This window comes from Edwardsiella tarda ATCC 15947 = NBRC 105688 (genome assembly GCF_003113495.2).
Taxonomy (GTDB): Bacteria; Pseudomonadota; Gammaproteobacteria; order Enterobacterales; family Enterobacteriaceae; genus Edwardsiella; species Edwardsiella tarda.
This window is the reverse complement of sequence record NZ_CP084506.1, coordinates 1,897,037-1,954,707: the sequence shown is the minus strand read 5'-3', so window position 1 is coordinate 1,954,707 and position 57,671 is coordinate 1,897,037. Positions and strand designations below refer to the sequence as shown.

The window sequence follows — 57,671 nt, the reverse complement described above, 5'->3', positions numbered from 1 at the left end:
AGCATGGACAATTTGATTATCTTCTCCCAACCATTTGACATATCGTCAAATAAAACAAATGGATATCATCGTCTATTCCGTCGCTTCCCTGCGGCAGTGATGGCGCCGCGTGCGACGCCATCAGTCACCCAAATCACTGGCCTTGCGATTGAGTAGTTTACCGACGCGGTAGTAGATCAGCAGCATCACGCCCATCACCAGCGTCAGACAGATGCTGGTGGCCGCGCCAAACGGCCAGTCGCGGATATTGAGGAACTGGCTCTTAATGACGTTACCGATCAATAGGTTCTTGGCACCGCCCAAGAGGTCGGCGATATAGAACAGCCCCAGCGATGGCAACATCACCAGCAGACAACCGGCGACAATCCCCGGCATGGTCAACGGTACGATGATACGCAGGAAGGTGTGCAGCTTGTTGGCGCCGAGATCGCGGGCCGCCTCTAACACCGAGCGATCCAGCTTTTCGATGCTCGAATAGAGCGGCATCACCATGAAGGGGAGCAGGATGTACACCAGGCCGAGCACCACGGCCGTCGAGGTATACATCAGGCGTAACGGTTGATCGATGAGGCCGATCCATAACAGAAACTCGTTGAGGTAACCGCGTGTACTGAGGAACAGCTTCAGCCCGTAGATGCGGATCAGCGAGTTGGTCCAGAAGGGGACGATCAGCAGAAACAGCAGCAATGGACGTACTCGATGCGGTAGACGCGCCAAGATAAAGGCGAACGGGTAGCCGATCACCAGGCAACTCAGGGTCGCCATCAGCGCCATGTTAAGCGAATGCAGTAACACCTCGGCATACAGCGGATCGAATAATCGCTGGTAGTTATCCCAGGTGAATACCATGCGCACCAGATTGGCATCGTCACGGGTCAGGAAGCTGGTGGCGATGATCATCAGGTTAGGCAGGAAGACGAACAGCGACAGCCAGCCCACTACCATGGTGATCACCACATTCTGGAAAAGCTTACGCGATCTCTTCATCGGGCAGCACCACCTCCCAGCTCTCGACCCAGGTCACCGCCATCTTCTGATTGAGCGAGTGGTCCACATCCGGATCGTCTTCGTTGAAAAACTCGCTGACCATCACCATCTTGCCATTTTCTAGTTCGACGCTGGACTCCAGGGTCATCCCCTTGTAGTTACGTTCGCGCACGTAGCCGACGATGCCATCGACCTGCTCGCTGTCGCTGATCTCCTCGACGCGCAGATCTTCCGGGCGCAGCAGCACCTTCAGGCGATCCCCCGCGACGACATGCATCTCGGGATTGACATAGATGTCGCACTCGCGCCCTTCGACGTTGGCGCGGACGCGCTGCTCGTCGATACGATGCAATACGCTGGCATCAAAGATGTTGATTTCACCGATAAAGCTGGCGACAAACAGATTTTTCGGCTCCTCATAAATCTCACGCGGGGTGCCGTCTTGCTCGATACGACCATCGCGCATCACCACGATGCGGTCCGACATCGTGAGCGCCTCTTCCTGATCGTGGGTGACGAAGATAAAGGTGATGCCCAGTTTGCGTTGTAGCGCCTTCAGCTCATTCTGCATCTGTTTACGCAGTTTGTAGTCCAGCGCCGACAGCGACTCATCCAGCAACAGGACGCGTGGCTTGTTGACGACCGCACGGGCGATGGCGACGCGCTGTTGCTGACCACCGGAGAGTTGGTGGGGACGGCGCTGCGCCATCTCATCCAACTGCACCATGCGCAGGGCATCCATGACACGCGGCGTGATCTCATCGCGCGGTGTCTTCTGCATGCGCAGACCGAACGCCACGTTTTCGAATACCGTCATGTGCGGGAAGAGCGCATAACTCTGGAAGACGGTATTGACGTGGCGCTGCTCGGCGGGCAGATGGGTGATCTCTTCACCATCCAGCACCACCTGGCCGCTGTCGACCTCCTCGAGACCCGCGATCAGACGCAGTACCGTGGTCTTGCCACAGCCTGAGGGGCCAAGGATAGTCAGAAATTCACCATGATTGATGGTGAGATCGAGATCGTTGATGATCGCTTTGCCATCAAACGATTTACGGATTTGGGTCAGGCATACGACCGGAAGCGTTTGCGAGTCTACAGAGGAAGTCTCAGTCATTTATTTAGTTACTCTATCCCGAGAGATGTTGCAGATAGAACCGCCGCTGAAAAAGACTGCGTGAGCCGCGGAGTTATCCCGCGCTCGAAACCAGCGGCGTCAATCAAATTTTTAGAGCGCGCATGATAGACCCTGCGGAGAATAATTGAAAGCTAGCGCGGGCAGAATTCGCCAATTTCCTCTCGAAATCCCAGCAGTTGGCTGAGGCTCACCGACAAATTCGGCGCCAAGAGGCAAGGTGCGCATGCGGCGCACATCGGCTGGCGGAGAGAGAATGGCGCGCGGGATCTCCAGCAACGGGCACTCAACGGAGAGGGAGAGCCATCCTACGTTCACCGATCTGACCGAGGCGTTGGCGGGAAGGGCCGTGGCGACGAAGATCCGGCGGAGAGTGGGGCTCCTTGGCTGACGGACTCATCGTGGGATGAGGGCGTTTAGCGCGCTCGCCGGTTGTGGTGTGTCTCCCGAGCGGCCTGAGCGAATGGCCGCGCATCCCGTCAAAACGGCTAAAGAGTGAGTGATGCGGCAGCAGGTAGGCGAGGTCGCGAGGAGTCATTTCGTGTCAATCCCCTGTCCGATCAGGTTTTTTCGCTGGTAGACAAAAGCAAATATCATTCAAAATGACCTGACGCAATATTCGGCCGAGAGCGGCTCCGCATAATGGGGCGACAAGAATGGGGAAAATAGCAAATGAATAACTTACTTGATCGTTTTCTTAACTATGTCTCTTTTGACACACAGTCCAAGCCGGGTGTACGCCAGGTGCCGAGCACCGAGGGCCAACTGAAACTGGCTCGCGTCCTACAGAGCGAGTTGACGGCGTTGGGGTTGGAGCAGGTGACACTGAGCGAACATGGTTGCGTGATGGCGACGCTGCCGGCTAACGTCGATTGGCCGGTACCGACCATCGGTTTCATCTCCCATATGGATACCGCGCCCGATGCCAGCGGGAAGAATGTGAATCCGCAGATCGTGGAGAATTATCGCGGTGGCGACATCGCCCTCGGTGTCGGTGATGAGATCCTGTCGCCGGTGATGTTCCCGGTGTTGCACCAACTGCTGGGGCAGACGCTGATCACCACCGATGGGAAGACGCTGCTGGGCGCCGATGATAAGTCGGGGATCGCCGAGATCATGACCGCGTTGGCTCGCCTCAAGCAAAGCGATGTGCCGCATGGGGAGATCCGTGTCGCCTTCACGCCAGACGAAGAGGTGGGCAAGGGGGCGCAACACTTCGATGTCGCCGCCTTCGACGCCGAGTGGGCCTATACCGTCGATGGCGGCGGCGTCGGGGAGTTGGAGTGTGAAAACTTCAACGCCGCTTCGGTGTCGATCAAGATCAATGGCAACAATGTGCATCCCGGCAGCGCCAAGGGGGTGATGGTCAACGCCTTGGGGCTGGCCAACCGGATTCATGCGTTGCTGCCGGCGGCGGAAGTCCCCGAGTTGACCGAGGGCTACGAAGGGTTCTACCACCTGGTTTCGATGAAGGGCAGCGTCGAGAAGGCCGAGATGCACTACATCGTGCGTGACTTCAGCCGCGAAGGGTTCGAGGCGCGTAAGAAGCGCATCATGGACATCGCCAAGCAGGTTGGCCAGGGGCTACATCCGGAGTGCTATATCGAGGTGACGCTGGACGATACCTACTACAACATGCGCGATGAGGTCGCGAAGCACCCGCATATCGTCGCGCTGGCGCGCCAGGCGATGCGCGATCTGGATATCGAGCCGATCGAGCGCCCGATCCGTGGCGGCACCGATGGGGCCCAGCTCTCCTTCCGCGGGCTGCCTTGTCCGAACCTGTTTACCGGCGGCTACAACTTCCACGGTAAGCATGAGTTCATTACCCTAGAGGGAATGGAGAAGGCGGTGGCGGTGATCATGCGTATCGCCGAGCTGACCGCCGAGCGTGCACGTAACGCGTAAAGCTAAATGGCCGCGCGGCGTGGCGAGGGAGTGATACGCCGCGCGGGATAGTCAAGCTAAGGTCCGTATCGTTAACGTGCGGGGCGGAAGAGCTCGGCCAGGTGCGCATGATAGCGCGCCAGGTTATGCTCGACGTCCGGGCGTTTGATCACATCGGTGCACAGGAAGGTCGGCAGTGGGCGCATGCCAAGGAACTGGTTGGCCTTATGGAAATGGAGATAGACACCATCGATGCCTTGTCCTTGGAAGAACTGTGCCGGATCGTCGAAGGCCTCTTGGGGCGCATTCCAGGTCAGTGACAGCATATACTGTTTGTCCTGTAGTAGGCCGCCGGAGCCATACTTCTTGCTGGCATCGGAGCGCGTGCGGCCATCGTTGGTGTACAGGCGGCCATGACCGGCGGTAAATACGTCATCCAGGTATTTCTTAACGATCCACGGCTCACCCATCCACCATCCCGGCATTTGATAAATAATGTAGTCTGCCCACAGGATATTCTCGACCTCTTGTTCGATTTGGTAGCCCTGATCGATGGTGGTGGCGCGCAACTCATGCCCCCATTCGCTCAACAGATCGTGGGCGCAATCGTGCAGGGTGGTGTTCAGCAGGCCGTTGGAGTGGCCAAATTTTTTCATGCCGTTAAGCAGTAGAATGCGACTCATAAGAGACTCCGATATTCCCGATACGCGGTTAAATTTACCTGCCGATGAAATTATCACTATGATTATTACATTGGAACCATTGCGCGGGAGGTAAGGCACTAAAAGGGTCGTGGCGGTGACGTGTCCCCGGTTTTTCCATGCGCTAACGAGCGCGTAGATGCGTTAGATTTCACTAGGAAGGCGCCGTAAAAAAGCATAGCACCGTGTCGTGTTTCCATTCTGTGGCGCAGATCCGCCGTCAGTGCAAAATCGTGCTCTGTAATCGCCTTGATCGACATAGGTAGCCCGTGATCGGGAACAAGTTATATCGCCAGCGAACTCGTGAGATCTTTTTGTTAAAATGGTAATTATATCAATGTATTGGTTAATGTAATGACCAAGGTAACACCATGCGCTACCAGAGATTATGGTCATAAACGGGCGAAGCATGGCGCAATATCGTGCCGAGAGAAAATTTTCTCTGCCAAGGCATTCAGGGGGAGGAGGAAAGAGGCACCCTTTTCTCATCTGTCGTGCTAGGTTGGTGCGGATAGAAAAATAAAACGAGGGGTCGCGATGGGCCTCCATCGCCGTGCCGTTACAGCAGAATGAAAAGCTAGTATATGGCCAATTAGCCGACAGGGAGTCAGTCAATGAAGGAGAATACCATGGCGAGTGCTCGGGCGCTCGCCGCCGGGATGGATAACGCGCAATGGCGCGCCGCCACCCGTTTCGATAGTACGGATATTGCTTGGATCACCATGAGCATCGGGATGGCCATCGGCGCGGGCATTGTGTTTCTGCCCGTGCAGGTTGGCTTGATGGGGTTGTGGGTCTTTCTGCTTTCGGCGGTGATTGGATATCCGGCGATGTATTTGTTCCAACGCCTGTTTATCAATACGCTGGCCGAGTCGGCGGAGTGTAACGACTATCCCGGGGTGATCAGCGGTTATTTGGGGAAGAACTGGGGAATAACGTTAGGTATCCTCTATTTTATCATGTTGATCATCTGGGTATTCGTCTATACCTTGGCGATCACCAACGATAGCGCCTCCTACTTACACACCTTTGAGGTGACGACCTCGCTACTGTCGCAGAACCCACTGTATGGCCTGGGGTTGATCTGCCTCTTGGTGTTCATCGCCGCGGTAAGCGAGCGTCTGTTGTTCAGCCTTTCCGGGGGAATGGCGATCACCGTGCTGCTGGCGGTGACGATGCTGGGTATCCTGATGGTGCCGCACTGGGATGTCGCCAACATTGGCCCACTGCCGCCGACGGGCGAGCTGATCAAGAATGCCATCATCACGCTACCCTTTACCCTGACCTCGATTCTGTTTATTCAATCGCTCAGCCCGATGGTGATCGCCTACCGAGCCAAGAATGTCAGTATCGCCGTTGCCCGCTATAAGTCGCAGCGGGCGATGACTGTGGCCTTCGTGATCCTGTTCGTCATCGTCTTCTTTTATGCGCTGTCGTTTTCGCTGGGCATGTCGCATGAGAGCGCCGTCCAGGCGAGCCAACAGAATATCTCATCGCTGGCCATTACCGCGCAGTATATTCCCGGCGCCTGGGTGACGGTGGTCGGGATCGTGATTAACTTGTTCGCCGTGGTGACCTCATTTTTCGGGGTGTTTCTTGGTTTTCGTGAGGCGTGTATGGGGTTGGTGATCAATGCGTTACAACGCTTTCGGCCGGGAGAGACCTTGGATCAACGACTGATCCGTCGTTGCGTGACCATCGCCATCATCTTCATGGCGTGGGGGGCGCAGGTCACCAATCTGCCGATCCTCAGCTTCACCTCGGTCTGTAGTCCGATCTTCGGCCTGGTCGGTTGCCTGATCCCCGCGTGGTTGGTGTACCGCGTGCCGGCGTTGCATCGCCTGAAGACGCCGACCCTGTGGCTGGTGATCATTACCGGGATCTTGCTGTGTATCTCGCCGTTGTTGGCCTTTTCCTAAGCGATTTCATGGGGAGACATACCCGCGGGCAGCCGGAAGACGGCCCGCGGGTTGGGGTGACAGGCGAACGCGTCGTGCGTTAGGCGCTGAACGGGCGAGCGATCAGGCTGCGCGTGTCGAGGCGCACCTCGCTGAGGGTCACCGGCACGGTGTCACCCTGGCGGAAGACGACTTCGCCTTTCACCTGGATGGTGCCGCTCTCTTGGCTACATACCAGCTCGTCGCGTACCGCATGGATGAAGGAGGCGGGGACGAAGGCGACCGCACCGTTATCCAGCAGACGTACTCGCATGCCGCCGCGTGAGATGTCGATGATCTCCGCGTTGAACGGCGTCGGGGCGTTCACCTTGTCCTTCAGGAAGCGGGCGTACAACCAATCGCCGACGTCACGTTCCGCCATGCGGTTTTGGCGACGGCGCTCGGCCAGTTGCAGGGTCATGGCCGCATCCGGACGTGAGGTCGGCTGGTCGGCGATCAGCGCCTTCAACAGACGATGGTTGACCATATCGCCATACTTACGGATCGGCGAGGTCCAGGTGGCATAGGCCTCCAGGCCCAGGCCGAAGTGCGGTCCCGGCTCGGTGCTGATCTCGGCGAAGGTCTGGAAGCGACGAATACGGCTGTCGAGGAAGGTACTCGGCAGCGAATCCAGGTGGCGACGCAGGGTGCAGAAGCCCTCCAGCGTCAGCAGCGCCTCGGCGTTGGCGGCGACGTCGTTGGCGGCCAGCAGCGAGACGGCCTGCTCGACCAGCGCCGGATCGAAACCGGTATGGGTGTTGTAGATCCCGAAGCCGAGACGCTCACGCAGCACCAGCGCCGCGCAGACGTTGGCGGTGATCATGCACTCTTCGACGATGCGGTTAGCGACGCGGCGTGGTTCGGCGACGATGTCGCGCACGTCGCCGTTATCATCGAGAATGAAACGGTAGTCGGGGCGATCGCGGAATACCAGTGCATGCTGCTGGCGCCAGGCGGTACGGGCGTTGGCGACGCGGTGCAGCAGGCGGATCTGCTCGGCGATGGCCGCATCGTTCGGCTGCCAGTCGCCGCAGCCTTCCAGCCAGTCGGAGACCTGGTCATAAACCAACTTGGCCTTGGATTCGATCCAGCCGCTAAAGAAGCGGATATCGTCGCGCAGGCTACCATCGGCGTCGATGGTGACTTCGCAGGCCAGCACCGGACGGCGTTGACCGGCACGCAGCGAACACAAGTCATCCGAGAGGTCACGCGGCAGCATCGGAATGTTGAAGCCCGGCAGGTAGGTGGTGAAGGCACGCTGGCGCGCCTCGGCATCCAACGGGCAATCGGCGCTGACATAGGCGGTCGGATCGGCGATGGCGATGGTGAGTTTCAGGCTACCGTCGGCATTGTCCGCGACATACAGCGCATCGTCCATATCTTCGGTGCTGGCGCTGTCGATGGTGACGAAGGGCAGGGCAGAGAGATCCTCCCGCACCAGTCCCTCATCCAACATCTCGCCAGCCTGCCATTGTGGCGCCTGACGTGCCAGATCGTGACGCGCCAGGGTCACCCACCAGGGGGCAAAATGGTCGTCGCCATCGGTGATGAAGGTGGTGATCTCGGCGAAGAAGCCGCGATCGCCCTTCAGCGGGTGGCGGCGCATCTCGGCCAAGACCCAGTCACCCTGTTGGAAGGCGCGATCCAGTCCACGTGCCGGACGGCAGCCGATGCTGTCCTTCAGCAGCGGATGATCGGGGATGATGGACAGGCGATCATCGTTGGCCTTCTTCTGAATACGGCCGACGAAGCGGGTCAGGAACGGCTCGATCAGCTCCTCCGGCTCGGCGATTTCACGTTCCTTATCAATCTGGACGGCGGCGCGAACGCGGTCACCGTGCATTACCTTCTTCATCTGCGGCGGCGGAATGAAATAGCTTTTCTGCGCGTCAACCTCGAGAAAGCCAAAGCCTTTGTCGGTCCCCTTGACCACGCCTTCTACGCGGGGGGTTTGCGAGTGAAGTTGCTGTTTTAGCTGGGCAAGCAGCGGATTGTCCTGAAACATAATGTGAAATAGTGATTCCGGCTGATAAATGATCGTGGCGACCAAAAAAGTGGTTGCCATTGTTACGCAAAGTGCCCCGCCGGGGCAAGCGTGGCAGGCGGGGGGCGGCATAATTCCCCCCCCGCCGCGCTCGGGGTTAGCGGAAGGGCGGCTCGTTAAAGGTGCGTAGCTTACGTGAGTGCATGCGATCACCCTCGGCCCGCAGCAGATCCAGGGCATAGATGCCGATCTGGAGATGTTCGGAGATGGCCCCTTGGTAGAAGCGGTTGGCCTGTGCGGGCAGCTTGATCTCACCGTGTAGCGGCTTGTCCGAGACGCACAACAGGGTGCCGTACGGGACGCGGAAGCGGTAGCCCTGAGCGGCGATGGTGGCGCTCTCCATGTCGACCGCCACCGCTCGGCTGAGATTGAAGCGGCGGGCAGAGGCGCTGTAACGCAACTCCCAGTTACGATCGTCGGTGGTGACGACCGTACCCGTGCGTAGCCGCTGTTTGACCTGTTCACCGGGCATGCCGCTGATCTGCTTGGTGGCGTCATACAGCGCCCGTTGCACTTCGGCGATGCTGGGAATGGGAATATCCGGTGGCAGCACGGCATCCAGCACATGGTCGTCGCGCAGGTAGGCGTGAGCCAGGACGTAGTCGCCGATGATCTGGCTCTGACGCAGCCCGCCGCAGTGGCCGATCATCAGCCAGGCATGGGGACGCAACACCGCCAGATGATCGCAGATGGTCTTGGCGTTGGCCGGCCCGACGCCGATGTTGACCAGCGTGATGCCGCTTCCATCTTCACGCATCAGATGGTAGGCCGGCATCTGGTGATTTTTCCATGCCAGATCGGAGACCAACGGGTCGCTGTCGACATTGTCGGCATCGATGTAGATCCCCCCGGCGCCAGAGAGCGCGCAATAGCCGCTGTTGGGGGAGGCGATCTGCCGGCAGGCCCAACGCACGAACTCATCGACATAGCGACTGTAGTTGGTAAAGAGGATATAGGGTTGCACATGCTCCGGCGGCGTGCCGGTATAGTGGCGCAGACGCGCCAGGGAGAAGTCGGTGCGCAGGGCGTCAAAGTGGGACAGCGGCGCATCCTGCTGTCCGAGGAGGGCGCCGTCGGCGGTTTCGTCTCCGATGTGAGCGAGATTGGGGATGGGGAAGTGGCGCGCCAGGGCCGCACTCATCATCCGGTCAAGGGCCAGTTCGGCGCCATCGATCACATAGGGATAGGGGATCTCCTGCTGCGAGGGATGGACCTCGATGCGGGCACCATATTCGCGCACCAGCAGGGTCAGTTGTTCCAGCAGATAACCCCGGAATAACTCCGGCCGGGTGACGGTGGTGACATAGTGGCCGGGATGGTTAAAGCGGCCGTAGGCGCGGGTGCGTTCGGCCGGTTGCCCCTCACCGTCCCAACTGACGTGCAGTGCCGGGTAGACGAAGCCGCCGGCGGCCCGCGCCGCGTCATCGGGGATCTCGCCGCGCTCGATAAAGGCGGCGATGGCTTCGCGTAGGGCGCGGACGGCGCCATCGTAGTATGCGCTCAGGCGATTGATCGCCTGCTCGGGGGTTAGGGATGTCGTGTGATGGACGGAACTCATGGCCTCTCCCGCTAAGCTGACGTGGTACGTTGGGACAAAATAGCTGCAACTCTTGCAAGCCTAGCCGAGAGCGGCGGCGGGGAAAAGGGGGACGCCCCGGACTTTTTCGCTGCCAGCAACACATCAGAGCACCCAATTGGGGTAGAATGCGCTATCTTATGCCCTGATTTCATCCATAAAACGGATAACAGACACCTATGATTATCAAACCTAAGGTTCGCGGTTTTATCTGCACCACTACCCATCCGGTTGGCTGCGAGGCCAACGTTCGTCGTCAGATCGCCTATACCCAAGCGAAGGGTCCGATCGAGAACGGTCCGAAGAAAGTGCTGGTGATCGGCGCCTCTACCGGTTATGGCTTGGCATCACGCATCTCCGCAGCCTTCGGCGCTGGCGCCGCCACCATCGGTGTGTTCTTCGAGAAGCCGGGTACGGAAACTAAGCCGGGCAGCGCGGGGTGGTATAATGCCGCCGCCTTCGACAAGGCCGCCAAAGAAGCGGGCCTGTATGCCAAGAGCATCAACGGCGATGCCTTCTCCAATGCGTGTCGCCAGCAGGTGATCGACCTGATCAAACAGGATCTGGGCCAGGTGGATCTGGTGGTCTATTCACTGGCATCGCCGGTGCGTAAGATGCCGGAGAGTGGGGAAGTGGTACGCTCCGCGCTGAAGCCGATCGGTGAGGTGTATACCACCACCGCCATCGACACCAACAAAGATCAGATCATCACCGCCAGCGTCGAGCCGGCCACAGAGGAAGAGATCCAGAACACCATCACCGTGATGGGCGGGCAGGATTGGGAGCTGTGGATGGCCGCGTTGCGTGATGCGGGTGTGTTGGCGGAGGGGGCTAAATCCGTCGCCTACTCTTACATCGGTACCGACCTGACCTGGCCGATCTACTGGCACGGCACCCTGGGTCGCGCTAAAGAGGATCTGGATCGCGCTGCCGCTGGCATTCGTGGCGACCTCGCCGCACACGGTGGTACGGCACACGTCGCGGTGCTCAAATCGGTGGTCACGCAGGCTTCCAGCGCCATTCCGGTGATGCCGCTGTACATCTCCATGTCCTTCAAGATCATGAAGGAGAAAGGCATCCACGAAGGGTGTATGGAGCAGGTCGATCGCATGATGCGTACTCGCCTGTACGGCAGTGACTTGGCGTTGGATGATCAGGCGCGTATCCGTATGGATGACTGGGAACTGCGTGATGACGTGCAGCAGGCCTGCCGTGATCTGTGGCCATCCATCACCAGCGAGAATCTCTATCAATTGACCGATTATGCCGGTTATAAAGAAGAGTTCCTGCGTCTGTTCGGGTTCGGCCTGGATGGCGTGGATTATGATGCGGACGTGAATCCCGACGTGCAGTTCGATGTCATCTCGCTGTAACGCCTTCATTAGGCATTAATTACCATAGGGGGAATAATATATTCCCCCTTTTAAATACCCTCGATAAATACCTGTCTGATTTTTTCCCGCCACATCATCGAATGATTGTGTTTCGCCGCCGCTTATTTATAGTGATTTCGCGCTTCAGGTAACGTCACTTTGCGCGAGTGGCTCTTGTTTCTGTTTAGCCCGTCATCTTATTTCCTTTCATCGTCAGCGCGCAGAGCCCTATCGTGTGCTGGGGGGATGTGCCGTTTTCTCAGGGGAGGGTTATGCCATTACGCGCCACGTTGCCCTATTTCGCCATCTTCATCTTGGCCGGTTGCGGCACCTACTGGGGCCGCGTGCCCTATACACCACCGCCACCCTCGGCCAAAAATGTGGCCTATGTGCGTCTGATCGGTAATCCGCCCGGTTTTACCATCAGTCAATATGGGAATAAGCCCGGCGCAGTCGACGATACCAGTCTGCTTATTCTACGGCCGACTCATGATCTGGGATTTAATAAGGTCAGTGGGGTGAGTGAGCGATATCGAGAGACCTATTACGAGACGCTGATCTATGCCGATACGCCGACGCGGGTCGGTTTTCGATATGTCTATGGTTGCAGCGACTTCGGTTACACCTTCGTTCCGCAGCGGGGGGAGACCTATGAGTTTCGTCTGTCGCTCAGCGACAAGAGTGGTTACTGCGTATTGTATGCCAATCAGGTGGTCTATGACGCGCAGAACGATCTCTATATTGAGCGCGCGTTATCGCCCTATCAGGGCTATCACTATGCCAAGTAGCGGCAGACATGGCATGCGTAGCGTCATGCTGGCGAGCGCGCTATTGTTACTGAGTGGGTGCCTGGGACATATTGACCGCACGCAACAACAGCGCGTGCAGCAATTCTCCGCCCAACAGCTCGGCGAGCGCCTGGTGCCGGGTAAGACGCATAAGCGCGAGGTGCTGCTGTTGCTCGGCCCGCCATCGTTTCCACACGACTATAACGCCGGCGACCTGTGGTACTACCATTCGAAGAGCGTCGGTAAGGCGCTCTATCTGATCGTGCCGCGTGACTATAACCGCGAGGTGACGCTGACCCTAACCTTTAATCCCGATAAGACACTGCGCAGCTGGCATTACGATGCGCAATGAGGCGCGTCCCTCGGCTCATCCTGCTATGGGCTTAGCAGCTCACCTCTAATGTCTGTGCGGCGGCGGCCTCGACGGTGTAGACGATCAGGCTCTGTTTCAGATCCAGATAGACCGCGTAGTCACGTGTGGTGGTGTAGAGGCTGATCAGGATCTGGATCCCATCCTTGGTGATGTTATGCATATGGACGAAGGTCTCCAGCTGCGTGTTGACCCGCGTATCCTGGCTGATCTTGTCGCGCAATGCCGCCAGTAGCGTCGTCACCTGATCGGCATCGAAGGTTTTGATGATCGCCGCCAACTCAACCCGGCGATAGTCGCTGCGTCCGGGGTTCTCGATCATGATAGAGGAGAACACCGAGTTAGGGATATACAGCGGCTTCTGATCGAAGGTGACGATCTTGGTGGTCCGTAAGCCGATTTCGGCGACCACCCCCTCGGTGTTTTTCTCGGGAAGGCGGATCCAGTCGCCGACGTTAAACGGTCGGTCGAAGTAGAGCATCACGCCGGAGAGCAGGTTGCCCAGGATATTGCGGCTGGCGATACCGATGGCCACGCCACCGACCCCCCCGAAGGTCAGCAGCCCGGACATATTCAGGCCGAGCTGCTCGCCGAAGAGGGTGGCGAGCAGGAAGAGGGTGATGATGTTGATTGCACGGATCACCACCAGCGTCTTCGAGCGATTGATACCATTCTTGATCTGGCGATCGGCGACGATGTTGATCGCCGAGGAGATGGCCTTAAACAGCACGAAGATGATCAGTACCGTCTGGCAGAAGGAGATGTACTTGATCCATTGCCAGAAGCCGACGATCAGCAGGTATTTCTTGACGCCTTCACACAGCAGCAGCACCAACAGCAACCAGAGTAGGGTCTGCGCCACTTGGAGCAGGGCGGTGCCGCGATTCCCTCGGCACTTGCGTAGGCCATACACCAAGCCACTAAGGAGTAACAAGACGGCGGCCAGGATGATATGAGCATGCAACTTTTCGACTAACAACGTCACGACAGGATACCTCTAATGGAACAATCGGCGCCTTAGGCGGCGCTCGCGCTTTAGCTTTATTTCCGCTTGCGGGGGCGAGTTAAAAGCCCCCGCCATCGCGCCGCCAGGCATCGGCGGTCAATGCCTCGCCGAAGTGGCTGGTGATCAGACGCTTCGTCAGATCGTGCAGCGGGGCGGCGAGGACTTCGGCGGTGCTGCCGCGCTCGACCACCTCACCGGCTTGCATCACCAAGACCTGATCGCTGATATGTTTCATCATGCCCAGGTGCTGGGTGACGTAGATATAGGCGATGCCATGTTTCTGTTGTAACTCCAGCATCAGGTTGATGATCTGCGAACGCATCGACATGTCGAGCGAGGCTAGCGCCTCATCGGCGACGATGACCTTGGGTTGCAGGATCAGCGCACGCGCCAAGGCGATGCGTTGCAACTGACCGGCCGCCAGCATATGCGGATAGTAGTAGGCGTGATCGTTACGCAGCCCCACTTGACGTAGGGTCTGGTTGATCCGTGCCTCGCGTGCCGGCGCATCCAGATCGGTATTGAGGCGGAGCGGCACATCCAGGATTTGGCCGATACGCTGACGCGGGTTCAGCGAGGTGGCGGGGTCTTGAAAGATCATGCGAATACATTGACTACGGTAGCGGTAATCGCCGTAGTTTAACGGATGATCATCGATCAGCATGGTGCCACCACTCGGCTCGATCATCCCGGCGATCATCTTGGCCAGGGTGGACTTGCCGGAGCCGTTCTCCCCGATGATGGCCAGCGTTTGCCCTTCGCGCAGGGTGAAGCTGAGCGGTTTGACCGCCTCGACCAGCTGACGCCGGAACCAACCGGTACGATAACGGAAAGTCTTTTCCAGGTTATGCACCTCTAATAACGTCTTCATCATTACGCCTCCTCCGTGTTGAGCGGGAAGTGACAGGCGAATTGATGCCCCTTCACCGTGCGCAGGGTGGGGGTTTCGATGCACTTCTTCTGGGCGTAAGGACAGCGTGGCCCCAGACGACAGCCGATCGGCAAGTGTTCCAGCGAGGGGATGGCACCGGGCAGCGTATTCAGGCGGCTCTTGGGCGGCAGCGCACGGCCAAAGTCGGGCATCGCTCGGATCAGCGCCTGGGTGTAGGGATGGTGCGGCGCGCTGAGGATCTCCTCGCAGCTCGCGCTCTCTACCGTCTGACCGCAATACATCACGTTGATGCGATCGGCCCACTTGCTCATCATCTGTAGATCGTGGCTGATCAGCAGAATGGTGGTGTTGTTATTCTGATTCATGCGCGCCAACAGGCGGAAGATCTGCGCCTGAGTGGTCGGCTCCATGGCATTGGTCGGCTCATCGGCGATCAGCAGGCGTGGCTGGTTGGCCAGGGCGATGGCGATCATCACCTTCTGGCACTCTCCCTCGGTCAGTTCATAGGGCAGGCTGCGCATGGCGTCCCGGTGATCCTTAATCCCGACGCGGTGCAACAGTTCGATGGCGCGTCGGCGGCGCCAGCGTAAGCGTTGCCACCAACGCCCTTTAAAGGTCCAGCCGGGAATCGCCTGGATCAGTTGGCGGCCGATGCGCGCCGAGGGGTCGAGACAGGATTGTGGCTCCTGGAAGATCATCGACACGTTATGGCCGACCAGCTTACGCCGTTGACGTGGCGTCAGGCGCAGTAGATCGATATCGTCGAAGCGCATACGATCGGCGGTGACTTTCCAGTTATCCTTGGTAATCCCGCAGATCGCCTTGGCGATCAGGCTTTTGCCAGAGCCGGACTCACCGACCAGTCCGCGGATTTCCCCTTCGCTCAGGGTCAGACTGACCCGATCGACGGCCTTGACCGCCCCCTCGGGTGTCATGAACTCAATCGTCAGGTTGCGGATATCGAGTAACGGCATTATTTCACCCCGGCATTGATAGCGCGACGCAAGCCGTCGCCCAGCAGGTTAACTAACAGCACGCTGAGCATGATGGCGCCCCCCGGCAACATCACGGTCCAGGGCGCCACATACAACAACTCCAGCGCATCGCCCAGCATGGCGCCCCATTCCGGCGAGGGCAACTGGGCGCCGAGGTCGAGAAAGCCGAGGGCGGCGATATCGATGATCGCCATGGAGAGGGCGCGCGTAAACTCCGACACCAGCACCCCGGCGATGTTCGGCATCACGGCGTCCCAGAGGATGAACCAGGTCGAGGCGCCATCGAGTCGCGCCGCCACAACATACTCTTTCTCTAGCTCCTCATGCACCGCGCTATAGACGGCGCGCACGATACGCGGCAGCAGCGCCAGCCATACCGCCAACATGGCGTGCTCCAGGCGTGGGCCGAGGAAGGCCACCACGATGATCGCCAATAGCAATGACGGAATCGCCAACAGGGTGTCGAGGATATGGTTGAGAATCGCCGAGCGTAGGCCGTGTGTAATACCGGCCAGTACCCCGATAGCCACCCCGCATAGGCTGGCGGCGATGGTCACCACCAGCGCCGAACCGAAGGTTGGCGCCGCACCGCACAGCAGACGGCTGAGCAGATCGCGCCCGAGGTCGTCCGTACCGAGGAAGAACGAGACGTTGCCATAACGCGACCAGGAGGGAGGCAACAACTGATAGCCGAGAAATTGTTGATCCAGGCCGTAGGGAGCCAACAGGCGACCGAAGGCACACAGCAGCAATAGGGCGATAACGCCATACAGGCCAACCATGGCCAGCGAGTCGGCGTGAAAGTGGTACCAGGTCTGGCGCAGCGGGCTGGGGGCCTTCTTTTCGCGATAGACGTTATCGAACTGCATACCATTCCTTATGTTTCAGCGGGCTGGTCATGGCGCCAATGATATCGCACAGCACGTTGACCACCAGGACCAACGAGCCGATCACCATCACCCCGGCCGAGATGGCGGCGAAATCTTGCTGGCGAATGGCGGCGATCAGCCAGCGCCCCAATCCCGGCCAGTTAAACACCACCTCGGTGATCATCGCCAGGGTCAACATGGTGGAGAATTGCAGCCCCAATTGCGGGATGATCGGCGGCAGGGCGTTATGCAGCACGTGGCGGCGGATAATGGTCAGGCGTGACAGGCCCCGGGTGGCCGCCGCCTTGATATAGTTTTGCCCCACGACGTTGTCGGTGCTGATGCGAATCAGGCGGATCACCTCGGTCATCGGCACTAATGCCAATACGCTGACCGGCAGCACCAGATGACGCAGGACGCTTAACAGCATCTGCTGACGATAAGGTGAGTCTGAGAGCCAGGCATCCAGCAGGGCGAAGCCGGTGATATTGGGGACGGGGTATAGCAAGTCGTAGCGCCCGGAGACCGGTAGCCAGCCGAGATGCAGGGCGAAGAACAGCATCATCAGTAACGCCAGCCAGAACACCGGCATGGAGTAGCCGAGCAGGGCCAGGGTGGTAATGGCGCCGTCGGGCCAGCGTCCGCGCATCATGCCGGCGGCGATGCCCATGGGGATACCGCAGAACAGCGCCAGCAGGAAACCGAGGATACACAGCTCCAGGGTGGCGGGAACCACCTCGCGCAACTGACTGACGATGGCCTGGCCGTTGATGCTGGAGACGCCGAAGTCGCCCTCCAATAGGCTATGGAGATAGAAGCGGTAGGCGTCGCTGAGCGAGGCGCCAGAGAGCGGCGCATGCGGCGTGAAGTAAAGCAGGCTGAAACCGACCAGGGTCAGGAAAAACAGAGTGACCAGCAGCAGCAACAGGCGCCGTAACGTAAAGATAATCATGGCGTCTCCTTGGCCGAGACCGCCGGTGCCGGTCGCGTCAGCGGCGGGGTCGGAGCCGGTGCCGCCTCACGGTATACCCCGGCGAAGGAGGCATTACCGAACGGGCTGAGCACCAGTCCCTTGATATCGTAGCGATAGGCTTGCAGACGAAGCGAAGAGGCCAAGGGCAGGATCGGGAGTTGCTGCTCCAGGATCTTCTGTGCCGCCTGATAGTCATCGATGCGTTGGGCGAGCTGCTGCGCCTGCAACGCGCGGTGCAACAAGGCATCAAACGCCGGATCGCACCAGTGTGCCAGGTTAGTCTGTGACTGAATGGCCGCGCAGCTTAACAGGGGGCGGAAGAAACTGTCGGGATCATTACTGTCCGTCGCCCAACCGGTGAGGGTCATGTCGTGACTCATGTCGCTCAGGCGCGCCTCTTGAAAGCGCCCCTCTACCGGGATGATGCTCACCTTGATCCCAACCTGGGCCAGATCGGCCTGGATCAGTTCAGCGGTCTTCAGCGGGCTGGGGTTATAGGCCTGCGAGGCGGTCGGTACCCATAGCTGTAGGCGGAGGTTGCTGATCCCGGCGGCCTTGAGCATCGCGCGCGCCTTCTCGGGATCATAATCGGTGACGCGAGCATCGTTATCATAGGCCCAGGAGGCGCGCGGCAGCAGGGAGGCGGCGGTCTCCGCCGTCCCGTAATAGATGGATTGCATCAAGCGCTGATTATTGATCGAGTAGGCGATGGCGCGCCGCACGTTTTCGTTATTCAGCGGCGGTTTACGGGTGTTGAAAGCCAGGTAGGCCACGTTCATGCCTGGACGCAGCGTCAAGCGCAGACGCGGGTCGTTGCGTAAGATCCCCAACTGGCTGGCGGCGGGGTAGGCGAGGACATCACATTCGCCGGTCAATAGCTTGGAGATCCGCCCGGTACCGCCGGCACCCAGATCGATCACCACCTGCTTCATGCGGGGCGTGCCTTTCCAGTAGGTGGGATTACGCAGTAGGCGAATGAATTGCCCGGCGCGATACTCGCCGCGTATGAAAGGGCCGGTACCGACGGGCAGGCGATCGATCTGCGCCTGCTGGCCGCGTTGCGTCAACTGGTCGGCGTATTGTGCCGACAGGATCGGCGCGTAGTGGGTTGCCAGATGCCAAAGGAAGGAGGCGTCGGGCTGCTTCAGGCGGATTTCGACCGTGTAGTTGTCCAGCTTGCGCATGCTCTGTACCGCATTACTAAACTGGAGACTGTCGAAATAGGGGTAGTGGCCGCCATTGACGTCGTGGTAAGGATGTTGGGCGTCGAACATGCGTTCGAAGCTAAACAGTACGTCATCGGCATTCATGTTGCGTGTCGGCGTGAACCAGGGTGTTTTCTGGAACGGGACATCACGCCGCAGATGCAGAATATAGGTGGCACCGCCGTCGAGCACTTCCCAACTCTGCGCCAGCTCCGGGATCAGGCGATAAGTATAGGGATCGACGTCCAACAGCCGGTCATACAGCTGGGCGGCGAGGGTATCGACCGTCACGCCACTACTCACTAACTGTGGGTTAAACGTACTCACGATACCGTTAACGCAATAGATGAACCCGCTCTGGCGGATATCCGGCACAGCGGGTTGCGGGGCGGCCGTCTTCTCGGTCGCCATGGCCGCTGCCGACAGACACAGCAGCGGGATCAGCAAGTTTTTCCAAGCACGCATAATGGCTTCAACAGGTTATGGGCTGTGTTCTAGGCCGGCGACGCGCGAACCGTCGACGCAGAGCGCCGCGTCGCCGTTGACCGTCACGCCGGATAGTGGCGCTCCCTTGAACGAATAGCCTAGTGTAACGTACATTGCCAGCCGGCCCAATCGCTGTGGCGATTCAGCGAGATTATTTGCTGTACGATTAGGCAATTACCGCGTCGATCTCCGGCTAATAGATGAGGTAGAAAAATGCTTTACAAACGGTAGTGATACGCATTATCATTTATTGGCTGTCTCACCCTCTCGCGACTCGGAGAGGGTGAGGGGCACGACATTGCTCACATTGCTTACAGTTTCATTTTAATGCCAGCGCGGGTGCTGGCTTTTTTTTTAGCGACTCTCCCCAGCTATTCCCCTTTCGTCATCGTCCATGATCGCGGGCTCCTCCCGCTCCGTTGTCGCGCTGATAGCATGTTTTTTCATGATGGCGCGTAGCTGATGGTAGGTGATGCCGAGTAGATCGGCGGCGCGTCGTTGCTGGAAGCATGCCTGCTGCAACGCCGCCTGGGTCAAGGCTTGCTCCTGCTGATTTTGCCAAGCGCGCAGATCGAGGGGCAACGGAGGTAGCCTGTTCGCCATCGCGGGCGGATCGAGAGGGGGGCGATGAGGGAAGGGGTTCAACACGATCTGGTGTAACGGTGCACCAGCGTCGCCGTGGCGAAAGACCGAGCGCTCCACCACATTTTTCAACTCACGGATGTTGCCCGGCCAGGCGTAGTCGAGCAAGGTGCGTTGCGCCTGCGCGCTAAAGCCGGCGAACAAGGGACGCCCCAGTTCGCGGCACATCTGCATGGCGAAGTGCTCGGCCAGCGGCAGGATATCCGCCTGGCGTTGACGTAGCGGCGGTAGCGCGATGACCTCGAAGGCCAGACGGTCGAGCAGATCGGCCCGGAAACGCCCCGCGGCGGCCAACGCAGGCAGATCGGCATTGGTCGCGCAGACCAGGCGCACATCGACCTGCAGCGACTGGCTGCCACCGACGCGTTCTAGTTGGCCATATTCGATGACGCGTAACAACTTCTCTTGGATCAGCATCGGCGCTGTGGCCAGTTCGTCGAGAAACAGGGTACCGCCGTCAGCCCGCTCGAAGCGCCCTAGATGGCGGCGTTGCGCCCCGGTAAAGGCCCCGGCCTCATGGCCGAATAACTCCGAATCCAGCAGGCTCTCGTTGAGCGCGGCGCAGTTGAGGGAGATAAATGGCCCTTGCCAACGCGGAGAGAGGTAATGCAGGCGTTGGGCGATCAACTCCTTGCCGGTACCGCGCTCGCCCAGGATTAACAGCGGCTTGTTCAATTGGGCGAGACGAGAGGTCTGTTCCAGCACCTCAAGAAAGGCATTATCCCCGCCCAATAGGGTGTCGTGTAGCGCCATGATCCACCTAACATTGGTTATTTTCACTATCTATTAGTTAAACTCATCATCTCTTCTGGTGCAACGCTGAGCGAGGTGATTGTTTTATCTTTTTGATTTTCAATATTATTTATTTGTTTTTCACAGTTGGCACGCCATTTGAATAGATTAGGCTACGACGGCACCCGCCGTGTGCGCGAGACGCGTCATACTGACAGAGGACAACATCATGGGTATTTTTTCTCGTTTTGCCGATATCGTAAACGCCAACATCAATACGCTGTTGGATAAAGCGGAAGATCCGCAGAAGCTAGTACGGCTGATGATCCAAGAGATGGAGGATACGCTGGTAGAGGTGCGTTCTACCTCCGCCCGGGCGCTCGCGGAGAAGAAGCAGCTGCTACGCCGCATCGAGCAAGCGACGCAACAGTGCCAAGAGTGGCAGGAGAAGGCCGAGCTGGCCCTGCGCAAGGAGAAAGACGATCTGGCGCGCGCGGCCTTGATCGAGAAGCAACGGGTCGCCGATCTGCTGGTCAGCCTGCAGCATGAGGTGGAGAGCGTGGATGAGACGCTGGAGCGAATGAAGCGTGAAATCAGCGAGCTAGAGAGTAAACTAACGGAGACGCGCGCACGCCAGCAGGCGTTAACGTTACGCCAACAGGCGGCGGCCTCCTCGCGCGAGGTGCGTCGCCAGCTGGATAGCGGCAAGCTGGATGAGGCGATGGCGCGCTTCGAACAGTTTGAACGCCGCATCGACCACATGGAGGCCGAAGCGGAGAGCGTCGCGCTGGGTAAAAAGAAGAGCCTGGAGCAGGAGTTTGCCGAGCTGAAGGCCGACGACGAGATCAGTCGCCAGTTAGCCGAGATGAAGGCACGCCTGCAACGCGGCGAATAAGTGCGCCAGCCAACGTGCGCGTTCACTAATCCACCCAAGGAGCGTATATGGGCTATCTGTTTCTGGCCATTCCTCTGACGCTGTTTGTGCTGTTTGTCCTGCCGATCTGGCTGTGGCTGCACTACGGCAATCGTCAGCGTAGCGATAGCGTCCTGCAGGCGCAGGAACAACAGCGTCTGGCACAATTGAGCGATGAGGCGCAACGGATGCGTCAGCGCATCAGCGCCCTGGAGGCGATCCTGGATGCCGAGCATCCCAACTGGAGGGACGCCTGATGAGCCCATCGTTGCCTGAGCATCGTCTGTACCGTCTGCCGCAACGCGGCATGATCAAGGGGGTGTGCGCCGGGATCGCCGACTACTTCTCCGTACCGGTGACGCTGGTGCGTGCGATGGCGGTGTTATCGGTATTTTGCGGTCTGTTTATCTTCACCCTACTGGCCTATGGGATCCTGGCGGTGACCTTGCCGGTGGCCGAGGGGGAGCGGCCGCCCGCGGCTCCACGGGCGCGTGATCAATTGGCGCGCACCGCGGGGGAGCTGGAGCAATGCGAGCAACGCCTGCGTCGTCTGGAGCGTTACGTGACATCGCCGGCCTTTAGTTTGAATCGTCGCTTTCGCCAGCTATAAGGCGGCGAAAGCGCGGGAGTAAAATGGATGAAGCCGATCAACCGTCCCGCCCAGACCTTCTGGCGTCGCCGTGTTAGCGGCGCATTGCGTCTGGGAGGCCTGTTGCTGTTGTGCGCCGCCCCGGCGGGGCTGGCCGCCGGACTGGCACGTTATATCGCCTGGCGACCTCTGCGTCTGATCCTATTGTGGTTGTTGGAGCCGGGGGTGCGCCGTGGTGTACGCTATGCGACAGCGCGTTATTTTCAGCCCGCCGCTGCGGTGAATCCGCCCGTAAGTCGTGGCAAGGAGAAGCATGAAAAGGCTACAACATGATCTAAACGCGTTGGTTAATCGCGGCCTGGATCGCCACCTTTGCTTGGCGGTGACCGGGCTGAGTCGCAGCGGTAAGACGGCGTTCATCACCTCGTTGGTGAACCAGTTGCTACATGTGCATAGCGGTGCTCGCCTGCCGCTATTTTCCGCCCAGCGCGAGGAGCGTATCTTGGGCGTGAAGCGAGTTCCTCAGCGTGAGTTGGGGGTGGCCCGCTTTACCTATGATGAGGGGATGGCGCAGCTTTACGGCGATCCGCCCGACTGGCCGACGCCGACGCGTGGGGTCAGCGAGATCCGTCTGGCACTGCGTTACCGTAGTCGCGACTCGCTGCTGCGCCACTTCAAGGAGACCTCGACGCTCTATCTGGAGATCGTGGATTATCCAGGGGAGTGGTTGCTCGACCTGCCGATGCTCGATCAGGACTATCTGCATTGGTCGCGCCAAATGAACGGCCTATTGCAGGGGGATCGTCGTACGCTGGCCGAGCCGTTCCTGCGCCTGTGCGCCGCCTGTGATCCCCATGCGCCCGCCGACGAACGCCAATTGGCGGCCATCGCCCAGGCCTATACCGATTACCTGGTGCAGTGTAAGCAACAGGGGCTGCACTTTATTCAGCCGGGACGCTTCGTGCTGCCGGGCGATATGGCGGGGGCGCCTGCGCTGCAATTCTTTCCTTGGCCAGCGCTGGATGAGGCCAATGAGTCGCGTCTGGCTCGCGCCGATCGTCACAGTAACCTCGGCATGCTGCGTCAGCGCTACGATTACTATTGCCGCGAGGTGGTCAAGGGATTCTACCGCCAGCACTTTGCGCGCTTCGATCGTCAGATCGTGCTGGTGGATTGCCTGCAACCGCTGAATAGTGGGCCGCAGGCGTTCAACGATATGCGCCTGGCGCTGAACCAGCTGATGCAGAGTTTCCATTACGGTAAGCGTACCCTCTATCGCCGTCTGTTCTCACCCTGTATCGATCGGTTGATGTTCGCCGCCAGCAAGGCCGACCACATCACCGCCGATCAGCACGCCAACTTGGTGTCGCTGTTGCAACAGTTGGTGCAGGACGCCTGGCAGAACGCCGCCTTTGAGGGCATTGCGATGGATTGTGCCGGTATCGCGGCGATCCAGGCGACCCAGAGCGGAATGGTACAGCATCAGGGGCAGAGCATCCCGGCGCTACGCGGCGAGCGTCTGAGCGATGGCGCGCCATTGACGGTCTATCCGGGCGAGGTGCCAGCACGCTTACCACAGGCGGCATTCTGGCAGCAGCAGGGCTTCTGTTTCGAACAGTTCCGTCCGCAACGAATGAGCATCGATACGCCGTTGCCGCATATCCGTATGGACAGTGTGATGGAATTCTTATTGGGAGATAAATTACGGTGAGCGATCCGATTAAAGGGCGCATCGATTTCGATGTCGATCTTAGCGCTGAGCCGGGCCCGACGGTGCGCCCCGGCGTCGCCTTCGACGGCCAACAGGCAGAGGCGTTTACCCCGGCCGCGATGGCAGAAGTGGAGAGCGAGCAGGAGGATGGCCGTCTGGAGGGGATGGTCAGTGTGGCATTGCGCCCGCGCCGTAGTCTGTGGCGGCGCATCGCCGGCGGAGGGCTGGCCTTGTTCGGCCTCAGCGTGTTGGCTCAGGGTGGCCAGTGGCTCTATCAGGCCTGGTTCAACCAGGACTGGATCGCCTTGGGGGGTTGCGTGGCGGGCGGTTTGATCGTGTTGGCAGGTGTCGGCGCGACACTGAGCGAGTGGCGTCATCTCTATCGCTTACGCCAGCGCGCCGAGGAGCGTGAACTGGCCAGCGATCTGCTACACAGCCACGCCGTCGGTCAGGGGCGGGCATTCTGCGAACGTCTGTTGCGTCAGGCGGGGCTGGACGCGAGCCATCCGGCAGTACAGCGTTGGCGGGCCGCGCTGCACGAGACCCACAGCGATCGCGAGGTGGTGTCGCTGTACGCCACCTTGGTGCAGCCGGTGCTCGATACCCAGGCGCGTCGAGAGATCAGCCGTTATGCCGCCGAATCGACCCTGATGATCGCCGTTAGCCCACTGGCGCTGGTGGACATGGCCTTCATCGCCTGGCGTAACCTTCGCCTGATTAACCGCATCGCCGCGTTGTACGGTATCGAGCTGGGCTACTATAGCCGCCTGCGTCTGTTCCGCCTGGTATTGCTGAATATCGCCTTTGCCGGCGCGTCCGAGCTGGTACGTGAGGTGGGGATGGACTGGGTCTCGCAAGATCTGGCGGCGCGCCTCTCGGCGCGGGCGGCGCAGGGGATCGGCGCCGGGCTCTTGACGGCGCGTCTGGGAATCAAGGCGATGGAGTTATGCCGGCCATTGCCGTGGCTCGACGACGATCGCCCGCGTTTAGGCGATTTTCGCCGCGAGTTGTTGGCGCAGCTACGTCGCACCCTGCCGAATAGCCAGGAGAAGGGCAAGGCGTAGCGTGACGCTTATCGCCACGGCGCCCCAACGCCATGGGTTGGGATGCCGTGGCGGATCTTGGTTACACTGTCACTTCTAACGGTAGGGAGGCATCGGCTCCCCATTCGCTCCAGGCGCCGTCATACAGCGCCGTCTCCTCGACGCCCAACGTGGCCAGCGCCAACAGTAGTACCGCCGCCGTTACGCCAGAGCCACAGCTGGCGATGATCGGCCGCGTCAGATCGATGCCCGCCTGGTGAAATAACGCCCGCAGCGCCTCAGGGGGCTGCAGCGCGCCGTCGCGCACCAGGGTCTCCCACGGCAGGTTATGGCTAGTGGGAATATGGCCGCTGCGTAATCCGGGGCGAGGCTCCGGCACGTGGCCGTGAAAGCGGGCGGCGGCGCGCGCATCGACGATCTGGCTCTGGCCGCTACGCACTGCCTGCAAGACTTGGGCGGCGCTGCGTAGGTGGCGTTTATCCAGTTGGGCGGGGAACACCCCGGCCACCGTGGGCGCCATCTCGCCGTGGCTCACGGGTAGACCCAGACGCTGCCAGGCGGCCAGTCCTCCGGCGAGCACGGAGACGCGCGTGGCACCGAAGACGCGTAGCATCCACCAGGCGCGCGGGGCGCTGAAGAGGCTGCCGTCGTCGTAGATCACCAGATGGTGGTCGCGCCAAATCCCCAGTGCCTGCATGGCGGCGGAAAAGTCGGCGGCATCGGGCAGCATGTGCGGTAGCGTGCTCTGCGCATCGGAGAGCGCCTCGATATCGAAACGGCGAGCATGAGGTAAGTGTTGCGCGCGGAACTGGGCGGCGAGATCCCCCTCTTGTCCTGGCGGCAGTAGGCGGGCATCGAGCAGCTGTAGATCGGCGTCCGCCAGGTGGGCGGCCAGCCATTCGGGAGTGACAAACAGAGAAGAGGACATAACGGCTCCTGAAGAGGGAGAGAGGGATAATGGTATACCGCAAAGTCGCTCTGCGGGGTAGTCGTGCGAGAATAGATAGATGCAGGACATATGCCATACTTACACTATGTTCCGCTAAAATGTATGATAAATATGTGCTAAGATACTGTACGCGTTGGCTTACGCTCATAGTGGCCCGCCGTGGCAAACGGCGCCGTCATTGATGAGGCGGTCGGCGTATGCCAAGCGGATGATCTTGCCAGTGAAAAGCGATCAGATGGCTGGCGTATAACAGAAATATCTGTAAACTTTATGTGACAGATTGTTACTTCAGCCGCTGTGCTGGTGGTTTGGGCAAGTAATGGCTGTTTTTTCGCGTATACACGCAGCATAAGCAGAGTAGGGTCAAAACTAATGCGTCTGGAAGTTTTTTGTGAAGATCGTATCGGTCTAACGCGTGAACTGCTGGATCTTCTCGCCGCGCGTAGCATCGACTTGCGTGGTATTGAGATCGATACCATCGGGCGGATCTATCTCAACTTTACCGAGCTGGATTTCGAGATCTTTCGTCAGCTGATGGCGGAGATCCGTCGCATCAACGGGGTGACCGATGTACGCACCGTGCCCTTCATGCCCTCCGAGCGCGAGCATCGCGCCATGTGGGCGCTGCTGGAGTCCTTGCCGGAGCCGGTCTTTTCCATCGATATGAAGGGTAAGGTCGAACTGGCCAATAAGGCGGCGTTGTCGCTGTTTGCCACCAGTGAGGAGAAGATTTGCCATCAGACGGCGGCGACGCTGATCGGCGGCTATAACTTCTTACGCTGGCTAGAGGATGATGACGTCGCACCGCACAGCGAAAAAGTGGTGATCCGTGGCCAGGATTATCTGATGGATATCATGCCGATCTACCTGGATGACAGCAAACAGACGCATCGCACCCCAGTCGGCGCGGTGGTGGTGTTGAAGTCGGCGGTACGCATGGGGCGTCAGTTGCAGAACCTGGCGGTCAACGACAACAGCGAGTTCGACCATATCATCGGCGTCAGTCCGAAGATGCGTCTGCTGTTGGAGCAGGCGCGTAAGCTGGCGATGTTGGATGCGCCGTTGCTGCTGGTCGGTGAGACCGGCACCGGTAAAGATGTCTTAGCCCGCGCCTGTCATCTGCGAAGCCCGCGTGGCAAGAAGCCTTTCCTGGCGTTGAACTGCGCCGCGTTGCCCGATGAGGTGGCGGAGAGCGAACTGTTCGGCCATGCCGCAGGTGCCTATCCGAATGCGCTGGAAGGCAAGAAGGGATTCTTCGAACAGGCTAACGGCGGCACCGTGCTGCTGGATGAGATCGGCGAGATGTCGTCACGCATGCAGACCAAGCTGTTGCGCTTCCTTAACGACGGTACCTTCCGTCGCGTCGGTGAAGAGCATGAGGTGCGGGTCGATGTGCGGGTGATCTGCGCCACCCAGAAGAACTTGATCGATCTGGTGCAACGAGGCCAGTTCCGCGAAGATCTCTATTATCGCTTGAATGTGCTGACGCTGAACCTGCCGCCGCTACGCGAGCGGGTGCAGGACATCATGCCGCTGACCGAGCTGTTCGTGTCACGCTTTGCCGATGAGCAGGGGATGCCGCGTCCGAAGCTGGCTCCTGAGTTAAGCGCCTTCCTCAGCCAATATGGCTGGCCGGGTAACGTGCGCCAGTTGAAGAATGCCATCTACCGTGCCCTGACACAGTTGCAGGGGTATGAGCTGCGCCCGCAGGACATCGTGCTGCCGGAGTTTGAGGCGGAGATGGCGTTGGGGGATGAGGTGTTGGATGGTTCGTTGGATGAGATCTGCAAGCGTTTCGAGCGCTCCGTCTTGACGCGCCTGTATCGCAACTATCCGAGTACCCGTAAGCTGGCCAAGCGACTGGGCGTCTCACATACCGCGATCGCGAATAAGCTGCGTGAATATGGGCTGAGTAGCCGCCGTCACGCCGAGAGTGAGACCCGCACCGAGAGCGAGTCTCGTTAACACCCTGCTGACGATAAAAGGGCGGCAGACGCCGCCCTCTCTTGGCACGCCGCGCGTTTAGCGCAATACGGCTAATGCCGCCTCATAATCCGGCTCGTCGGCGATTTCGCTAACCAGCTGGCTATGGATCACTCGGTTATCCCCATCCAACACCACGACCGCACGCGCTGTCAGCCCTGTCAGGGGGCCTTCGGCGATCGCCACCCCATACGCCTGCTTGAATTCCGCGCCGCGTAGGGTGGAGAGGGTGATCACGTTGTTCAGCCCTTCGGCGCCACAGAAGCGGGCCTGTGCGAAAGGCAGGTCGGCGGAAATACACAGCACTACACTGTTGTCGGCCTCGGAGGCCAGCTGATTAAAACGACGGACTGAGGTGGCGCAGACCCCGGTATCGATGCTGGGGAAGATGTTCAGGATCTTACGCTGCTGGCCGAAGCTGGCTAAGGTAATATCCTGTAACTCTTTGTTGACCAGGGAAAACGCGTGAGCCTGCTCGCCAGGCTGCGGGAAATGACCATCGAGCGTGATCGGTGTGCCACGGAATAAAACAGTTTGAGCCATGCTCTCTCCCCTTTTGTTTGTATTTTGTTAAAAACAAGTTTCAGTGTACGTCAATTAGCGCCTTAGGGGTAGCGCCTCAGGCGGAATTCTCTGTCCGCGCGAGGCGTGCGCCTGACGCCGTGTGAATAAAGAGTGGTGACGGACATCTCATTCAGGCAGAGTATAGATTGCCATGCAGGGGCGCGATGCCGCCGGTCATCGCGTGCCATAGTGACAATACGCACAAGGATAGGGAATGAGAGACTCGCTGCGACTGGCCGCCTTAGCGGTATGGGGAATGCTCGTTTGGAGCGGAGTGGGGCAGGCATCGCCGTTGCCGCCGGGTACCACCTTGGCACCGACGCAGCACGTGGTACGCCATCTGAAAGATGAGCCGGTCTCGCTCGATCCGGTGGCGGCCGTCGGGTTGACGGAGGCGCAGGTGTTGCGCGATCTGTTTGAAGGGCTGGTCAACCAAGGGGCGGATGGGCGTGTGCAACCCGGCGTCGCCTATGCCTGGCACAGCAAGGATAATCAGCGTTATGTGTTCCAGCTCCGTGATACGGCACGCTGGTCGAACGGCGAGGCGCTCACCGCCTACGACTTCGTCTATGCTTGGCGGCGCCTGGTCGATCCGCAAACGCATTCACCGTTCGCCTGGTTCGCCGAAATGGCGGGGATCGCCAACGCGGCGGAGATTATTAGCGGCCAGTTACCACCCGATCGGTTAGGCGTTGCGGCGCCGGATGTCCGTACGCTGGTGGTACAACTGAATCGCCCGCTGGCCTACTTCCCTCAATTATGTACCCATTTCAGCCTGTTCCCCCAGCCTCAGTCGATCATCGCTCGCCTCGGTCAGGCATGGACGCAACCGGGTCATCTGGTAGGGAATGGCGCGTTTCAATTGACGCAGCGGGTGGTCAATGAACGCATCGTTCTGAGCGCCAACCCCTACTATTGGGATCGCGCCAATACCCATCTGACACAGGTGACCTTCATCCCGATCAATCAGGAGAGTGCGGCGACCCATCGTTACCTGGCGGGCGATATCGATATCACCGAATCCTTTCCCAAGAACCGCTATGCACAGTTAAAGGCGTGTCTACCCGGTCAAGTATTTACCCCCGATCAATTGGGCACGTACTACTACGCCTTTAATACCCGGCGCCCCCCCTTAAACGATGTCCGGGTACGGCGAGCGCTCTCTTACGCCATCGATCGTGAGATCATCGCCGGTAAAGTGGTCGGCAGCGGCGAGAAACCGGCCTATCGTCTGACGCCGGACGCTACCGCTGACTTCCCGCCGACGCCGTTGGCGTGGCAACAGATGAGCCAGGCGGAGCGCCATCGCCAAGCCCGAGCCTGGCTACGCGAGGCGGGTTACGGCCCCGGGAAGCCGTTGAAGCTGACCCTGTTGTACAACACGGCGGAGAACCATCAGAAGATCGCCATCGCCGTCGCCTCAATGTGGAAGAAAACGCTGGGGGTACAGGTGAAGCTGACCAATCAGGAGTGGAAGAGCTACGTTGACAGTCGCAACAGTGGGCAATTCGATGTGGTGCGTGCCTCCTGGATGGCCGACTATAACGAGGCATCGAGTTTCCTCACCTTACTCAGCCATCGTCATAGCGGCAACTTGAGTGGCTTTAATCGTCCTGAATATGATGCGTTGTTGCAACAAGCCGCCGGCGAGCGCGACGCACAGCGACGTCGTGAGGTCTATCTCCAGGCGGAGCGGATGATTGCCGAGGCGGCGCCGATCGCACCGATTTACCAATATACTAACGCCCGCCTGATTAAGCCGTGGGTGAAAGGCTACCCGATCACCAATCCTGAGGATGTGGCTTACAGCCGCCAGTTGTACATCCTCGCACATTGAGCCGGAGTGCGTCCCCATAGGTCGCTGGGGGCGCGATCCATCATTTTCTCTGTAGGCTTAGCGTTTATTTCTTGCGAACGCGCCGGATGACCATCTGAATAATTGAACGATTGTCGCGCTAATTATAATAATTCATTTAAAAAAGTATATTTATTGTCTTTTCTATTATTTTTTCCCACGTATCGGCTATGCACCCCCGGGGAAAACTACATATTAATTTCTTCGATTGTGTCACATATAGATAAAAAAATGTTATTACGCCGGGATAATAGGCGATTAGCGGGCAAGTGAGTAAAAGGGCCACTTTTGCCACCTCGCGCATAACCGGGTATCCGCCGGAGGATCAGGGCTAATTCACCCAGGTTCTTGGTCTATTCTCGCCACGCGCCCGGCAATGGATCGACGAGTCATCTTTTGCCAATCATTTGAAAACAAATGTAAATTTAAGGTTTACCAAGAGAAAACCAGGCAGAATATATTGCCATTAGGTAAACAAGTATTAATACTTATGTCACACGGCGTGGCGCCGGTTACCGTCACGGCGCCGTTGACTTATTGAATTGTTCAGGAACCCAGCATGAAGAGACGCGCATTAACCGCAATCAGCCTGATGTTGTCGCTATGGATGGCGGCGGGGAGCACCGCACAAGCGGCCGATTACCCCCTGCCTCCAGCGGAGAGTCGGCTGATCGGCGAGAACTTTACCTATACCGTTCCCCACGATGGCAAACCACTGGAGTCGACCGCCGCGCGTTTTCAGATCGGATTGCTGGGGATGATGGAGGCCAATCCCGGCGTCGATCCTTTCCTGCCTAAGGCGGGCAGCGAGTTGATCATTCCGGCGCAGATGCTGCTGCCGGATGCGCCGCGTGAAGGCATCGTCATCAACTTGGCTGAACTGCGTCTGTTCTACTACCCACCGGGAGGGGAGCGGGTTGAAGTCTATCCGATCGGTATCGGTCAGTTGGGGCGCAACACACCGGAGATGGTGACGCGGGTGTCGCAGCATATCAAGGATCCGACCTGGACACCGACCGCCAACATTCGCCGTCACTATCGCGAACAGGGCATTACCCTGCCAGCGGTAATGCCGGCCGGGCCGGATAACCCGATGGGGCGCTACGCGCTGCGTCTGGCGGCTCAAGGCGGGGTCTATCTGATCCACGGTACCAATGCCGACTTCGGCATCGGTATGCGCGTCAGCTCTGGCTGTATTCGCTTACGCCCTGACGATATCGAAGCGTTATTCCGCAGCGTGCCGGGTAATACCCGGGTGCAGATTGTCAATCAGCCGGTGAAGGTGGCGGTCGAGCCGGATGGCAAGCGTTACGTCGAGGTACATCAACCGTTATCACGCACCGAACGTGATGACCCGCAGACGATGCCGATCGCGCTGAGTCGTACTCAGGCGAGCTTCGCCGCCAGCCCGTTAACGGATCGCGCCGCTTTCGATCAGGCGATGCAGCGTCGTTCAGGTATGCCGGTACTGGTCAGCCATGCGGCGACGCCGGTATCAACGGCGGCCGCGCCGGCTCAGTCAACGGCCCCGATCAGTGCGGCACAGCAAGAGGTGGTGACTGAGGCGCGTTAAGCGGGCCTGAAGGCGTCGATGAGACATTAGGGGAGGGGAACCTCGGCTATGTTGTTCTCCCCCGTAGCGTGGCGCTGAGCGCGTTACGGATGGGGGGCGAGAGGCAATAAAAAAGGCGCACCGAAGTGCGCCTTTTTCGCTCAGTTCAAGAAATCTTATTTCTTGTAAGCGTGAGCCATGTTGTCCAGACGCTGGTTAGCGCGAGCTGCGTCGTCTTTAGCAGCCTGAACGTCAGCGCGCATTGCGTTCACGTCAGAAGACAGCTGGTCAACTTTGGTGTTCAGGGTCTGAACGTCAGAAGACAGCTGATCGATTTTCGCGTTAGAAGAGCAGCCAGCCAGCAGAGTAGAACCCAGGATAACAGCGCCCAGTACCAGTTTAGTACGATTCATTATAAAACCCTCTAGATTGAGTTAATCTCCATGTAGCGTTACAAGTATTACACAAACCATTTTCTAAAGAGAATAAATTTTTCATGTCAGAGCGGTTTATTTTGATCGTTCGCTCAAAGAACCACCTTGTTTTGCCGGAAGGTTAAAAAAGGGAGACAAAACAGGTTGCTTCTATTGGATTCTTCTTATTTTCCTATTCAGTTAATTCTATTAATAATATCAATTCAAGAGATAAAAATGTTGTACCAGGATAAAAAAAGCGCCGCAGAGCGGCGCTTGAAATTAATTATTTTTGTGCTATTAGAGCACGTGGACAGATGCGGTGTTGGTGGTACCGCTCGGTACTAGGGCACCGGAGACCATGACCACGACGTCGCCTTTCTGAGCCAGGCCGCTTTCCAGCGCAGCCTCTTTACCGATACGGTAGAAATCGTCGGTAGAGGCGATCTCTTTCACCATCATCGGGATGACGCCTTTGCTCAGGATCAGCTGGCGCGCGGTTACCGGGTTGGTGGTCAACGCCAGGATCATCGCGTCTGGGAAGTACTTACGTACGGCCTTGGCGGATTTACCACCAGCCGTCGCGACGACGATCAGCGGGGCATCCAGCTTCTCGGCGGTTTCGACCGCGCCGCGGCAGACGGCTTCGGTGATGCGCAGCTTGCGTGAGTCGTGCAGGGTATCGATGCGGCTCTGCATGACGCGGTCGGTACGCTCACAGATGGTAGCCATGATGCCGACGGCTTCCAGCGGGTATTTACCCTTGGCGCTCTCACCAGACAGCATGACCGCGTCGGTACCGTCCAGGATGGCGTTGGCGACGTCACCGGCTTCCGCACGGGTCGGACGCGGGTTCTTGATCATAGAGTCGAGCATCTGGGTGGCGGTGATGACCACTTTACGTGCGCGGTTGCACTTCTCGATCATCATCTTCTGCGCGAAGATAACCTCTTCTACCGGGATCTCGACGCCCAGGTCACCACGGGCAACCATGATGCCGTCAGAGGCTTCCAGGATTTCGTCGAAGTTATTCAGACCTTCCTGGTTTTCGATCTTGGAGATGATCTGGATCTGCTCGCCACCGTGGGCTTTCAGATGTTCACGGATCTCCAGTACGTCGGCGCGCTTACGGATGAAAGAGGCTGCGACGAAGTCGACGCCTTGTTCGCAACCGAATACCAGGTCACGCTTGTCTTTCTCGGCCAGCGCCGGCAGCTGGATGGAGACGCCCGGCAGGTTGACACCTTTGTTCTCGCCCAGGTCGCCGTTGTTCAGGACCTTACAGACGACGGTGCTTTCGCTGACATCGATCACTTCCATCCCGATCAGACCATCGTCGACCAGTACGGTGTTACCGATGCGCAGGTCGGCGGCGAAGCCTGGGTAGGTGACGGCGACGCGTTCGTTGTTACCGATGACGCTCTGGTCGGTGGTGAAGGTGAAGGTCTGGCCGGCGGTCAGGGAGACGTCGTTGCCGCCTTCCAGTTTCATGGTACGGATTTCCGGGCCCTTGGTGTCCAGCAGGATAGCGGCTTTCTGACCCGTCTTCTCCATGACAGCGCGCAGGTTTTTGATGCGCTGGCCGTGTTCTTCATAGTCACCGTGGGAGAAGTTCAGACGCATAACGTTCATGCCTGCGTTCAGCAGCTTACCCAGCATCTCTTCGGATTCGGTCTTCGGACCGATGGTGCATACGATCTTGGTCTTTTTCATGACATTCATTTCTGCAAGTTGTGATGGATTGGAAAACGCTTATGCTCACAGCCAGTGGCCGGGAGGACAGGGGGTAAAACAGATGGTGCGAAAATAGGACTACTAAGAAGAATAGGTGACAGCCGGGAAGCCGGGGTAAAAAATGCATGCCCGAGGAGGGATGATAAGCGCGGAGGCCGCGTTGTAGTGTAATAGGCGCTGCGACGAATCAAGGGCTGAAACCATTCAACAAGATTAACGCCGTCCATTATACGTATATAACCGCAAGAAAGACAACGAATTCGGACAGTGAGTGCGCAATAGCGAAAAATAGCCGGCCGGATTCGCTTTTTGTTGCGCAACAAAGCGTGTTTGGCCGAATTATCCGTCGAATCAGGGTGGCGTGAATGCATGCTTAGCCACGCTCAGGGCGGCGGGCTACCCCCCTAACAGGCCAAAATAGTGTGTAGGGCGGCAATGAGGCGCGCATTATCGTGGCGCCGGCGCACGCAGACGCGATAGTAGCGGGCATCAAGCCCCGGATAGTTGGCGCAGCTACGGATCAGCAGGCCGTGCGCCAATAACGCCTGCTGCAGATCGAGCGCCGGACGTTCGCAGCGTAGCAACAGGTAGTTGGCGCGCCCGGGCCACACCGTCAGATCGGGGAGTGCCTGGAGGGCCGTCTGCAGCCAGGGGCGCTCTTGTGCCAACCAGGCCAGCGTGCGTCGGCGGTAGTCATCATCGCTGAGCACCTGTTCGCCCGCCAAGGCGGCGAAGGCGTTGATGCTCCAGGGGTGCCGTAAGACACGTAGCCGCGCCGTCAGCTGCGGGTCGGCGCTCAAGAGGTAACCGAGGCGCAACCCGGCGATGGCGTAGAATTTGGTTAGCGAGCGTAGCACGCAGAGTGTGGGGAAGCGCGCTAACAGCGGGATCGCGCCGGGCTCGTCGGCGATAAAGTCCCAGAAGGCCTCGTCGATGATCAGGCGTACGCCGAGTTGTTGGCAGCGCTCGGCCACTGCCAACAGCAGATCGGGCGACACGGTTAACCCGGTGGGGTTGTTCGGGGTACAGAGAAAGACACAATCGAGATCGGCGCTGATGGCCGCCAGTAGACGCGCATCGACCGCAAATCCCGTCTCGGCTTGTAAGGTATAATCGCGCAGGGTGCAACCAAACCGCAGCAACGCCCGGCGATACTCGGCGAAACCTGGGGTGAGCAAGAGAGCCTGACGCGGCTGTAACGCCTCCACCAGATTAAAGATCAGTTCTGTCTCGCCGTTACCGGCCACAACCCAGTCCGGCGCCAACCGATGGTGGGCGGCTAAGGCGCGATGCAGCGCGCGATAGTCGATGTCTGGATAGGGTTGAGCCAGATCCAACTGGCCGTGCAGGGCCTGACGTAGTGTATCGGGCATGCCTAATGGATTGATATTGGCGCTAAAGTCGGTGAGGCTATCGGGGGAGACGCCGAGGCGCTCGGCGACAGCGACGACGTCACCGCCGTGTAGGCTGGATAACATAACGTGAGCTCCTGGTCGGCTGTGGCGGCATAGCGAAGATGGGCATCCCATGCATCTATGTTTGTCTCCCGCAGGGGGAATGATAGCGCACAGCCTATTATTTTGATTATTTTGCTGTAATTTATCCGTTTCGCGCGCCACCCTGCAAGCGCTTCCCCGGTATGAGCGCGCCGTGGCTCATTCGGTGTACGCGCTGTCGCCGCCGTTTAGCCGTGGAGGCATGTCGTGTGGGCGGAGCCAGGCAGGGAAGGTGGCAACCCCTCGTCCCCATGACCCCCTGCGCTTTAGCAATGCGCATAGGCGGCGCGTGTAACGAGCTCTGGTCGCCGCGCAGGGGAGGGGCCGAGGGTCTCGCGCCAGCGTAGGCTTCCCAAACGCGCCTGGATGCTAGCGCGGTGAGTCAATGATAACAATGGAGGGGCTATGACCCTATCAATTATGGTGCAAGGCACCGCCTCCGATGCGGGCAAGAGCGTACTCTGCGCCGGGCTGTGTCGGGTATTTTCCCAGGATGGCTATCGTGTCGCCCCCTTCAAGTCACAGAATATGGCGCTGAATTCCGGTATTACCGCCGATGGTGGTGAGATGGGGCGGGCGCAGATGATGCAGGCCGAGGCGGCTGGCATCGCGCCGGATGTGCGCATGAATCCGATCCTACTCAAGCCGAGTAGTGACTGCCAGGCGCAGGTAGTGCTGATGGGCCGGGTGTTGCAGGATATGGATGCCGTACATTACCACCAGTATAAGCCGCAACTGCTGGAGCAGGTCGCGGAGGTTTATCACCAGTTGGCGGCCCAGGTCGATATCATGGTGCTTGAGGGGGCGGGCAGCCCGGCGGAGATCAATCTGCGTGATCGCGACATCGTCAATATGGGCATGGCGGAGAAGGTCGATGCGCCGGTGTTGCTGGTGGCCGATATCGATCGCGGTGGGGTCTTCGCCGCCATCTATGGCACCCTGGCGTTGCTTGAGCCGCAGGAGCGTGCGCGGGTTAAGGGTGTCATCATCAATAAGTTTCGTGGCGATGTTAGCCTGTTGACGCCAGGCTTGCGCCAGATCGAGGCGCTGACCGGCGTTCCGGTGCTGGGGGTAGTGCCGTGGCTGGATCTCGATCTGGACGATGAGGATGGTGTCGCCTTGCAGCGTGGCAAGTATCGTGATGAGACGGCGCGCGCGTTGGACATCGCGGTGCTGCAGCTGCCTTATATGTCTAACTTCACCGACTTCTCCCCACTCCATGCCCAACCGGATGTCACACTGCGTTACGTGACCCGTCCCGAAGCCATCGGGCGTCCGGATCTGCTGATCTTGCCGGGCAGCAAGAGTACGTTGGCCGACCTACGCTACCTACACGACAGCGGGTTGACGCATGCGCTGCTTTGCGCCCATCAGGATGGGGTGCCGATCTTGGGGATCTGTGGCGGTTACCAGATGTTGGGGAATCAGATCATCGATGGGGTGGAGTCGACGCAGGCGGCGATGCCGGGACTCGGCCTGCTGGATTGCGAGACCCGCTTCGCTCAGCAGAAGACCACGACGCAGGTACTGGCACACGTCGCCGCCGGGTTGCCCGGTCCGTGGGGTAACTGTGCTGGTCTCGCGCTGACGGGCTATGAGATCCATATGGGGACGACGCAGCGTGGGGCTGGCTGCGCGCCATTCTGCCAGCTATGGCAGCGCAACGGTGAGCCTTGCGCGCAGGAGGATGGGGCGATCAGTCATGATGGCTTGGTGATGGGCACCTACCTGCATGGCCTGTTCGATGAGCCGCGCCTGACACGTCATCTGCTCGATGCGTTGCGGTTAGCGAAGGGAATGGCCCCGGCCGAGGGGGCAGAGCTGGATTATCACGCCTGGCGCCAGCGCCAGTTTGACGCCTTGGCGGCGGCACTGCGTAGCCATCTGGATCTGCCGCAGATCTATCGTCTGATGCGCGAACATGCTGAGGAGGCCGCATGTTCACGCTGATCACCGGAGGGGCGCGCAGTGGCAAGAGTGCGTTGGCCGAACGCCTGGCCGGATCGCATGGCGCCCGGGTGTTGTATATCGCCACCTCGCTGGCGACGGATGATGAGATGGCGGCGCGTATCGCGCATCATCGCGCGGCGCGCCCGGCCAGTTGGCGTACATATGAAGGGTTTACGCAACTGGATCGGGTGATCGCCCGTGAGGCGCCACAGTGTGACGCCATCATGCTGGAGTGTGTGACCACGCTGATCACCAACCTCTTGTTTGCCGAGGCGGGAACCTCAGCCCCAGAGGCGATGGATTTCACCGCATTAGAAGCCTCGATCCAGCGCCAGCTCACGGCGTTGGCGGAGGCTTGCCGTCACAGCGCCTGCCCGGTCTATGTGGTGACCAATGAGGTGGGGATGGGGATCGTGCCAGAACATCTGCTGGCGCGTCGTTTTCGCGATATCGCCGGGCGGGTTAACCAGCGTTTGGCGGCCGACGCTCGGCAGGTGTACCTGGTGGTGAGCGGTATCGAAATGAAGATTAAAGGTTAACGAGGAAAACGCATGACGCAGTATGCCGAGACGCTGGCGCAGATCATCGCCACGATCCGTCCCTTAGATACGGAGGCCCAACGACGGGCTCGCCAGCACCAAGATAGCCTATTGAAGCCGCCCGGTAGCCTGGGACGCTTGGAGCAGCTCTCGATCCAACTGGCGGGCATCTTCGCCGAGCGACCGTTGGCGATCGGTAAGAAGCAGATCGTGGTGGTTGCCGCCGATCATGGGGTGTATCACGAAGGCGTGGCCATCACACCACAGGCGGTGACCGCCATTCAAGCGGGGAACATGGCGCAAGGGATCACCGGGGTTTGTGTGCTGGCGCAACAGGCTGGCGCGGCGGTGACATTAGTGGATGCGGGCATCGATGCCGATCCATTGCCTCATGCCGTCGACATGCGTATGGGGCGTGGTTGTGGCAATATCGCCCAGGGACCGGCGATGACACGGGCGCAGGCCGAGGAGCTATTGGTACGCTGCGCGCGTCTAGCGCAGAGTCTGGCCGCCGATGGGGTGAACCTATTGGGGATCGGGGAGTTGGGGATCGCCAACACCACCCCGGCGGCGGCGTTGGTCAGCGTGTTGACCGACAATGCCCCGCAAGCGGTAGTCGGCCTGGGCGCTAACCTGCCACCGGCGCGGCTCCAGCATAAGGTGGCCGTGGTAGAGCAGGCGATCCGGCGTAATGCGCCCGATGCTCAGGATGGCGTGGCGGTGTTGGCCGCCTTGGGGGGCTATGATCTGGTCGGCATGGCAGGAGTGATGATCGGCGCGGCGGCCGCGCGTATTCCGCTGATCCTCGATGGCTATCTCTCTTATGCCGCCGCCTTGGCTGCCTGCCGCATCGCACCAGGGGTACATCCCTACCTGATCCCCTCGCATTACTCGGCGGAGAAGGGCGCGACGTTGGCGTTGGCCGGCCTCGGTTTGACGCCCTATCTGCAGATGGAGATGCGCCTGGGGGAAGGGAGCGGGGCGGCGTTGATGATGCCGCTGGTCGAGGCCGCCTGCGCCATCTATCAGCGCATGGGGTTACTCAGCCAGAGCCAGATCGTGTTGCCGTCACATTGAGTGCATAACCGCCGGCGCCCTCCTCGCCAGAGGCACGCCGGCGAACGCGTCAGCCTGTCAGATGCCGTCGGCGATAGCCGATGACAATGGGGGCGAGGATCGCCAAGGCGATCACGTTGGGGAGCACCATTAGCCCATTGAAGGCATCGGCCATATTCCAGACCAGCTCCACCTGAAACTGCGAGGCGGCGAACAACGCCAGGATCACCAAGACCTGAAATAGGCGTAATGCCAGCGATGAGCCAAACAGATAGCGCACGTTGGTTTCGGCGTAGTAGTACCAGCCGATGATGGTGGAGAATGCGAAAAACATCAGTGAAATGGAGACAAATGCGCCGCCGAGATGACCCAATGCCAGCTGGTAGGCATACTGGGTCACGGCGATACCGGTGCCATTTTTCCCCATCAACGCGAGCAGTTCCGCCAGGGGTAACCCCTGCTGGGCTAATAGCTTCATTCCTGCGGTGATGATAACCAGGGCGGTAAGGGTGATGATCAGGCAATCGATAAAGACGCCCATCATGGCGATCAACGCCTGATCCTCCGCTTGCTTAACCTTGGCCACCGCGTGGGCATGCGGCGTCGAACCCATCCCGGCCTCGTTGGAAAATAACCCTCGGGCGATGCCAAAGCGAGCCGCCTGTTGGATCGAGATGCCGATGGCGCCCCCCATCGCCGCCTGGGGGTTGAAGGCGGCGACGAAGATCAGCTTAAAGGCGGCCAGAATGAAGGCGTAGTTGAGCAGGAGTACCAGGAGCGCGCCACAGAGGTAGAGCAATACCATGAGCGGAACCATCTTCTCGGTGAAGGCCGCAATGCGGTGCAGACCGCCGACCACCACCAGGCCTGCCGCCCCGGCGACGAGCAATCCGACGAGCCAGGGCGCCGCGCCGAAGGAGAGGGAAAAGGCATTGGCGATGGAGTTGGCTTGCACCATGTTGCCGACCACGCCTAGCGCCAGGATGAGCAGAATGGCAAAGAGGATCGCCAACCATTTTTGCTGTAGGCCCAGTTCGATGTAGTAGGCTGGACCGCCTACGGCTTGCCCATGGCGGTCGGTCGAGCGGTATTTCTGCGCGAGGATCGCCTCACCATAGATGGTCGCCATGCCGAGGAATGAGGAGATCCACATCCAGAGTACCGCGCCCGGCCCACCGGCGATGAGTGCCGTGGCCAGACCGGCCAGATTCCCGGTGCCCACCTGGCCGGCGACGGCGGTGGCAACGGCCTGGAACGAACTCATTCCCTCTTTTCCCGCCCGCTCGCCCGAGAGCGTAGCCCCCCGCAGCAGCATGGTAAGTCCCGCCCTGAAACGTACGACTTGAATGAAGCGTAGGCGGACGGTGTAATAGATACCGATGCCACAGAGTAGGACGATTAATAAATAGTCCCAGAGGATGCGGTTGAGTGTGTTAATGATAATCTCCAGCGTATGCATATCAGGCTCCCTGAACGTGCTAGTGATATATTCTTTGAGATAATGTTATTTGATATGACAGCTGCTCTTATGAATAACTAGCCAACGATATGGATGAATAGATAAACAGGATCGCGTGGGAATTCGTTCACCCTAATTCACCCTCGCCGTGGGCGATGTGATCGCTTTCATATTCTCAAGGATTGTCGAGATGTCAGTGGTGCAGATTCGCGTAAAGCGGTGCTTGTCCAGCGAGATAAATATAAACTTATTTAATCTTGGTATGCGATTCACGCCGTCACGTGATACGCGGGTGCCGGCGTGCTCATCTCCGCAGGCCTTGGGGCGTGATGCCGGCTTAGAGTGATAAATTCACCACCGCCTGTCATTATTATCAATATCTGTACGGATCGCTGTCGCCACCTGGCGCTGTTTGACGATGATGGCCATTGTCATCCCCCTTATTTATCGCATGCATCGTTAGCCACATTTTTTATGATGCGTGTTCTCCTGTTATCTCTTTCGCGTCGAATGCCTCCTATAACGAGTACGCCGATGGCAACGCCGGATGATATGACTGACGCGCGGGCAGGTTATTTTATGCGTTAATCGAGAGATCTATTTTATTCCTTGATGACGGACGGTCGAATAAGGGGATAATGTGGACGCGGAGTGTGCCGGATGCGAGGGCCATTTTAACGTTGTTAGCGTCGACGATGTCATCGGATATCCCGTGCTAAACGTGAGTAGGCCAGCGACAGGTTGGCGGCCACAGGAGGACTCTGCAGAGATCCTCACCCTCACGAGGTCGTACCATGGCGGCCTCTCCCCGACGCCAAGGGCCCGCATAGCCCCGTTAAGAGTATGCTCCTCGCGGGTGACGAAAAAGGAGGGCGCGGTGGGTTGTCTTATCCCGTTGCGAGGATAGGCTGTCTTCGCACCAGAAGGAAATAGGCGGGGCGGCGTGAGTCGGTGAATAGTTTTGTGAATATGCCATAAATATGTTTGGCGAATGGGCGGCGTGACCACCCCGAGCCTTTATCCGTAGGGCGAAGCGAATAGGTGATCGTGGATTTTGGGTATATGCCATAAATAATGGGAGTCAATGCGATGCCTATTATTAGCGTATGGGCGAGAGATAATGTGAATATGCCAAAAATAAATCTTGGCTGTTCTCTGGTTAGGATGGATAAGGATCGCTTGTCAGTTGGTGTGATAACGCGTTTTTAGTCCGCTTATTGGTTTTTTATTTCGCATTAGGTTTGGATGTTCGCTGGGTTGCCATTGGGCACGCTGGGTGATCAGGGGGATGAGGCTTGCTGGTATCGTGTGATCATGCACCGGTTTGCCGCTCAGGTGAATACCGGGTTTTTTATGCGGGGAGTGAAATGAGCAAATAAAATAGAGTAATGCTTTCTTTATTATTTCTCTAATGAATCGCCCGCTCTTGTTAGCCGTTTTTGATTATCTCAATGGCTGCAACACAAATCAATACACCCTAATTACATTTAATGAACATCTCGGCGATCATTCTTGGCTTATTATTTGTTGTTGTGTCTTTATTTGTTGGTGGCTTCAAAAAATAGCCTGCTAATCTCTCTATAATCAATATATATAATAAAAAGGAGATTATATGAGCATCAGTCGTCGTGCTTTTTTAAAAACTATTGGTGTAGGCTGTAGCGGATATGCCTTAACGAGTTTTCCTCCCGGTGCCTTGGCATTAAATCCTGCCGATGGCTTGACGGGTAAGACCACGTTAACCCCCAGTCTCTGTGAGATGTGTTCATTCCGGTGTCCAATCCAGGCGCAAGTGATCGAGCAACGTACGGTCTTCATCCAGGGGAATCCTGCGGCAGCGCATCAGGGCAGTCGTATCTGTGCCCGTGGGGGGAGTGGGGTGAGCCTGGTTAATGATCCGCAACGTATCGTCAAGCCGATGAAGCGTAGCGGTCCCCGTGGCAGTGGGCATTGGCAGGTGATCAGTTGGCAACAGGCCTACACCGAGATCGCCGCGAAGATGAACGCCATCAAGGCGCAGCATGGCGCGCAGAGTCTGGCGTTTTCATCGAAGTCTGGCTCACTATCGGGACATCTGTTCCATCTGGCCGCCGCCTTCGGTTCGCCGAATACCTTTACGCACGCCTCAACCTGCCCGGCGGGCAAGTCCATCGCCGCGAAGGTGATGATGGGAGGCGATCTGATGATGGATATCGCTCATACCCGTTATATGGTGGCCTTTGGCCATAACCTTTATGAGGGGATCGAAGTCGCCGATACGCATGAGATGATGACGGCGCAGGAGCAGGGGGCGAAGGTGGTCAGCTTTGATCCCCGCATGTCGGTGTTCTCCAGCAAGGCCGACGAGTGGCACGCCATTCGTCCCGGCGGCGATCTGCCGGTACTCCTGGCGATGTGCCACGTGATGATCGCCGAACGTCTTTACGATGCGGCCTTCGTCGAGCGTTATACCGAGGGATTCGATCAATTGGCGCAGGCAGTGAGCGAGACCACGCCGGCGTGGGCACAACAACATGCCGATGTGCCGGCCGAGGTCATCGTGCGGGTTACTCGGGAACTGGCGGCGTGTGCGCCGCACGCCATCGTCAACCCTGGGCACCGTGCCACCTATTCCCAGCAGGAGATCGACATGCGCCGGATGATCTTCGCCCTGAATGCCCTGCTGGGCAACATTGAACGTCGGGGGGGGCTATTCCAGAAGAAGGGGGCGGCGGCCTATAACAAATTTGCCGGTGAGACGGTGGTGGCGCCGTTGGCTAAGCCGGGCGTTAAGGGGATGCCGGCGATCTCGGCGGCGCGTATCGATGCGACGGCCGCGCAGTTTAGCTATATCGCCGCCAGCGGTGGCGTGGTGCAGAGCATCATCGACGCGACCTTGAGGCAGACGCCTTACCCGATCAAGGGGTGGATCATGTCGCGCCATAACCCGTTCCAGACGGTGACCTGCCGTGCCGAGTTGGAGCAGACGGCGCAGCAGTTGGATCTGATCGTCAGCTGCGACGTCTATTTGAGCGAGAGCGCCGCCTATGCCGATTACTTGCTACCGGAATGCACCTACTTGGAGCGGGATGAGGAGATCAGTGATGTCTCTGGCGCCAACCCGGCCTATGCCTTGCGTCAGCAGGTGGTAGCACCGATCGGGGAGGCGCGCCCCAGTTGGCAGATTTGGAAGGAGTTGGCGGCGGAGCTGGGTCTGGCTCAATACTATCCTTGGGAGGATATGCAGACTCGGCAATTGTTCCAATTGGGGGGCGATCAGGCGTTATATCGCGATTTACGTAGTCGGGGCTATCTCAGTTGGGGAGTGCCGTTACTGCTGCGTGAACCGGAGTCGGTACGTCAGTTTGTGGCGCGTTACCCCAAGGCCGCGGCGCAGGTTGAAAGCGATGGTACGCTGAGCGGCGCCGTGCGCTTCAAGTCGCCCAGCGGGCGCATCGAACTCTATTCGGCGGCATTAGAGGAGAAGTTACCCGGCTATGGCGTGCCCCGCTTCCGCGATATGCCCTTAAAGCGCCCCGAACAGCTCTACTTCATCCAAGGCAAAGTGGCGGTACATACCAATGGCGCCACGCAGTATGTGCCACAGCTGAGCGCGCTGATGTGGGATAACGCGGTATGGATCCATCCGCAGACCGCGCAGGCGCGTGGCATTCGCAATGGCGATATGGTCTGGCTGGAGAACGAGACAGGCAAGGAGCGGGGACGTGCGTTAGTGACTCCCGCCATTCGTCCCGACACGCTGTTCGTCTATATGGGGTTTGGCGCCAAGGCCGGCGCGCGGACGGCGGCGACGAGTCATGGTATTCACTGTGGCAACCTGTTACCGCATGTGATCAGCCCGGTGTCGGGCACCGTGGTCCATACCTCTGGCGTAAACCTGAGCCGAGCCTGAAAGGAGTTGATCGATGAATCAGAATGCCAACCATTACGTCATGCTGCATGACGAGAAGCGTTGTATCGGCTGTCAGGCCTGCACCGTCGCCTGTCGAGTGTTAAACGATGTGCCCGAAGGGTTTAGCCGCCTTCAGGTGCAGATCCAAGGGCCGGATCAGGCGGAGGGGGGACGTTTCCGCTTTATCCGCGTCTCCTGTCAACACTGTGAGGCCGCGCCCTGTGTCGCGGTCTGCCCAACCGGCGCCTCTTTCCGCGATGAGGATGGCATCGTGCAGGTGGATCAATCCCGTTGCATCGGGTGTGACTACTGCGTCGCCGCCTGTCCTTTCCACGTGCGCTATCTGGATCCACGCAGCGGGGTGGCCGACAAGTGCGACTTCTGCGCCGAGCGTCGGCTCAGTGAGGGGCTGCCACCCGGTTGTGTGGCGGTTTGCCCAACCGATGCCCTGCATTTTGGGCGGCTGGACACGGCCGAAGTGCAGAGTTGGATCGGCCAAGAGGAGGTGTATCGGCGGCAGGGTAAGCGTAGCGGTGCGGTAAGCCTGTATCGCCGTAAAGAGATCCATCGGGAGGAGCAAGCATGAATAGCATCTGGGGAGCGGAACTGAATTATGCGCCAGACTATTGGCCGCAGTGGCTGGTGTTGGCGGCATTACTGCTGGCGGCGTTGTTGGTGGGGGTCGCGTTACACGCCGCATTGCGTTATGCCCTGGCGCCGCGTGTGGCTGGCGGCGAGTCGAGCCGCCTGTATCTCTATTCGGCGGCGGTACGCGGTTGGCACTGGAGCAATGCGTTGCTGTTTGTCCTGTTGCTGCTGAGTGGGATCGGCGGCCACTTTAGCGTCGGGCCGGTAGGGCTATGGGTCGCGTTACATACCCTGTGTGGCTATGTGCTGATTGTCGCCTGGCTGGGCTATCTGCTGATTAATCTGCTGACGGGGAATGGCCGCCACTATCGGGTGCGTTGGCGCGGCTTGCTGGCGCGCTGTGTGCGTCAGGCTCGTTATTACCTGTTCGGTATCATGAAGGGGGAGGCGCATCCTTTCGTCGCCGATGCGCAGAGCAAATTCAACCCGTTACAGCAGTTGGCCTATCTGGCCATCATGTATGCGCTGCTGCCGCTGTTGATCGTCAGCGGTCTGTTGTGCCTCTATCCGCAGGTGATCGCCGGTTATGGCCCGTTGATGTTGACCTTGCACCTGGCGTTGGCGCTGGTGGGGTTACTCTTCCTGTGCGCCCATATCTACCTGTGTACCCTCGGGGATACACCGGGGCAGATCTTCCGCAGTATGCTGGATGGCTATCACCGTCATCGGCAGCATGATGTCGCGAGCGAGACGCCACCACGCGGCTAATGCGCCTCATCCCTTGTCCGATAAAAACGGGGGCCTCGGCCCCCGTTCCCGCGATTACACCGTCGGCGGTGATATCAGCTGCACTGAACCTTGATCGCCAAGCCACCCTGCGAGGTCTCGCGGTATTTGGCGTTGATGTCCTTACCCGTCTCATACATGGTCTCGATCACCTTATCCAGTGAGACGCGTGGTTCGGAGGTGCGTTGCAGCGCCATACGTGCGGCGTTGATCGCCTTCACCGAGGCGATAGCGTTACGCTCGATGCAGGGCACTTGCACCTGGCCCGCCACCGGATCGCAGGTCAGCCCCAGGTTATGCTCCATCCCGATCTCGGCGGCGATGCAGACCTGTACCGGGCTGCCGCCCAGTAGCTCGGCGAGTCCGGCGGCCGCCATCGAGCAGGCGACGCCGACTTCGCCCTGGCAACCAACTTCGGCGCCGGAGATGGACGCATTCATCTTATACAGGGTGCCGATGGCACCGCTGGCGAGGAAATAGCGCACGAAGATGTCCGGTGAGACCGGCTCGATGAAGTGGTTGTAGTACGCCAGCACCGCCGGGACGATACCGCAGGCACCGTTGGTTGGCGCGGTGACCACGCGGCCACCGGCGGCGTTCTCCTCGTTGACCGCCAGGGCAAACATATTGACCCAATCGATGACGTTCATCGGATCGCGGTTGTACTTGTCGCTGGTAACCAGCATGCGGCGCAAGGCGGCGGCGCGGCGCGGTACACGCAGCGGCCCCGGCAGGACACCCTCGGTGTTCAAGCCACGCTCGATACAGGCTTGCATGGTATCCCAGATAGCGGTGAAGTAGGCGTAGATCTCTTCTTTACTGTGTAACGCCAACTCGTTCTTCATCACCAGTCCGCTGAGGGAGAGGCCAGTCTCACGGCAGTGATCCAGTAAGGCTTGGGCGGAGTGGAACGGATAGGGGACGCAAAGGGATTCACCGCTCTCTTGACCAAAATGTTCGGCATCGACGATGAAACCGCCGCCGATGGAGTAGTAGGTCTTGCTATACAGCAGGCTATCATCCGCGCCGTAGGCGTTGATGGTCATGCCGTTCTCGTGTAACGGCAGATTGTCGCTGCGGAACACCATGCCGCTATCGTGCGGGAAGGCGACCTCATGCCCCTGCGGGCCGAGCGGTAAGCGTTCGCGTTGCTCCACCTGACGGATGAAGGCCGGGATGGCATCGATGTCGACGCTGTCGGGCAGGTTGCCGGCCAACCCCATTATGATGGCGATATCGGTATGGTGGCCTTTACCGGTCAGGGACAACGAACCGTAGACGTCGACGGCCACACGCGTGACCGACGGTAGCAACCCTTGCGCCGTCAAGTCATCGACGAACTGTTTTCCGGCCTTCATCGGTCCAACCGTATGGGAACTCGACGGGCCAATACCGATCTTGAACATGTCGAAAACGCTAATCACGCTAAGCTCCTTAAAGAGGCAATGTCTCATGCTGCTGGTGTCAATTCGGCGCGCGCGAGAGTCACACTCTCGGCACGGGACGCGCCTTGCCATTGACGAGGTTCGGCGCGTCTGGTTATCGTCATTCGCATTATTTTATTTCATGCTAAATGCCCCCTGTTCAGCGGGGGCGCCAACAATACCCGAACTTCTCTGCCGACGCACGCGCAATTGTGCCAGCGGCGTGCGGTTGGCGGGAAAAGCCGATTAATCCGCCCTCATTAGCTCACACCTCCGACGATGATCGTCGTTGCTAGCCGCATACGCCGTCGATAATGCTAGATGATCATATGGCCCTGTGATGGGATAAAAGCAAGGGATATTGTTATCTTTACTTGGTAATTACCAAGCCGCTTCACAGATTGACACTCCCCCGATGCGCTGAGGGGGAGCGAGGTCAATTTGCGCGGCCAGTAACCCGCCTTTCTCTAGGGGTATCGCATAACGTGAAGTAAGGAAAATCACTGGGAGACTAGCGTGAGGCGACCTGGATCGCGAGGCGACGTAGCATCGCCGCCGTGAGGCCCCAGATGAGGAAATTCCGATAAGAGGAGAGGTAGAGGCGATGGTTTTGACCAGCCCGAGAGATGTCGAGTGCATGGTAGCGACGGATATCCAGGGCGTGGGCCAACGGGATCTCGAAGATCTCGGCGACCTCTTGCGGATTGGGACGCAGGGTCAGCGCGGGGGAGAGGAGTGCGACGACTGGCGTGACGCAGAAACCGCTACTGCTATCCTCCGCGGGTAGTTGACCGAGGATCGTCGCATGACGGGGCGAGAGTGCGATCTCTTCCGCCGCCTCGCGTAGCGCCGTGGCGGCCGCACAGGCGTCATGAGCGTCGTGGGCGCCGCCGGGGAAGGCGACCTGGCCGGGATGCTGGCGCATCCCGAGCGCGCGCCGGGTCAGCAGCAGGGTCGGCTGCGGGCGATTGATGATAGGGATTAATACCGCTGCCTGGCGGGTATGGGTCGCCGCCCGTCCTGGCTGCGGGGACTGTAGCTGAAAACGGGTGACGAAATGGGTCAGGTTTGGGCTTAGTCGCATGAGAGAGGTCCGCTTTTCGCCAGTAACGGTAAGATTTTACTGACCTTATCTAACGTCTCCTGGTATTCCGCGCCGACTTCGCTGTCGGCGACGATCCCACCCCCGGCCCAGCAATAGAGTCGCCCGTGCTCCGCCAACAGCGTACGGATGGTGATGCTGGTATCCATGTCGCCGCAGGCGCTGAGATAGCCGATGGAGCCACAATAGACGTTGCGCCGTTGCGGTTCGAGGGCATCGATGATTGCCATGGCGCGGATCTTGGGCGCGCCGGTGATCGAACCGCCGGGGAAGCAGGCGCGTAGTAGATCGCACGCATCGAGTCCGGGGGCCAGGCGGGCACGGATGGTGCTGACCAGATGATGAACGGCGGGGAAACTCTCTACGGCGAACAACTCCGGTACGCTGACGCTACCCGCGGCGGCGACGCGGCCAACGTCGTTGCGCATCAGATCGACAATCATCAGATTCTCCGCCCGATCCTTGGCCGAGGCCGCAAGGCGCAGGCGCTGCTGCTCATCCGCCGTCACCTCCGGTTTACGCGGTAAGGTGCCCTTAATCGGCCGCGTCGTGATCTCGCCGCGCTCGAGCCGTAAGAAGCGTTCCGGGGAGACGCTGAGCACCGCGCTTTGTGGTAAGCGCAGGAACGCGGAGAAGGGCGCACGGTTGGCTTGCGTCAGACGGAGGAAGGCTTGCCACTCGTCGCCTCGGTAGTCGGCGGCGAAGCGTTGTGTCAGATTGATCTGGTAACAGTCGCCGGAGGCGAGGTGTGCCTGCACGCGTTGGAAGGCGTGTTGATAGGCCGCTTTGCTCAGGTTGGCCTGCCAGTCAGAGGTGAGTGCGAAGGGCGTACTGACGGGTGCGCGGAGGGATTGCAACCAGCTGAGGCGTCGTGCGGCATCATGCCAGCTAAGCAGGGTGATGCGGCGCAGGCGGTGATCGACGATCAGCGCCCAGTCGTAGATCCCCAGCGCCATGTCCGGCGTCTGTAGATCGGCGGCGGCCAGCGTAGGGAGCGTCTCGAAGCGGCGGCCTAAATCGTAGCCCCACAACCCGAGCGCCCCGCCGCAGAAGGGCAGGTCAGGCTGTGGCGGACAGGCGGGCAGACGGCGAGCCAACACGCTGCGCAGCAAGGTTAACGGATCGTCGCGGTAGTGCTGGCAGCCTGCGCTATCGACGAGGGTGGTCACTGCCCCGCGCGTCTCGAGCGTCGCACAGGGATCGGCCACGATGATATCGTAGCGGTTATGAGAATGGTCGGCCTGGCCGGAGCTGAGCAACATCGCCCAGGGCTGATGCGCCAGCGGGGTGAAGTAATGTAGCGCCGCATCGGGTCGATAGGGCAGATCGCACAGGGTCAGTTTAGGGGTCGCAGTCATGGTGCGGCACAGCTCTCTGGGTCGATAAAGAATAGCGTTCGATTATCTACGGATGCGGGGCATACGGCAATTAGCGCGCGCTGCTCTCGTCGCGAGCTTGGTATATACTGCGGCAAGGCTAAATAAGAGGAGAGGTTATATGGTTGGTGGTATGCCGGCATTGAGCCATGCAGAACAGCAGCAGGCGGCGGAGCGTATTCAGGCGCTGATGGCGCAGGGGATGAGTAGCGGCGAGGCTATCGCGCAAGTGGCGGCCGAGATCCGTGCCGCCCATCGCGGGGCTCAGGTGCGGGTAGCCTTCGACGATGAGGCGGAGGATGACGATGACGCGGGGCAGCCGTAATCAGGGTGCCTGGTTGGGCACCCTAGGCGCTTAAGGCTGAATGATGACCGCGTTGCTGCAGGCGCGTGCGCGTTGACGGGCCTGGTCGATACTCTCACCCCAGGCTAAGGCGACACCGAGGCGCCGCGCCCCGTCGATCTGGGGTTTAGCGAACAGACGTAGCTGGCTGGCCGGGCCTAGGGCCTGTACCAGGTTGGTAAATTTTACGTCGTCGCTGTGTAACTGCGGGAGTAGCACGGCAGAGGCGCTGGGGCCGAATTGACGAATGGGACCGATCGGTAGGCCCAGAAAGGCGCGGACGTGCAGGGCAAACTCGGAGAGATCTTGGGACACCAGGGTCACCAGCCCGGTATCGTGGGGGCGAGGCGAGACTTCGCTGAAGATCACCTCGTCGCCACAGACAAAGAGTTCGACACCAAACAGACCATAGCCGCCGAGGGCGCGTACCACCTGGGCGGCGATCGTCTGCGCCCGTTCCAGCGCCACGGCGCTCATCGCCTGGGGCTGCCAGGATTCACGATAATCCCCCGCCTGTTGGTAATGGCCGATCGGCGCGCAGAAATGGATCCCATCGCTGGCTTGAATGGTCAGCAGGGTGATTTCAAAATCGAAACAAACCTCGCCTTCGACGATGACGCTGGTGGCGTCGCCACGGGCACCTTCCCGAGCATAGTGCCAGGCGGCGTCGATCTCGCTGGCGTTGCGTAGGATGCTTTGCCCTTTCCCCGATGAACTCATCACCGGCTTGACGAAGCAGGGATAACCGATCTCGCTCACGGCCTGGCGAAATGCCGCGATATCACGAGCAAAACGGTAAGGGGAGGTGGGTAGCCCCAGCGTTTCGGCGGCCAGACGGCGAATACCTTCTCGGTTCATGGTCAATTGCACTGCGCGGGCGCTGGGCACGATGCGGACGCCATCACTCTCCAACTGATCTAGCGTCTGGGTGGCGATGGCCTCGATCTCCGGCACGATGTAGTCAGGACGCTCACGTTCGATCAGGGCGCATAGCTGCTCGCCATCCCGCATATCGATGACATGGCTGCGATGAGCGACTTGCATCGCCGGTGCATCGGCGTAGCGATCGACGGCGATGACCTCCAACCCGAGGCGTTGGCCCTCAATGGCGACCTCTTTGCCGAGTTCTCCGGCACCTAACAACATGATCCGAGTGGCATGAGGACGAAGGGCGGTTCCGATGAGCTGCATGATCTGTTCCTGTATTCCATGTGAGCGTGGTCGCCGGCAGTATATACGAAAACGTTTGCGTGGCAACGTGAAAGATTTTTTTACAATGCGCAACAAAAAGGAAAAAATAATAAAAGCAATTTAATTTCATATTGTTATATCAGTGAGCCTGACCAGGGTTTGCCACTTTGTGCGCTATAACGTGGGAGGTGATTTTCGTGACGGGAAGCAGATATATACTGAAAAAACGCCGGTGATGGGGGTAGAAAGGCACGTTTTGTTCAGATCCCTGTCCGTGCGGCATCAGCCATCGAGGCTTGAAGCTTTGTAATATAAATAATATTGTATGATAAATGCTTTTGGCCGGAAGGGATCCGACCGTTTAAGACTTCAACAGCGCGGTATGAACGCGGGAATGCATGAGTACGGCGGGAAGGTATGTGTAATGAGTAGTGCGACCTGTATTGAAGAAAGCGCATTAAAACAGGATAACTGGTATCGCATCGCGGAAGAGATGCTGAACCGGGCCGGAATTGCGATAAATGGTAGCCAACCCTATGATATCCAGGTGAAAAACCCAGAGTTCTTTCACCGAGTCCTACAAGAGGGTTCCCTCGGTTTGGGGGAGAGTTATATGGATGGCTGGTGGGAGTGCGAACGCTTGGATATCTTCTTCCAGCGGATTCTCACCGCGGGCCTCGACAGCCAACTACCGAAGCATTTCGCCGATATCGTGCGCATCGCCTCTGCGCGTCTGTTTAATCTCCAGAGCCGTAAGCGCGCTTGGATCGTGGGTAAGGAGCACTACGATCTGGGTAATGATCTGTTTAGTCGGATGCTCGACCCTTACATGCAATACTCCTGTGCATACTGGAAACAGGCCGAGACGTTGGAGCAGGCGCAGCAAGATAAATTGAAGTTAATCTGTGACAAGTTACAGCTCGAGCCTGGCATGAAGTTGCTGGATATCGGTTGTGGTTGGGGAGGATTGGCACACTACGCTGCGGAACATTATGGGGTCTCCGTCGAAGGGGTCACCATTTCCGCCGAGCAGCAGAAGATGGCGCAGGCCCGCTGCCAAGGATTGGATGTGAAGATCCTGCTACAGGATTATCGCGATCTGAACAACAACTATGATCGCATCGTTTCCGTTGGGATGTTTGAGCACGTTGGGCCGAAGAATTATCGTACTTACTTTGAAGTCGCGGCGCGTAATCTCAAACCCGATGGATTGTTCCTGTTGCACAGCATCGGGTCGAATCAGACCGATCTCAATGTTGATGCCTGGATCAATAAGTATATCTTCCCTAATGGCTGTCTACCTTCTGTGGCGCACATCGCGACGCACAGCGAAGGGCTGTTTGTCATGGAGGATTGGCACAGCTTCGGACCGGATTATGATCGTACCTTGATGGCATGGTATCAGCGTTTTCAGGCGTGTTGGCCAGAGATCAGTGCCAACTACAGCGAGCGTTTCTATCGTATGTTTTGCTACTACTTGACGGCGTGCGCTGGTGCCTTCCGCGCGCGCAATATTCAGCTATGGCAGGTCTTGCTCAGTCCAAAAGGCGTCGAGGGTGGGTTGCGTGTACCGCGCTAGGATTGATTGGCAATAGTGATAATTTCCTAATTATTATTGGCGTCGGGCATTGGCTCGGCGCTTTTTTATGTCACAGCTCTCATCGACAGCGGTTATTCAATGTCGAAAAATCTCATAAATTATATTTTAAGAGAATAATTTAATCATTGTGATTTTGATCATAATAATGAAATATCAAGCGTTTTCCGATGGGGTTTATTGGGGGTAAATGGCTAACATCATGTATTAAAAGGATATTTATATTTAATTGCATTTGTTTTCCCCATGAAAATAAAGATGGTGCTAGCCGTTATGATGCTCTGTTCGAGGGGCGAAAATATGGTGAATGATTTGCACCATCAGATAATTTATGCCTTAATAATGCCGTCCTTAGACGGAGCACGTTCTCTGGTGGAGAAATATCTGGAGTGATGTTTCTACTACCCGATGAGTGTGTCGCCACGCTTAGGGTGAGTCGCCCCTACGGGCAATATTTTAAAGTGAAGGAAAGTGTAATGAGCAAGAAAACCGGCCAGGTCAAATGGTTCAACGAAAGCAAGGGATTTGGGTTTATCACGCCAGCTGATGGCTCAAAAGATGTCTTCGTCCATTTCTCTGCTATCCAGAGCGACGGTTTCAAGACCTTGGCAGAAGGTCAGCAGGTTGAGTTCTCTATTCAGGACTCCCCGCGCGGCCCGGCTGCGGCCGACGTGGTTGCCCTGTAAATACAGCGTATTCACCACGCTGCATGCACGCTGACACCGTGGTGTTAATACGGGTGCCAGCGGTATGAACGGCCCTTGATGGGGCCGTTTTCTGTTGTTTTATCATCGTCATCCCACCCTGTTATTCCGCATTGTGTTGTCACACTATCCTAGTCGATGCGCTGCTTTACTCTGCTTTATGCTTGTTCCTCTCGTTGCTCGCGTAGTTATCCCTGGTCGCCTGATGGCGTAAGACTTGCAGCGAGCGCCGCCATCCTTTACTGTATATAAAAACAGTGACGCAGTGAGCGAGAGTAAGATGGCAGTAACGATTCAATATGTTGTGGTACGCGATGGGGTGGAAAAAATGACCTTTGCCAGTAAGAAAGAGGCAGATAATTACGACAAGATGCTCGATCTCGCCGATAACTTAAGCGAGTGGTTGGCCTCATCGCCTGTGACACTGGCGGAGGAGACGCGTGAGGCGTTAGGTTTCTACCTGGCTGAGCAGAAAGAGTCACTTTCTCGTCTATTGCGAGGGGCTAGTCTTGCCTCGTTACAAAATAGTGATGCCGATGAGGGGCGAGTAAGCGAGACGGAAGAGGGAGCAGAACGCCAGGTGGCGTAGCATAGCGCTAGCGGGCGTGTCGAGGCGTAGACATAGCGCATGCGCCTGGCGTCAAATAATATTGATTGGCGTATAGATTATGGCGAGATATTATGCTCGCCATAATTTCTCATCTCGATTACCGCCTTACATCTATGACACTCATCAAACCCGATATTACTTTTTATCAGCGTTTTGCCGCAGATATTCTCGCCGGTCGTAAGACCATCACCTTGCGAGATCGCAGTGAATCACATTTTCATCCCGGCCAACAATTAACGGTTGGTTATTACGAGGAGACGCGGCTGTTTTGTGTGATTGAGGTGATCAGCGTAACACCGTTGGATTTTTCTCAGTTGAATGAACAGCATGCCGCTCAAGAAAACATGAGTTTGGCGGAATTACGTCGCGTGATCCAAGAAATCTACCCACATCAGGATGCGCTTTATATGATCGCCTTTCGTCTGGTGCGGCGGTTAGGCTAATCGAGCCCGCTCCCCTGATCAGCGGAGCGTTGGAGAGATGGCGATAACCCTCTCGGGTGAGCTCCAGTGTGCGTAAATGGAGTCTGGATGTATCTATTGGCTAATAGATAAGCGTAAGCGATAATTTATTTTTTATCTCGTATAGGCTTACGCGTTATTACTTTTCCTATTTAAATAGAGATTAACGCTCAAAGATGAGCATAAATTGGTTTTTTATTTTGTATTGATGTGCGCGCCAGGCAATAAATCTGGTTTTTTTGGATATTCATCTTGTTCCAATGTTGATTATATCTACTCATTCGGTTGTTCTGCGCTAGAATAGTACCGTATAAGGATACTATTTGATTAATCATACTAATATACAAGGAACGTTGATGTCGTGTATCAAAATGATAATTGGTCGTCTCATAGACAACGGGTACAATACGTAGGATAAAAATGATGAGTGACTGCTGCAATCATGACAGGATGTCAACTTCGGCGCGCTATACCGTAAAGTCCCATGACTTCTCCAACGAGAAGTGAAATAACGTCAGATAACAGAATGAATACTGAACATTACCATCTATTAAGTGATGTGATGGCGCCGGAAGCGCAGCAGGAGTCACGAGAAATATTGTGGGAAAGATTACAATCTGCCCTCTCGGCGTCTGAGTTTTCCCTGCAGTATTATCCGCTATGGGGGAAAACGGGCCATCTTCAGGGGGCGGAGATCCAGGTGCGTTGGCACCATCCGCATTACGGGTTATTACAACCCGCTCAGTTTCTCTCGGCGGTGATCCAGTGCGATTTGGCCGGTGCCTTATTTGGCTGGATTGCGGCGCAATCATTGCCCTTGCTGCGGCGATTGCGGCAAGAGGTTTATCCTGACTTTTACTTGTCACTGACCCTTCCGTTGTCCTTGGCGGAGCAGGTGGATACCTTCACCGTTTGGCGTCAAGCTCTCGTGGCGCATGACTTGCCGTGCTCGGCGTTGGCGCTGATTTGGCAAGGTGCGCTGGGGCAAAACGTGGAGGCAGCGCAGCTCGCCGGATTACGTCGCGTGCAGCAACAGGGATATGCTGTCGCATTGGCAGAGTATGGGGCTGACTATCATCTATTAACCGCCTTACCCGATCTTCCGCTCGACCATCTCTATATTCCCGCCGCTTTAGTCGCCTTACTGCCGCATCCCGAGGCGATGTTATTAGTTAAATTATTATTAGATCTCGCCGAAAAAATGGGGATTCGCTGTATCGCTCAGGGTGTCGATGATATTCAACGCTTCGAGTGTCTGAGTACAGCAGGGTGCCGCCATTTCCAAGGCGCCTATCTTTTCCGTCCGATGAGTGCACATCAGCTGTTGGTCATGGGGCGCCTGTTGGCGGAGTCGGAGGATGAGGCGGCGTCGCGTAGTTAGTGTGCGGACGGCTACGCGGCTTAAGCAGAATATTTTGCGTTATTGACACCGACAGATTGGCTCACCTTGTTATAAGATAGCTTGTGTGATGAATCTGTTAGGCATTGATAATGACAAAGGCACCGAAAGCAGCAAAACATCCCTATGAGATGGTCATCCATGGGGAGCGGCGGGTCGATGACTATTACTGGCTGCGCGACGATACGCGTCGTGATCCGCAGGTTTTAGCCTACCTTAATGCAGAGAATGCATACAGTGAGCACTGCCTTGCGCCGCAGGCCGCATTACGCGAGCAGTTATTGACTGAGATGGTGGCGCGCATCCCTCAACAGGATGCTTCTGTGCCTTATGTCCGTAATGGTTATCGCTACCAACATCGTTATCGAGCGGGGGCCGAATATGCGGAGTATTGGCGTCAGCCGGCGTCGTGCTGTAGCGAAGAGGGGTGGCAATGTTTGCTCGATTGCAACCAGCAGGCGCAGGGGCATGAGTTTTATGCGCTGGGCGCGCTGGAGGTCAGCCCGGATAATCGCTTATTGGCGATTAGTGAAGATACCGTATCTCGCCGGCAATATACGGTACGCATTCGCACGATAGAGGATGGCAACTGGCTGGAGGATAGCATCAGCGGTTGTGATGGGCATATCGAGTGGTGCAACGATAGCCGTGCATTTTACTATATTCGTCTGCATCCCCAGACGCTGCTACCCTATCAGGTCTTCCGCCATCGTCTTGGCACCGCATGCAGTCAAGATCAGCTAGTCTATCAAGAACACGATGATAGCTTCTATCTCGGGCTGGAGAAGTCGCTCTCGCAGCGCTATGTCATGATCCATAGCAGCAGTACTACCACCTCGGAAGTTTTATTGCTGGACGCCGATGATCCGGCCGCTCTGGCGCACTGTTTCCTGCCGCGCCGACGTGATCATGAATATACCTTAGAGCATTATGACGGGCGTTTTTATATTCGCTCTAACCGAGAAGGGAAGAATTTTGCTCTGTATTGCGGCCCGGATGGCGACATGCTCAGTTGGCAGACGTTGGTTGCGCCACGCGACGCCGTGATGCTGGAGGGGTTTTGTCTGTTTCGTGACTGGCTGGTGGTCGAGGAGCGCGCCAATGGCCTGACGACATTGCGCCAGATCCAGCGCCATACTGGGGAGGAGCGGCGCATCCGGTTTGATGACCCGACTTATGTCACCTGGTTGGGATATAACCCACAGCCGGAAAGCGGCACGGTACGCTATGGCTACTCCTCAATGACGACGCCGGGCAGCGTTTATGAACAGGATTTGGACAGTGGTGAGCGTCGCCTGCTGAAACAGCAAACTGTCCCCGACTTCACATCGAGCGATTATGTGAGCGAGCGTATCTGGCTGCGTGTGCGAGATGGTATCGATGTCCCGGTATCATTAGTTTATCGCCGCGATCGCTTTGTTCGTGGGCAGAACCCTATTTTGATCTATGGCTATGGTGCCTACGGCAGTAGTGTCGATCCCGGATTTAGTACCAGTCGTCTCAGTTTACTCGATCGCGGCTTTGTCTTTGCATTGGCGCATGTGCGAGGTGGTGCGGATTTGGGGCAGGAGTGGTATGAGCAGGGTAAGCTGCTGCATAAGATGAATACCTTCCACGATTTTATCGATGTTACCGAGGGGTTGGTGCGTCAAGGATATGGTGCGAAGGAGCAGGTCTACGCGATGGGAGGCAGTGCTGGCGGGCTGCTGGTGGCGGCGGTGATTAACCAGGCGCCACAACTCTACCATGCGGCGGTGGCACAGGTCCCGTTCGTGGATGTACTGACCACCATGT

Annotated in this window: 49 protein-coding genes (1 of these 49 cut by a window edge); 27 read left to right on the top strand and 22 right to left on the bottom strand. The window is 58.1% G+C overall.

What is annotated here, in order from left to right; all coding sequences use genetic code 11:
• Window positions 1–120 precede the first annotated feature (120 nt).
• Both potB and potA read right to left on the bottom strand, forming a co-directional pair.
• The gene (potB, locus tag DCL27_RS08995) at window positions 121–987 is read right to left on the bottom strand and encodes a spermidine/putrescine ABC transporter permease PotB (protein WP_005285485.1); all 867 of its coding nucleotides are present in this window, start codon (window positions 985–987) and stop codon (window positions 121–123) included.
• Window positions 971–2,104 carry a spermidine/putrescine ABC transporter ATP-binding protein PotA gene (potA, locus tag DCL27_RS08990; RefSeq protein ID WP_005285486.1) on the bottom strand — a complete coding sequence of 378 codons (1,134 nt, stop codon included), beginning with the start codon at window positions 2,102–2,104 and terminating at the stop codon, window positions 971–973. Before potA ends, potB begins: the two co-directional genes overlap by 17 nt.
• Window positions 2,105–2,794: 690 nt before the next feature.
• On the opposite strand from potA, the gene pepT reads away from it, so the two are divergent.
• Window positions 2,795–4,030: a peptidase T gene (pepT, locus tag DCL27_RS08985; RefSeq protein ID WP_005285491.1), complete on the top strand. Its 1,236-nt coding sequence runs from the start codon at window positions 2,795–2,797 to the stop codon at window positions 4,028–4,030.
• A gap of 71 nt (window positions 4,031–4,101) precedes the next feature.
• On the opposite strand, the gene DCL27_RS08980 is transcribed toward pepT, so the two are convergent.
• The gene (locus tag DCL27_RS08980) at window positions 4,102–4,692 is read right to left on the bottom strand and encodes an NAD(P)H-dependent oxidoreductase (protein ID WP_005293446.1); all 591 of its coding nucleotides are present in this window, start codon (window positions 4,690–4,692) and stop codon (window positions 4,102–4,104) included.
• A gap of 632 nt (window positions 4,693–5,324) precedes the next feature.
• On the opposite strand from DCL27_RS08980, the gene DCL27_RS08975 reads away from it, so the two are divergent.
• Window positions 5,325–6,629 carry an SLC5/6 family protein gene (locus DCL27_RS08975; protein ID WP_005293448.1) on the top strand — a complete coding sequence of 435 codons (1,305 nt, stop codon included), beginning with the start codon at window positions 5,325–5,327 and terminating at the stop codon, window positions 6,627–6,629.
• 79 nt (window positions 6,630–6,708) lie between these two features.
• On the opposite strand, the gene DCL27_RS08970 is transcribed toward DCL27_RS08975, so the two are convergent.
• Together DCL27_RS08970 and DCL27_RS08965 are read right to left on the bottom strand one after the other, a co-directional pair.
• The gene (locus tag DCL27_RS08970; protein ID WP_005293451.1) at window positions 6,709–8,652 is read right to left on the bottom strand and encodes an exoribonuclease II; all 1,944 of its coding nucleotides are present in this window, start codon (window positions 8,650–8,652) and stop codon (window positions 6,709–6,711) included.
• Between the two features lie 136 nt (window positions 8,653–8,788).
• On the bottom strand, window positions 8,789–10,249 hold the full coding sequence (locus DCL27_RS08965; RefSeq protein WP_035598584.1) for an AMP nucleosidase: 1,461 nt from the start codon (window positions 10,247–10,249) through the stop codon (window positions 8,789–8,791).
• A gap of 197 nt (window positions 10,250–10,446) precedes the next feature.
• Here DCL27_RS08965 and fabV point away from each other — a divergent pair, with 197 nt between their 5' ends.
• The 3 genes from fabV to DCL27_RS08950 all read left to right on the top strand — a co-directional run bounded on the left by fabV (window position 10,447) and on the right by DCL27_RS08950 (window position 12,780).
• Window positions 10,447–11,640 carry an enoyl-ACP reductase FabV gene (gene fabV, locus DCL27_RS08960; RefSeq protein WP_005285502.1) on the top strand — a complete coding sequence of 398 codons (1,194 nt, stop codon included), beginning with the start codon at window positions 10,447–10,449 and terminating at the stop codon, window positions 11,638–11,640.
• Between the two features lie 272 nt (window positions 11,641–11,912).
• On the top strand, window positions 11,913–12,428 hold the full coding sequence (locus tag DCL27_RS08955) for a hypothetical protein (RefSeq protein WP_005285503.1): 516 nt from the start codon (window positions 11,913–11,915) through the stop codon (window positions 12,426–12,428).
• A 13-nt stretch (window positions 12,429–12,441) separates the two neighbouring features.
• The gene (locus tag DCL27_RS08950; RefSeq protein ID WP_005285504.1) at window positions 12,442–12,780 is read left to right on the top strand and encodes an outer membrane protein assembly factor BamE; all 339 of its coding nucleotides are present in this window, start codon (window positions 12,442–12,444) and stop codon (window positions 12,778–12,780) included.
• Between the two features lie 31 nt (window positions 12,781–12,811).
• On the opposite strand, the gene DCL27_RS08945 is transcribed toward DCL27_RS08950, so the two are convergent.
• The 7 genes from DCL27_RS08945 to pspF form a co-directional block, all read right to left on the bottom strand.
• Entirely contained in the window at window positions 12,812–13,783 is a 972-nt protein-coding gene (locus DCL27_RS08945) for a mechanosensitive ion channel family protein (protein WP_005293456.1), read from the bottom strand.
• A 79-nt stretch (window positions 13,784–13,862) separates the two neighbouring features.
• Window positions 13,863–14,678, bottom strand: coding sequence for a putrescine export ABC transporter ATP-binding protein SapF (gene sapF / locus DCL27_RS08940; RefSeq protein WP_005285511.1), 816 nt, complete (start codon window positions 14,676–14,678; stop codon window positions 13,863–13,865).
• On the bottom strand, window positions 14,678–15,670 hold the full coding sequence (sapD, locus tag DCL27_RS08935) for a putrescine export ABC transporter ATP-binding protein SapD (RefSeq protein ID WP_005285514.1): 993 nt from the start codon (window positions 15,668–15,670) through the stop codon (window positions 14,678–14,680). The genes sapF and sapD overlap by 1 nt, the downstream gene beginning before the upstream one ends.
• Entirely contained in the window at window positions 15,670–16,560 is an 891-nt protein-coding gene (gene sapC / locus DCL27_RS08930) for a putrescine export ABC transporter permease SapC (protein ID WP_228594421.1), read from the bottom strand. Before sapC ends, sapD begins: the two co-directional genes overlap by 1 nt.
• A complete protein-coding gene (gene sapB / locus DCL27_RS08925; protein WP_005285520.1) occupies window positions 16,547–17,512 on the bottom strand; it encodes a putrescine export ABC transporter permease SapB in 966 nt (321 codons plus the stop codon). The genes sapC and sapB overlap by 14 nt, the downstream gene beginning before the upstream one ends.
• Window positions 17,509–19,203, bottom strand: coding sequence for an ABC transporter substrate-binding protein SapA (gene sapA, locus DCL27_RS08920; protein WP_005285522.1), 1,695 nt, complete (start codon window positions 19,201–19,203; stop codon window positions 17,509–17,511). Before sapA ends, sapB begins: the two co-directional genes overlap by 4 nt.
• Before the next feature lie 375 nt (window positions 19,204–19,578).
• Window positions 19,579–20,619 (bottom strand): phage shock protein operon transcriptional activator, encoded by a 1,041-nt coding sequence (pspF, locus tag DCL27_RS08915; protein WP_035598580.1) that lies wholly within the window; start codon window positions 20,617–20,619, stop codon window positions 19,579–19,581.
• Window positions 20,620–20,827: 208 nt separating this feature from the next.
• On the opposite strand from pspF, the gene pspA reads away from it, so the two are divergent.
• Genes pspA through DCL27_RS08885 form a run of 6 tightly spaced genes read left to right on the top strand, consistent with a single transcriptional unit; the run spans window position 20,828 to window position 24,875 of the window.
• Window positions 20,828–21,493, top strand: coding sequence for a phage shock protein PspA (pspA, locus tag DCL27_RS08910; RefSeq protein WP_005293466.1), 666 nt, complete (start codon window positions 20,828–20,830; stop codon window positions 21,491–21,493).
• A 47-nt stretch (window positions 21,494–21,540) separates the two neighbouring features.
• The gene (gene pspB / locus DCL27_RS08905; protein WP_005293469.1) at window positions 21,541–21,768 is read left to right on the top strand and encodes an envelope stress response membrane protein PspB; all 228 of its coding nucleotides are present in this window, start codon (window positions 21,541–21,543) and stop codon (window positions 21,766–21,768) included.
• The gene (gene pspC, locus DCL27_RS08900; protein WP_005293472.1) at window positions 21,768–22,121 is read left to right on the top strand and encodes an envelope stress response membrane protein PspC; all 354 of its coding nucleotides are present in this window, start codon (window positions 21,768–21,770) and stop codon (window positions 22,119–22,121) included. The genes pspB and pspC overlap by 1 nt, the downstream gene beginning before the upstream one ends.
• Window positions 22,122–22,148: 27 nt before the next feature.
• Complete coding sequence (locus DCL27_RS08895) at window positions 22,149–22,433, top strand: hypothetical protein (RefSeq protein ID WP_005285525.1); 285 nt, start codon at window positions 22,149–22,151, stop codon at window positions 22,431–22,433.
• Window positions 22,414–23,811 carry a YcjX family GTP-binding protein gene (locus tag DCL27_RS08890; protein WP_035598577.1) on the top strand — a complete coding sequence of 466 codons (1,398 nt, stop codon included), beginning with the start codon at window positions 22,414–22,416 and terminating at the stop codon, window positions 23,809–23,811. Before DCL27_RS08895 ends, DCL27_RS08890 begins: the two co-directional genes overlap by 20 nt.
• Window positions 23,808–24,875 (top strand): TIGR01620 family protein, encoded by a 1,068-nt coding sequence (locus tag DCL27_RS08885; protein WP_035598574.1) that lies wholly within the window; start codon window positions 23,808–23,810, stop codon window positions 24,873–24,875. Before DCL27_RS08890 ends, DCL27_RS08885 begins: the two co-directional genes overlap by 4 nt.
• 61 nt (window positions 24,876–24,936) lie before the next feature.
• Here the strand turns inward: DCL27_RS08885 and sseA are convergent, their stop codons facing one another.
• A complete protein-coding gene (gene sseA / locus DCL27_RS08880) occupies window positions 24,937–25,782 on the bottom strand; it encodes a 3-mercaptopyruvate sulfurtransferase (protein WP_035598572.1) in 846 nt (281 codons plus the stop codon).
• A gap of 393 nt (window positions 25,783–26,175) precedes the next feature.
• Here sseA and tyrR point away from each other — a divergent pair, with 393 nt between their 5' ends.
• Window positions 26,176–27,768, top strand: a complete 1,593-nt coding sequence (tyrR, locus tag DCL27_RS08875) for a transcriptional regulator TyrR (RefSeq protein WP_035598569.1) — start codon at window positions 26,176–26,178, stop codon at window positions 27,766–27,768.
• A gap of 57 nt (window positions 27,769–27,825) precedes the next feature.
• Here tyrR and tpx read toward each other — a convergent pair whose 3' ends face one another.
• A complete protein-coding gene (gene tpx, locus DCL27_RS08870; protein ID WP_005285536.1) occupies window positions 27,826–28,329 on the bottom strand; it encodes a thiol peroxidase in 504 nt (167 codons plus the stop codon).
• Window positions 28,330–28,564: 235 nt separating this feature from the next.
• Between tpx and DCL27_RS08865 the strand changes: the two genes are divergently transcribed.
• Together DCL27_RS08865 and DCL27_RS08860 are read left to right on the top strand one after the other, a co-directional pair.
• Complete coding sequence (locus DCL27_RS08865) at window positions 28,565–30,187, top strand: peptide ABC transporter substrate-binding protein (protein ID WP_109691525.1); 1,623 nt, start codon at window positions 28,565–28,567, stop codon at window positions 30,185–30,187.
• Between the two features lie 577 nt (window positions 30,188–30,764).
• Window positions 30,765–31,778 (top strand): L,D-transpeptidase family protein, encoded by a 1,014-nt coding sequence (locus DCL27_RS08860; RefSeq protein WP_005285545.1) that lies wholly within the window; start codon window positions 30,765–30,767, stop codon window positions 31,776–31,778.
• 155 nt (window positions 31,779–31,933) lie between these two features.
• On the opposite strand, the gene DCL27_RS08855 is transcribed toward DCL27_RS08860, so the two are convergent.
• The 3 genes from DCL27_RS08855 to cobD all read right to left on the bottom strand — a co-directional run bounded on the left by DCL27_RS08855 (window position 31,934) and on the right by cobD (window position 35,382).
• A complete protein-coding gene (locus DCL27_RS08855) occupies window positions 31,934–32,170 on the bottom strand; it encodes a major outer membrane lipoprotein (RefSeq protein ID WP_005285548.1) in 237 nt (78 codons plus the stop codon).
• 300 nt (window positions 32,171–32,470) lie between these two features.
• The gene (gene pykF / locus DCL27_RS08850) at window positions 32,471–33,883 is read right to left on the bottom strand and encodes a pyruvate kinase PykF (protein WP_005293485.1); all 1,413 of its coding nucleotides are present in this window, start codon (window positions 33,881–33,883) and stop codon (window positions 32,471–32,473) included.
• A gap of 425 nt (window positions 33,884–34,308) precedes the next feature.
• On the bottom strand, window positions 34,309–35,382 hold the full coding sequence (gene cobD / locus DCL27_RS08845) for a threonine-phosphate decarboxylase CobD (protein ID WP_035598566.1): 1,074 nt from the start codon (window positions 35,380–35,382) through the stop codon (window positions 34,309–34,311).
• 423 nt (window positions 35,383–35,805) lie between these two features.
• Between cobD and DCL27_RS08840 the strand changes: the two genes are divergently transcribed.
• Genes DCL27_RS08840 through cobT form a run of 3 tightly spaced genes read left to right on the top strand, consistent with a single transcriptional unit; the run spans window position 35,806 to window position 38,966 of the window.
• Window positions 35,806–37,350 carry a cobyric acid synthase gene (locus DCL27_RS08840; protein ID WP_035598565.1) on the top strand — a complete coding sequence of 515 codons (1,545 nt, stop codon included), beginning with the start codon at window positions 35,806–35,808 and terminating at the stop codon, window positions 37,348–37,350.
• Window positions 37,338–37,889 (top strand): bifunctional adenosylcobinamide kinase/adenosylcobinamide-phosphate guanylyltransferase, encoded by a 552-nt coding sequence (gene cobU, locus DCL27_RS08835; protein WP_005285554.1) that lies wholly within the window; start codon window positions 37,338–37,340, stop codon window positions 37,887–37,889. Before DCL27_RS08840 ends, cobU begins: the two co-directional genes overlap by 13 nt.
• Before the next feature lie 12 nt (window positions 37,890–37,901).
• The gene (gene cobT, locus DCL27_RS08830) at window positions 37,902–38,966 is read left to right on the top strand and encodes a nicotinate-nucleotide--dimethylbenzimidazole phosphoribosyltransferase (protein ID WP_047059950.1); all 1,065 of its coding nucleotides are present in this window, start codon (window positions 37,902–37,904) and stop codon (window positions 38,964–38,966) included.
• A 49-nt stretch (window positions 38,967–39,015) separates the two neighbouring features.
• On the opposite strand, the gene DCL27_RS08825 is transcribed toward cobT, so the two are convergent.
• Window positions 39,016–40,404 carry an alanine/glycine:cation symporter family protein gene (locus DCL27_RS08825; protein ID WP_035600322.1) on the bottom strand — a complete coding sequence of 463 codons (1,389 nt, stop codon included), beginning with the start codon at window positions 40,402–40,404 and terminating at the stop codon, window positions 39,016–39,018.
• Window positions 40,405–42,016: 1,612 nt separating this feature from the next.
• Here DCL27_RS08825 and phsA point away from each other — a divergent pair.
• Genes phsA through phsC form a run of 3 tightly spaced genes read left to right on the top strand, consistent with a single transcriptional unit; the run spans window position 42,017 to window position 45,652 of the window.
• On the top strand, window positions 42,017–44,296 hold the full coding sequence (gene phsA / locus DCL27_RS08820) for a thiosulfate reductase PhsA (protein ID WP_035600324.1): 2,280 nt from the start codon (window positions 42,017–42,019) through the stop codon (window positions 44,294–44,296).
• Window positions 44,297–44,309: 13 nt separating this feature from the next.
• The gene (locus DCL27_RS08815) at window positions 44,310–44,882 is read left to right on the top strand and encodes a 4Fe-4S dicluster domain-containing protein (RefSeq protein WP_005285739.1); all 573 of its coding nucleotides are present in this window, start codon (window positions 44,310–44,312) and stop codon (window positions 44,880–44,882) included.
• Window positions 44,879–45,652 (top strand): thiosulfate reductase cytochrome B subunit, encoded by a 774-nt coding sequence (gene phsC / locus DCL27_RS08810; RefSeq protein WP_035600326.1) that lies wholly within the window; start codon window positions 44,879–44,881, stop codon window positions 45,650–45,652. Before DCL27_RS08815 ends, phsC begins: the two co-directional genes overlap by 4 nt.
• 74 nt (window positions 45,653–45,726) lie before the next feature.
• On the opposite strand, the gene DCL27_RS08805 is transcribed toward phsC, so the two are convergent.
• From DCL27_RS08805 to pabB, 3 genes are all read right to left on the bottom strand, one after another.
• Entirely contained in the window at window positions 45,727–47,094 is a 1,368-nt protein-coding gene (locus tag DCL27_RS08805) for an L-serine ammonia-lyase (RefSeq protein ID WP_005293598.1), read from the bottom strand.
• A 511-nt stretch (window positions 47,095–47,605) separates the two neighbouring features.
• Entirely contained in the window at window positions 47,606–48,178 is a 573-nt protein-coding gene (locus DCL27_RS08800) for a CoA pyrophosphatase (RefSeq protein WP_035596664.1), read from the bottom strand.
• Window positions 48,169–49,554 (bottom strand): aminodeoxychorismate synthase component 1, encoded by a 1,386-nt coding sequence (gene pabB, locus DCL27_RS08795; RefSeq protein ID WP_005285752.1) that lies wholly within the window; start codon window positions 49,552–49,554, stop codon window positions 48,169–48,171. The genes DCL27_RS08800 and pabB overlap by 10 nt, the downstream gene beginning before the upstream one ends.
• A gap of 139 nt (window positions 49,555–49,693) precedes the next feature.
• Between pabB and DCL27_RS08790 the strand changes: the two genes are divergently transcribed.
• Window positions 49,694–49,897: a YoaH family protein gene (locus DCL27_RS08790; RefSeq protein ID WP_005293602.1), complete on the top strand. Its 204-nt coding sequence runs from the start codon at window positions 49,694–49,696 to the stop codon at window positions 49,895–49,897.
• 30 nt (window positions 49,898–49,927) lie between these two features.
• On the opposite strand, the gene purT is transcribed toward DCL27_RS08790, so the two are convergent.
• A complete protein-coding gene (purT, locus tag DCL27_RS08785) occupies window positions 49,928–51,106 on the bottom strand; it encodes a formate-dependent phosphoribosylglycinamide formyltransferase (RefSeq protein ID WP_005285755.1) in 1,179 nt (392 codons plus the stop codon).
• Window positions 51,107–51,530: 424 nt separating this feature from the next.
• Here purT and cfa point away from each other — a divergent pair, with 424 nt between their 5' ends.
• The 6 genes from cfa to DCL27_RS08755 form a co-directional block, all read left to right on the top strand.
• Window positions 51,531–52,685, top strand: coding sequence for a cyclopropane fatty acyl phospholipid synthase (cfa, locus tag DCL27_RS08780; protein ID WP_005293605.1), 1,155 nt, complete (start codon window positions 51,531–51,533; stop codon window positions 52,683–52,685).
• Window positions 52,686–53,179: 494 nt separating this feature from the next.
• A complete protein-coding gene (cspE, locus tag DCL27_RS08775) occupies window positions 53,180–53,389 on the top strand; it encodes a transcription antiterminator/RNA stability regulator CspE (RefSeq protein ID WP_005293608.1) in 210 nt (69 codons plus the stop codon).
• Between the two features lie 298 nt (window positions 53,390–53,687).
• Window positions 53,688–53,996 (top strand): YebG family protein, encoded by a 309-nt coding sequence (locus tag DCL27_RS08770; protein ID WP_005285761.1) that lies wholly within the window; start codon window positions 53,688–53,690, stop codon window positions 53,994–53,996.
• 143 nt (window positions 53,997–54,139) lie between these two features.
• Window positions 54,140–54,460, top strand: a complete 321-nt coding sequence (yqfB, locus tag DCL27_RS08765; protein ID WP_035596677.1) for a N(4)-acetylcytidine aminohydrolase — start codon at window positions 54,140–54,142, stop codon at window positions 54,458–54,460.
• A 544-nt stretch (window positions 54,461–55,004) separates the two neighbouring features.
• Window positions 55,005–55,859: an EAL domain-containing protein gene (locus DCL27_RS08760; protein ID WP_035596667.1), complete on the top strand. Its 855-nt coding sequence runs from the start codon at window positions 55,005–55,007 to the stop codon at window positions 55,857–55,859.
• 110 nt (window positions 55,860–55,969) lie between these two features.
• On the top strand, window positions 55,970–57,671 hold the 5' portion of the coding sequence (locus tag DCL27_RS08755) for a S9 family peptidase (RefSeq protein WP_035596669.1). 356 nt of this gene lie beyond the right edge of the window; 1,702 of the gene's 2,058 nt are visible here — the first part of the coding sequence; the start codon lies at window positions 55,970–55,972; its stop codon lies off the right edge, out of view.

What these genes read in the sequence shown, in the direction of transcription:
- potB (WP_005285485.1), bottom strand. Translation starts at nt 987, where the DNA reads ATGAAGAGATCGCGTAAGCTTTTCCAGAATGTGGTGATCACCATGGTA.
- potA (WP_005285486.1), bottom strand. Translation starts at nt 2,104, where the DNA reads ATGACTGAGACTTCCTCTGTAGACTCGCAAACGCTTCCGGTCGTATGC.
- pepT (WP_005285491.1), top strand. Translation starts at nt 2,795, where the DNA reads ATGAATAACTTACTTGATCGTTTTCTTAACTATGTCTCTTTTGACACA.
- DCL27_RS08980 (WP_005293446.1), bottom strand. Translation starts at nt 4,692, where the DNA reads ATGAGTCGCATTCTACTGCTTAACGGCATGAAAAAATTTGGCCACTCC.
- DCL27_RS08975 (WP_005293448.1), top strand. Translation starts at nt 5,325, where the DNA reads ATGAAGGAGAATACCATGGCGAGTGCTCGGGCGCTCGCCGCCGGGATG.
- DCL27_RS08970 (WP_005293451.1), bottom strand. Translation starts at nt 8,652, where the DNA reads ATGTTTCAGGACAATCCGCTGCTTGCCCAGCTAAAACAGCAACTTCAC.
- DCL27_RS08965 (WP_035598584.1), bottom strand. Translation starts at nt 10,249, where the DNA reads ATGAGTTCCGTCCATCACACGACATCCCTAACCCCCGAGCAGGCGATC.
- fabV (WP_005285502.1), top strand. Translation starts at nt 10,447, where the DNA reads ATGATTATCAAACCTAAGGTTCGCGGTTTTATCTGCACCACTACCCAT.
- DCL27_RS08955 (WP_005285503.1), top strand. Translation starts at nt 11,913, where the DNA reads ATGCCATTACGCGCCACGTTGCCCTATTTCGCCATCTTCATCTTGGCC.
- DCL27_RS08950 (WP_005285504.1), top strand. Translation starts at nt 12,442, where the DNA reads ATGCGTAGCGTCATGCTGGCGAGCGCGCTATTGTTACTGAGTGGGTGC.
- sapF (WP_005285511.1), bottom strand. Translation starts at nt 14,678, where the DNA reads ATGATGAAGACGTTATTAGAGGTGCATAACCTGGAAAAGACTTTCCGT.
- sapD (WP_005285514.1), bottom strand. Translation starts at nt 15,670, where the DNA reads ATGCCGTTACTCGATATCCGCAACCTGACGATTGAGTTCATGACACCC.
- sapC (WP_228594421.1), bottom strand. Translation starts at nt 16,560, where the DNA reads ATGCAGTTCGATAACGTCTATCGCGAAAAGAAGGCCCCCAGCCCGCTG.
- sapB (WP_005285520.1), bottom strand. Translation starts at nt 17,512, where the DNA reads ATGATTATCTTTACGTTACGGCGCCTGTTGCTGCTGCTGGTCACTCTG.
- sapA (WP_005285522.1), bottom strand. Translation starts at nt 19,203, where the DNA reads ATGCGTGCTTGGAAAAACTTGCTGATCCCGCTGCTGTGTCTGTCGGCA.
- pspF (WP_035598580.1), bottom strand. Translation starts at nt 20,619, where the DNA reads ATGGCGCTACACGACACCCTATTGGGCGGGGATAATGCCTTTCTTGAG.
- pspA (WP_005293466.1), top strand. Translation starts at nt 20,828, where the DNA reads ATGGGTATTTTTTCTCGTTTTGCCGATATCGTAAACGCCAACATCAAT.
- pspB (WP_005293469.1), top strand. Translation starts at nt 21,541, where the DNA reads ATGGGCTATCTGTTTCTGGCCATTCCTCTGACGCTGTTTGTGCTGTTT.
- pspC (WP_005293472.1), top strand. Translation starts at nt 21,768, where the DNA reads ATGAGCCCATCGTTGCCTGAGCATCGTCTGTACCGTCTGCCGCAACGC.
- DCL27_RS08895 (WP_005285525.1), top strand. Translation starts at nt 22,149, where the DNA reads ATGAAGCCGATCAACCGTCCCGCCCAGACCTTCTGGCGTCGCCGTGTT.
- DCL27_RS08890 (WP_035598577.1), top strand. Translation starts at nt 22,414, where the DNA reads ATGAAAAGGCTACAACATGATCTAAACGCGTTGGTTAATCGCGGCCTG.
- sseA (WP_035598572.1), bottom strand. Translation starts at nt 25,782, where the DNA reads ATGTCCTCTTCTCTGTTTGTCACTCCCGAATGGCTGGCCGCCCACCTG.
- tyrR (WP_035598569.1), top strand. Translation starts at nt 26,176, where the DNA reads ATGCGTCTGGAAGTTTTTTGTGAAGATCGTATCGGTCTAACGCGTGAA.
- tpx (WP_005285536.1), bottom strand. Translation starts at nt 28,329, where the DNA reads ATGGCTCAAACTGTTTTATTCCGTGGCACACCGATCACGCTCGATGGT.
- DCL27_RS08865 (WP_109691525.1), top strand. Translation starts at nt 28,565, where the DNA reads ATGAGAGACTCGCTGCGACTGGCCGCCTTAGCGGTATGGGGAATGCTC.
- DCL27_RS08860 (WP_005285545.1), top strand. Translation starts at nt 30,765, where the DNA reads ATGAAGAGACGCGCATTAACCGCAATCAGCCTGATGTTGTCGCTATGG.
- DCL27_RS08855 (WP_005285548.1), bottom strand. Translation starts at nt 32,170, where the DNA reads ATGAATCGTACTAAACTGGTACTGGGCGCTGTTATCCTGGGTTCTACT.
- pykF (WP_005293485.1), bottom strand. Translation starts at nt 33,883, where the DNA reads ATGAAAAAGACCAAGATCGTATGCACCATCGGTCCGAAGACCGAATCC.
- cobD (WP_035598566.1), bottom strand. Translation starts at nt 35,382, where the DNA reads ATGTTATCCAGCCTACACGGCGGTGACGTCGTCGCTGTCGCCGAGCGC.
- DCL27_RS08840 (WP_035598565.1), top strand. Translation starts at nt 35,806, where the DNA reads ATGACCCTATCAATTATGGTGCAAGGCACCGCCTCCGATGCGGGCAAG.
- cobU (WP_005285554.1), top strand. Translation starts at nt 37,338, where the DNA reads ATGTTCACGCTGATCACCGGAGGGGCGCGCAGTGGCAAGAGTGCGTTG.
- cobT (WP_047059950.1), top strand. Translation starts at nt 37,902, where the DNA reads ATGACGCAGTATGCCGAGACGCTGGCGCAGATCATCGCCACGATCCGT.
- DCL27_RS08825 (WP_035600322.1), bottom strand. Translation starts at nt 40,404, where the DNA reads ATGCATACGCTGGAGATTATCATTAACACACTCAACCGCATCCTCTGG.
- phsA (WP_035600324.1), top strand. Translation starts at nt 42,017, where the DNA reads ATGAGCATCAGTCGTCGTGCTTTTTTAAAAACTATTGGTGTAGGCTGT.
- DCL27_RS08815 (WP_005285739.1), top strand. Translation starts at nt 44,310, where the DNA reads ATGAATCAGAATGCCAACCATTACGTCATGCTGCATGACGAGAAGCGT.
- phsC (WP_035600326.1), top strand. Translation starts at nt 44,879, where the DNA reads ATGAATAGCATCTGGGGAGCGGAACTGAATTATGCGCCAGACTATTGG.
- DCL27_RS08800 (WP_035596664.1), bottom strand. Translation starts at nt 48,178, where the DNA reads ATGCGACTAAGCCCAAACCTGACCCATTTCGTCACCCGTTTTCAGCTA.
- pabB (WP_005285752.1), bottom strand. Translation starts at nt 49,554, where the DNA reads ATGACTGCGACCCCTAAACTGACCCTGTGCGATCTGCCCTATCGACCC.
- DCL27_RS08790 (WP_005293602.1), top strand. Translation starts at nt 49,694, where the DNA reads ATGGTTGGTGGTATGCCGGCATTGAGCCATGCAGAACAGCAGCAGGCG.
- purT (WP_005285755.1), bottom strand. Translation starts at nt 51,106, where the DNA reads ATGCAGCTCATCGGAACCGCCCTTCGTCCTCATGCCACTCGGATCATG.
- cfa (WP_005293605.1), top strand. Translation starts at nt 51,531, where the DNA reads ATGAGTAGTGCGACCTGTATTGAAGAAAGCGCATTAAAACAGGATAAC.
- cspE (WP_005293608.1), top strand. Translation starts at nt 53,180, where the DNA reads ATGAGCAAGAAAACCGGCCAGGTCAAATGGTTCAACGAAAGCAAGGGA.
- DCL27_RS08770 (WP_005285761.1), top strand. Translation starts at nt 53,688, where the DNA reads ATGGCAGTAACGATTCAATATGTTGTGGTACGCGATGGGGTGGAAAAA.
- DCL27_RS08760 (WP_035596667.1), top strand. Translation starts at nt 55,005, where the DNA reads ATGAATACTGAACATTACCATCTATTAAGTGATGTGATGGCGCCGGAA.